The organism is Streptomyces sp. NPDC019937 (genome assembly GCF_040631655.1).
Classification (GTDB): Bacteria; Actinomycetota; Actinomycetes; order Streptomycetales; family Streptomycetaceae; genus Streptomyces.
This window is the reverse complement of the sequence record NZ_JBEYAL010000028.1, coordinates 1-56617: the sequence shown is the minus strand read 5'-3', so window position 1 is coordinate 56617 and position 56617 is coordinate 1. Positions and strand designations below refer to the sequence as shown.

Below are 56617 nucleotides of genomic sequence, written 5' to 3'. Positions count from 1 at the left end.
CCGTGCCCGCGGTGCACACCGGGGCGCTGGTGGCCGCGGAGCAGCCGGACGAGGTCCTGGACGCGCTGGCGGCGCCCGGCACCGCCATCGTCACCCTCACGGTCACCGAGCACGGCTACACCTTCTCCCCGCGCACCCACGGACTCGACCTGGACTCCCCCGCGGTACGGGCCGATCTGCGCGGTGACGCCCCGCCCCGGACCACCATCGGGCGGATCGTGCGCGGGCTGCAGCGCCGCGTACGCACCCACGCCCGGCCGCTGACGGTGCTCAGCTGCGACAACCTGGTGGGCAACGGCTCCCAGACGCGGCGGCTGGTGCACGAGTTCACCGAGGCGCTTCCGGCGGCGGAGCGCGAGGAGCTGCTGCCGTGGCTGACGCGTGCGGTGACGTTCCCCAGCTCCATGGTCGACCGGATCGTGCCCGCCACCACGGAGGTGTACCGTGACGCGGTCGCGGGTCACCTCGGGGTGCGCGACGCCGTCCCCGTACCGGCCGAACCGTTCTCCATGTGGGTCATGGAGGACCGCTTCGCCGCGGGCCGTCCGCGCTGGGAACACGGCGGGGCGCTGTTCACCGACGATGTGGAACCGTACGAGCTGCTGAAGCTGCGGCTGCTCAACGGCACCCATTCCCTCATCGCCTATCTCGGCGCGCTGGACGGGCGGGAGACCATCCCGGACGCCATCGCCCGGCCGTTCATCGCCGAGGCCGCGCGCCATGTGCTCCACGACGACTACCTGCCGAGCCTCACCGTGCCCGCCGACATCCAACTGGAAGACTACATACGGCAGTTGTTCGACCGCTGGGCCAACACCGCGCTGGGCCACCGCACCCGGCAGGTCGGCTCGGACGGCTCGGTCAAGCTCCGCCAGCGGGTGCCGGAGCCCGCCCTGCTCCATCTGCGGGCCGGGCGGGTGCCCCACCATCTGGCGCTGACCGTGGCCGCCTATCTGTGCTGCGTGGCGCCGCCCTCCGGCTTCTCCCCCGGGCCCCAGGCGGCCGCGATGGCCGATCCGGCCCGCGAACCGCTCGCCGGCCTCGCCCGGCGGGCACCCGCCGCGCCGCGTACCGCGTACGTCGAGGCCGTCCTGGAAAGCGGGCTGCTCGGCGACGGCCTGACGGACCACCCGGCCTTCACCGCCCGGATCGCCGACCTCATCGACATCATCGTCCGGCACGGCCCCGGCGCGGCGGCGGCCGACGCCTGCGGCCCCCGATAAGAACCCCCGCCCCCTCCCCGTCTCCCTCCCCACTCTTTTCCTCCCTCCCCGCCACTCCCCTGCTTCGCCCTGCCCGATTCCGCTCCGGAACCGATCCGTTCAAGGAGGCATGGATCATGGAGAGCAACACCACCACTCCCCCGCCACCCGCCACCGCCCCGCCCGGCGAGCCGCCCGCCGACCCCCGGGCGGTACGCCGCGCGGCCTGGGCCGGTCTGGTCGGCACCGCGCTCGAACAGTACGACTTCGTCATCTACGGCACCGCATCGGCGCTGATCTTCAGCGATCTGTTCTTCCCCAATGTGTCGGCATCGGTGGGCATCCTCGCCAGCTTCAGCACCTATGCCGTCGGCTTCGCCGCCCGGCCGCTGGGCGGGCTCTTCTTCTCCCGTTTCGGGGACCGCCTGGGCCGCAAGTGGGTGCTGATCGCGACCCTGCTGCTGATGGGCGGCTCCACCCTCGCCATCGGTCTGCTCCCGACATACGGGGCGGTGGGTATCCTCGCCCCGATCCTGCTGCTGATCTGCCGCATGGCGCAGGGCTTCGGCGCGGGCGCCGAGCAGGCCGGAGGCGCCACCTTGCTCACCGAGACGGCCGCGCCGGGGCGGCGCGGCAGGCTGTCCTCCCTGGTGATGACGGGGGCGGCGCTCGGTACCGCGCTGGGCGCGGTGGCCTGGATGCTCGCCCAGCGACTGTCCGAGGACGCCCTGATGTCCTGGGGCTGGCGGCTGGTCTTCGTCAGCAGCCTCCTGGTGACGGTGGCCGCCATGATCATGCGCCGCAAGCTGAACGAGAGCCCGGTCTTCCAGGAGCTGAAGGCACAGCACGAGCGGCCCGCCTCGCCGGTCAAGGAGGTCTTCCGGCACGGCCGCAAGCCGTTGCTCCTGGTGATCCTGATGAACTTCGGGGTCAGCACCCAGTCGTACACCTACCAGGTGTTCATGGCCTCCTACCTGGTCTCCAGCGTGGGCGTCGACAAGGACTTCGTGCCCGAGGTGCTGCTGCTCGGCTCGCTCTGCGGCGGCGTGGCGGCCTTCGCGTTCGGCGCCCTCTCGGACCGTCTGGGACGGCGCCCGGTGTGCTCGCTGATCCTCACCGCCATGGTGTTGCTGCCCGCCCCGACGTTCATCGCCCTGAACTCCGGCTCCGAGGTGGCCATCGCGGTGGCGATCGCGGTCGGTTTCATCCTGGCCTGCCAGGGCCTGGTCGGCGTGCACATGAGCTACTTCCCCGAGCTGTTCGGAAACCGCTACCGCTACGCCGGGGTCGCCCTGGGCCGGGAGTTCTCCTCGGTGATCGGCGGTGGCGTCGCCCCGCTGATCTGCAGCGCGCTGCTCACCGCGTTCACCGGCTCCTGGATACCGGTCGCGGTCTACATGACGGTGGTCGCGGCGGTGAGTCTCATCACGACCCGGATGACTCCGGAAACCCTGAACCGCGATCTGAACGCCGCGGCCGACGCCACCGATCCGATGGACACGAGCCCGCGCCGAGCCGGGTGACCCGGGGGCGTTTCCCCGCGTCTCGTGCGGGTCGCCGGCGCCACCGGCGGCCCACACGGGGGGCCACCTCCCCCACTAGCCACCATCCTCGCAGGTTGATCCATTTTTGGCCACTCCTGCCTCACCTTGGCACCCTTGCCATCGTGTCCGGCCATGGATTCAAAGGCGGCCGGCCACGGAACCACCTGCAAGGAGTGAATCGCCATATGAGTACCGTTGCCGCCTACGCCGCGCCCGCCCCCAAGGCCCCGCTGGAGCGCACCTCGATCGAGCGCCGCCCGGCCGGCGCGTTCGACGTGGTGATCGACATCAAGTACTCGGGCATCTGCCACTCGGACATCCACCAGGTCCGCGAGGGCTGGAGCGAGGTGCCGTTCCCGCTGGTGCCGGGCCATGAGATCGCCGGTGTCGTCACCGAGGTCGGATCCGGTGTCACCAAGTACGCCGTCGGCGACCGGGTCGGCGTCGGCTGCTTCGTGGACTCCTGCCGGGCTTGTGAGAACTGCCGCAAGGGCCTGGAGCAGTACTGCGCCGAGGGCCACACCGCCACGTACGCCGCCACCGACAAGTACGGCGAGATCACCTACGGCGGCTACTCCACCGGCATCGTCGTCGACGAGAACTACGTCGTGCGCATCCCGGACGCGCTGCCGCTGGACGTGGCCGCCCCGCTGCTGTGCGCGGGCATCACCACGTACTCCCCGCTGCGCCACTGGAAGACCGGGCCGGGCAGCAAGGTCGCCGTCCTCGGCATGGGCGGCCTCGGCCACGTGGCCGTCAAGCTCGCCCACGCGATGGGCGCGGAGGTCACCGTGCTCAGCCAGTCGCTGCGCAAGAAGGACGACGGGCTGCGGCTCGGCGCGGACCACTACTACGCGACCAGCGACCCGCGCACCTTCGAGGAGCTGGCCGAGTCCTTCGACGTCATCCTGTCCACGGTGTCCGCGCCGCTGGACTTCGGCGCGTACCTGAAGCTGCTCAAGACGGACGGCGCGCTGGTGAACGTGGGTCTTCCGGAGGAGCCCATCTCGCTCAACCTCTTCTCCGTCGTCATGGGCCGCCGGACCCTCGCCGGTTCGTTCATCGGCGGCATCGCCGAGACGCAGGAGATGCTCGACTTCTGCGCCGAGCACGGGGTGGGCGCCGAGATCGAGACCATCCGCGCGGAGGAGATCAACACCGCGTTCGAGCGGGTGCTCTCCAGCGATGTCCGCTACCGGTTCGTCATCGACGCCGCCACGATCTGACATCACCTCAGTTCTCCGTCGGCACAGCGCGCTTCCGTCCTCGGCGGTCGCTCCCCTCTCGGGAGCGGCCGCCGATCTCGTTGAGCAGACATGGGATGAATAACCGTGTCGCGAACCTTGACGACCCCAATGGTCCAGTCCATCGTATGTACGCGCCACACCCGCACATCCGCGCGGGATCAACGCTTCCGCAGCCCCCACACCTCCTCCACAGGGACCCAACATGGCAGAAGACTCCGCTCCACGCGGTTTCAGTCGTCGGACGTTACTCGGCTCCATGACCGCCACGGCCGTCGGTGTGCCCCTCCTCGGGCAGCTGACGTCGGGCGCCTCCCCGGCCGCCGCGGCCGCCCTGGCGCCGCAACTGGTCTGGAACCCCAGCCCGTCCGGCACCGGGCTCAAGGCCTTCGAGGGCATCGAGGCCGACCGCGGCAATGCGCACCCCGACCGGGACTATGTCGTGGTCGAAGGCGGCGACCACTACCGCTTCAACATCTGGAAGGACGACCGGGACACCACCGGCGGCGGCGACCGCCAGCGCACCGAGTCCAAGGGCATGGTGCAGGACGGTACGACGCTGAAGATGCGGGACGGGGAGACTTGGACCCTCTCGTACGAGATGTACATGCCGTCCTCGCTGCACGGCACCAGCAAGTTCACGCACATCTTCCAGACGAAGACACCGGTCGACAACGGCGGTCCGTACATCACGCTGGACCTCGGCCGCAGCGGCAGCAAGGAGACGCTGCGGGCCCGGGCCTACGCCAACTCCGGCTCACCGGACATCGCCTCGACCGACCTCTCGCCGCTGCGCAACAAGTGGATCACCATCGAGTGGAAGCTGACCATCGGGTCCAGCGGAAAGGCCACGTTCACGGCCCGGAACGGCACCGGCTCCGGCGCCCCGGTCGCGGTGCAGGGCAGCATGTCCAACGTGAAGATGCCGGACCAGGGCGACTACCAGCGGCCCAAGTGGGGCATCTACCGGTCGGTCGAGAGCGCGTCCTCCGACATCCTCGACACCTATCTGCTCTTCCGGAACTACAAGGCGTACCGCGGCACCTGACCTGCGCCTGAGCGGTCCTCTCGGCGGTAGCCGGGCAGAAAACGAAAACGCTCCGCCATGAGATGTGTGAGCGCCGCACAACCGGGTATTCGAGCCAGCCGTGGCCAGGACGCCCGCTCCCGGGCACGGCCACTCGCATATCCCGATCTTGGACGGAATCATGACTGCTCTTCCCGACGACAACGCCGTTACCGCCACCCAGCACGCCCTCGGCGAGCTGGCCGCGGACCGTGCGGACGAGTCCGCGCTGAACACTCTCGCCGACAGCGAGGTGCTGCTTCCCGCCGCCGAGAGTGCCGAGAACACCGATCCGCAGGCGGTGACCCTGCCTGTGTTCCAGCAGGAGGACGGCGCCCAGCTGGTGCCGGTCTTCACCACTGCGGAGCGCATGCACCAGGCGCTGCCGCAGATCGAGCGTTACCACCAGGTGCCGCTGGGGGCGCTGGCTCAGGGCTGGCCCTCCGAGGAGCTTTCGCTGACCATCGACGCGGGCGCCCCGGAAGCCGTCACGCTGACGGCCACCGGAGTCAAGACGCTGCTCAGCCGCGCCGGCTGAACACGTCCCCCCATGTTCACCCAGGGCGCGGATGTATGTGCCGACCGTAGTCGCGCACATACATCCGCTGCTTTTTGGGCACCCGCGTGCGCATGGACACGCTGACCCGGATCGAACGAGCGATAGAGCGCTTCGAAGACGCACTGCTCTCCAAGATGTTCCCGAGCGAGCCGGTGGAACTGCTCGGCGCCCTGCGGCAGGAATGCGACAACCAGGCGGTGGTGTGCAGTTCCCGTCGGGTACTCGTGCCCAACGCCTACGACGTCGAACTGTCCGACGAGGTGTACGAGGAGCTGTCCCGGCACGGCAAACAGGCGGGCCAGACGCTCACGGACAGCCTCATGCGGCACGCGGAGAAGCAGGGGTACGAGTGGGCGGGCCCGCTCACCGTCCACGTCACCAAGTCGAGCCGGGTGCCCAACGGGCGGTACCAGGTGGCCGCCACCCCACTGACCCACATCCACGCGGACGCCTTCTCCGACGGTCCCCAGTAGCCCGGCCGGCCACCGAGGCTACTCCTCCAGCAGTCCGCGCAGCACCCGGCCGAAGACCAGCCGCCCGGCCCAGGCCGTCGGCGCGTCGAACACCCGCGGCAGCCGCGCGACCCGCGCCTCCTCCCGCCACACCACCCGCGACCGCTGACCGCTGGGCCACACCTCGATCTCGGCCCAGCCCAGCACCACCGAGCCGCGCTTCTCCAGCCTGCAGAGCCCCGGCCGTCCGCCGCCCGGTGGCTCCCAGCGCACCACCTCCATGGGGTCGTCGAACCCGGCCCGTCCCCGCCCGGTGCGTGCCACCACCACCGACCCCACCCGCGTCGGTCCCACGGTCCGCACGGCGATGTCGCTCAACGGCACGTACGCGCCGTGCCGCTGCCACCGGGTCAGCCGCCGCCATGTCTCGTCGACGGGATGGGGCGAGGAACGCTCGATCGTGAAGAGGGCCACAACGGGATCGTAGCGATCGCACAGGTCACGACGCGTCCACCCAAGAGCGGGTAAAAAACGGCGGGATGTTTGAGCGACGGAAGTGAAGGATCCGTATGCATGGGTGTCAGCCATCGCCTGACATCAGCACGACGCGACAACGGCTCCGTACAACGACAAGCGGTCCCCGCCAGGAGGCTCCATGCGATCACGGTACTTTGTGACAGGCACCTCACTGCTCATCGGCTCGGTAGTGGTCACCCTCGCCGTGATCGTCTCCCCCGTGATGACCGGGTTGACGCAGGAATCCGCCACGAACCTCTCGAAGATGACGAACAACCAGTTCGGGCCGCTGAGCGGGGCCGACAAGGACTTCGTGGTCAAGGTGCGGCTGGCCGGGCTGTGGGAGTATCCGGCCGGGAAGATCGGAATCCAGAAGGGGACGACGGAGCAGGTCAAGACCGCCGGTAAGCATCTGCTCGACGGCCATCAGCTGCTGGACGCCATCAGCCGGGACGTCGCGCCCCAACTCGGCATCACCCTGCCCAACAAGCCCACACCGCAGCAACAGGGCTTCCTGGACACGATGAACGCGAAGACGGGCAAGGACTTCGACACCTACTACGCGAACATCCTGCGCGTCACCCACGGTCAGATCTTCAGCTCCATCGCCAAGATCCGGCAGACCACCAAGAACTCGCTGGTGCGCAGGCTCGCGGTCCAGGCCAACAACACCGTGCTCGACCACATCACCCAGATGGAGAAGACGGGGATGGTCAACTTCGACTCCGCCGTCTCGCAGATCACCACCACCCCGACCGAGGGCCCGGAGTTCACCACGCCGCCCAAGCCCGCCCCGGGCGAGCCCACGTTCATCGTCGGCACGTCCAAGCCCACGCCCCCGCCCAACTCCGTCAGCACGGCGGACAACGGCGGCGAGCAGAGCCTCGACCCGAACGTGGTGAACGGTGCCGGGCTGGGGGCGGGAGCGGCGAGCGGGGCCGGCGGGATCACCACTCCGCCCGCCGTGTCCTCCCCGCCGCCCGCCGCTCCGTAATCCCGCTCCGGCCGGTCAGCGGCGGCGCCGGTCAGGGACGCGGCCCGACCACCGTCGCACTGCCGTCGACGATGGTGATGGCCATGGCCGGACAGGAGTCCGCCACGTCCAGCACCCGCTCCTCCTCCGGCACCTCCTCGCTCAGCGGACGCGCCCGCTCGTCGTCAAGGACGAACAGATCGGGCGCGATCCCGGCGCACATGCCGGACGCCATGCACCGGCCACCGTCGACCTCGGCCTTCCAGGTCATGCGGCTCACCACCCCACCGGCATGACGCGCGGCCCCCGAACCAGCATCTGGTCCTTCCACACCACGTCCCCGGCCAGGTGCAGGTTCGGGAAGCGGCCGACGAGGGCGCCGAGGGCCTCCTGCAGCTCCAGGCGGGCCAGTGGCGCGCCCAGGCAGTGGTGCACCCCGTGGCCGAATCCCAGGTGCTGGGTGGCGGGGCGGGCGACGTTCAGCCTGCCCGGTTCGTCGAAGCGCAGCGCGTCGCGGTTGGCCGAGCCGACGGCCACCAGGACGGGTTCCCCCGCCCGCACCAGGGTGCCGCCCACCTCGATGTCCTCGGTGGCGTAGCGGGCCTGGGAGGCGCCGACGCCGAGCGGGACGAACCGCATCAGCTCCTCGACGGTGCCCTTGATCAGCTCGGGCTCCTCGCGCAGCCGTCGCAGCTCATCGGGGTGGTCGAGCAGCGCCATCACGAAGTTGGGGATCTGGGTGGCCGTGGTCTCGTGCCCGGCGACGAGGATGCCGACGCACAGGTCGACGAGTTCCAGCTCGGAGAGCCGGTCGCCCTGGTCGCGCGCCTCGATCAGGGACGTCATGATGTCGTCGCGCGGGACCTCCCGGTGTTCCCGCACCAACCGGGCCATGTACGCGCGCAGTTCCTCGCGGTTGCGCTCCCACTCCTCCGCCGTCAGGGAGCTGGTGGACAGCGCGGCGTCGCTCCACACCCGGAACTTCGGCCGGTCCTCCTCCGGCACCCCCAGCAACCGGCAGATGACGGCCACCGGGATGGGCAGGGCGTAGCGGTCCACGAGGTCGGCGGGTGGCCCGGCGGCCTCCAGCTCGTCCAGTAACTGGTGAGTCAACTCCCTTACGTACGGCCGGAGTTTCTCCACCTGGTGGACGGTGAACGCCTTGGCCACCAGGGTGCGCAGCCGGGTGTGGTCGGGCGGGTCCATGCTCAGGATGCCGCCGTCCATGCGTCCCTCGCCCTGCCGTGGCACGTCCCGGTTCAGGGCCTCCGCGCGGCTGAACCGCCGGTCGCCGAGGACCAGCCGGGCGTCGGCGTACCGCGTGACCAGCCAGGCGGGTTCGCCGTAGGGCAGGCGCACCTGGAGCAGTCCGGGGCGCTCGCGCGCTTCTTCGTAGGCCTCGGACAGCTCCAGACCCTCGTGGTGGTTGAAGGGATAGGCGACGGGTGTCGTCTCCGCTGTGGTCAACGTGACCTCCCTGACGTAAGCACGTGCTTACAAAGCTAGGCCGGTCCCCTTGATACGGTCAACGGCGCCTATCTGCCGCTGTTCTGACTGCTCGACAGGTCGGTCGCGGCGGGGATCGGTGGGGCGGACGGCCGACGACAGGAGTGGATGATGGGTGGAACCACACCGGAAGCACCTCGGCGGGACGCGCAGGGCACACGCCGGATGCTGCTGGAGGCGGCGTCGGCGCTGTTCGCCGAGCGGGGGTACGAACGGGCCACCGTACGCGACATCGCGGAGCGTGCCGGGGTGAACCAGGCGCTGCTGTTCCGCTACTTCGGTTCGAAGAAGGCCCTGTTCGGGGAGGTGGTGGCGCACGATGGCCAGGAACAGCTGCACACCACCCCGCCGGGAGAGCTGTTCGAGACCGCGCTGCGCGGGATGCTCGGGCACGGTGACCGGGTCCGGGAGGACCGGGCGCTGGCCACTTTGCTGCGTTCCGTCGGCAGCGGCGACGAGATCGGCACCGCGGCGCGCGAGATAGGGGATGACTACGCCCGGGTGCTGGCCTCCCTGAGCGGCGCCGAGGACCGCGGGCTGCGCGCGGACCTGGCGCTTTCCTGGCTGCTGGGCATCGGCCTGATGCGGGTGGTCGTGGGCAAGGAGTCGCTCGCCGAGGCCGATCCGGACGAGGTGTGCGCGCTCGTCACCGGCGCGCTCGCCACCTTGCTGGAGGACCTGCCGGTCACATGCTTTGGCGATCCGCACACCACACACGCCGCCGACTTGGCACGGTAGGACCATGACGAGCAATGATCCGGACACCCCGGAGACGAACGACCGGCCGCGCCGGGTACCCGCGGCCCAGGCCATGCGTGGCGCGGCCCAGCAGCTCGGCGAGTTGCTGGGCACCGCGCCGGAGTCCGTCTCCGCGCTGCAGCCGACGGAGGACGGATGGCTGGCCGATGTGGAAGTGGTGGAGCTGGAGCGGGTGCCGGACACCATGACCATCATGGCCTCTTACCGGGTGACCCTCGATACCCAGGGCATGCTCCTGGGCTATGAACGGCTGCGCCGTTACGCACGCGGACAGCTCGACCGCGGCCGCTAGCCGCCCCGCCCCTCCTTGTCCCGATCCATTCCCCATGCGCCCCGCGCCGCCGAATACCGGTGGCGCGGGGCGCTCGTCGTCGTACGCCGGGTCGCCGTACGTCACGTCGGTGTACGTCACACATGTCTCACCCGCCTCAAGAGTGAACACGGGTGTCGTCCCGCCCGTACAAGCCGACGGGCAGACCGAGCGAGCGAGAGGACGACCACACGTGACCGTCATGACGCAGACCGGCGGACTACCAGCCACGCCTTCGACCGGTTCAGGGACCGGAAGCCTCTTCGACATTCTCGAACTCATTCTGGACCGCGGCCTCGTCATCGATGTCTTCATCCGGGTCTCCCTCGTGGGCATCGAGATCCTGAAGATCGACATACGGATCGTGATCGCCAGCGTGGACACGTATCTGCGGTTCGCCGAGGCGTGCAACCGCCTCGACCTGGAATCCGGCCGCAAGGCCCCGGACAAGCTCAGCGACATCGTCGGCACCATCGTCGAGGGCGGCGCCCGGGGCAAGACCGAGGGCGCGCTGAGCGGCGCCATCGACGCCATCGGCAATGTGTTCGGCGGCGACGACGACAAGGACAAGTGACCGTGCATCTCTATCTCTACGCGATCACCCGCTCCGACCATCCGCTGCGGCTGGAGGAGCTGCGCGCGGTGGGCGGCGTGCCCGGCGCGCCGCGCGCGGTGACCAGTGGACCGCTGGCGGGCGTGGTGAGCCCGGCGCCGGAGACCCTGCGCCCCAAGCGCCGCGACCTCGCCGCCCATCAGGCGGTCCAGGAGCGGCTGATGACGGACGGGGCGGTGCTGCCGATGCGGTTCGGGCTGCTCGCCCCCGACGAGGCCGCGGTCAGGTCGGCGCTGGACGCCAAGCGCACCGAGTACGTCCGCGGCCTCGATGAGCTGGACGCCACCGCGGAGTTCAACCTGAAGGCGGCGCGCTCCCAGGACGACTTGCTGCGGGAGGTGCTGACCGAGTCCGACGACGCGCGGCGGCTGAACGAGCGCACCCGCGACGGCCGGGGTTCGTACGAGGACCGGGTGGCCCTCGGCGAGCTGGTCGCGCGGCAGTTGGGGGTGCGGCAGCGGAGACTCGCCGAGCAGGTCGTCGGCCGGCTGGCGGGGATGGCCCGCGGCAAGGTGGTGTCGTCCCCGGCCGGGGACGACTTCCTCAACGTCTCGTTCCTGGTGGAGCGGGGCCGCGCCGAGGAGTTCTCGCGGGCCGCGCGGCAGGTGGCGCAGGGCTACGGGGACGGCTACGACTTCCGGCTGCGCGGCCCGCTGCCCCCGTACAGCTTCGTGGCCTGAGGGGCGGGGGCGCCGTGGGACTGCTGACCGGGCTGCTCACCTTTCCGCTCGCGCCGGTGCGCGCGACCGCCTGGGTCGCCGAACAGGTGCTGGAGGCCGCCGAGCGCGAGTACTACGACCCGGCGCCGGTCCGGCGCGCCCTCACCGAACTGGAACAGGAGCTGCTGGCCGGGCGGATCGACGAGGACGCGTACGACCGCCGCGAGAACGAGCTGCTGGACCGGCTGGAAGAGCTGGAACGGCGCGATACGCAGAGACGAGTCCCGTGACGATGACAGAACCGGTTGCGGGCAGGCTGGGCCCGCCGCGCCTGCCCGCCTCGTACGACCAGCAGGGCGCCCCGTCCCTCGCCGACATCCTGGAACGGGTGCTGGACAAGGGCGTGGTGATCGCGGGCGACATCCGGATCAACTTGCTCGACATCGAACTGCTCACCATCAAACTCCGGCTGCTCGTCGCCTCCGTCGACAAGGCGAAGGAGATGGGCATCGACTGGTGGGAGCACGATCCGTCGCTGTCCTCGCGCGCCCGGCCCCATGCCGTGGACGACGAGGGGGCGGAACGGTCCCTCAGCGAGGAGAACGCACGGCTGCGCGCCGAGATCGCGGCGCTGCGGGCACAACCCCATGACCGGAGCGACAGGAGCGACAGGAGCGTGAACGGGTGACCGATATCGCACAGCACATGGTGTACGCCTACGCGGTGCTGCGCCCCACCCCCGAGGCCGCGCGGGCGGTCGCGGCGCTGCGCGGGGTGGCCGACGAGCAGGTGGGGCTCGTGGAGACCGGGGACCTGGCCGCGGCCGTCGGCCCGGTTCCGGCCGAGGAGTTCGGGGAGGGGGCGCTCACGGCGCGCCTGGAGGAGCTGCCCCGGCTCGAATCCCTGGCCCGGGGGCACCACGGGGTGGTGGCGGCGCTGACCCCGCTGGGCGCCGTACTGCCGCTGCGGCTGGCCACCGTGTACCGGGACGAGGACCGGGTGCGGCAGACGCTCCAGGAGCGCCGGGACGAGTTCCTGCCGCTTCTGGAGCGGCTCACCGGGCGCGTCGAATGGGGCGTCAAGGTCTACACGACCGCGAGCGAGGAGACGGCGGGCGCGCCGGAGGGCGGTGCGGAAGGCGACGCGGGGGACGCCGGGCTCAGCCCGGGCCGGGCCTATCTCGCCGCCCGTCGCAGACGGCGGCGCGGCGCCGAGGACGCCTGGCAGGCCGCGGTGCGGACGGCTTCGCGCATCGCCGACGAGGCCGGGGAGATCGCCGTGGAGCGGGTCGCCCACCGGCCGCAGCGCGGCGAGCTGGCCAGGGCGGGCGGCGGCGAGACCGGGAACGACGGGGAGTACGGGGAGAACATCGCCAACGACGCGTATCTGGTGCCCGTCGACCGCGCCGAGGACTTCCGCGCCCGCGTCCTGGCCGCCGTCGAGGGCCGGCAGGGGGTGCGGGTCGAGGTGACCGGCCCGTGGGCGCCGTACTCCTTCGCCCTTCCGCCCGCGCCGGCCGCCCAGCGGGAGACCGCGTGAGCACCGCGCTGGACGAGGAGGACGCCCGGGCGCTCGCGGGCCGCGAGGTCGCCCTGATCGACATCCTCGACCGGCTGCTCCAGGGCGGGGTCGTGCTGGCCGGGGACCTCGTGCTGTCCATCGCGGACGTCGATCTCGTACGGATCGATCTGCGCGCGGTCATCGCCCCCGTCGACGCCGCGCACCCGGCTCCGCCGCTGCCCTGACCGGAAAGGTTCCGCCGCCGTATGTCAGCCACTCCCGACCGCTCCGCCCCCGAACGCCCCGCCGGGCGTCTGCGCACCGATCCGGACTCGGTCGAACGTGATCTGGCCAAGCTCGTGCTGACCGTGGTCGAGCTGCTGCGTCAGCTGATGGAGCGCCAGGCGCTGCACCGGGTCGACAAGGGGGACCTCACGGAGGAGCAGGAGGAGCGGATCGGGATGACGCTGATGATCCTCCAGCGGCGCATGGAGGAGATGTGCGACCGGCACGGCCTGCGCATGGCGGACCTCAATCTCGACCTCGGCCCGCTGGGCACTCTGCTGTCCCCGGCGGGCGAGGCTCCCCGGTAGCCGTCGAGGGCGTATTTTACGCCCCTGACCAGCGCACAAGACCCACACCCCCCAAAGGTCCGCTTTTCAACCTCTTGGTAACGTGATTTTTAGCGGTGTCACCCACCGCGAAGCACAACCAGTGAGGAAGCAGTACCGATGAAGAGCGATCTCACCGAAGCGGAGGCATCCGAACCTGCCTCTTCCGCAGGCGCGGCCACCCGGTGGAACCCGACCGGCCAGACCTGGGAAACCACCTCGCGGGGACGCGCCATCCTCAGCGACCCCCGGCTCAACCGGGGCACCGCGTTCACCGAGTCCGAGCGCGACGACCTCGGGCTCACCGGCCTGATCCCGGCCCAGGTCATGACCCTGGAGCAGCAGGCCACCCGCGCCTACGCCCAGTACCGGGCCAAGGCCACCGACCTGGACAAGAACGTGTATCTGCGGTCCCTCCAGGACCGCAACGAGGTGCTGTTCTACCACCTGCTCGGCGAGCATCTCAGCGAGATGCTGCCGATCGTGTACACCCCCACCGTCGGCACCGCGATCCAGCGCTACAGCCATGAGTACCGCCGCTCCCGCGGCGTCTACCTCTCGGTGGACGCCCCGCAGGACATCGAGCGCTCGCTGCGCGCCAGCGGCCTCGGTCCCGAGGACGTGGACCTGCTCGTCGCCACCGACGGCGAGGCCATCCTCGGCATCGGCGACTGGGGCGTGGGCGGCATGGACATCTGCATCGGCAAGCTCGCCGTGTACACCGCCGCCGCCGGCATCGACCCCGCCCGCGCGCTCCCGGTCGTCCTCGACGCGGGCACCAACCGCCAGGAACTCCTGGACGACCCGCTGTACCTGGGCAACCGTCATCCGCGGGTGGACCGGGAGAAGTACGACGCGTTCATCGCCGAGTACATCGCCGCCGTCGGCCGCGTCTTCCCCGACGCGCTGCTGCACTGGGAGGACTTCGGGTCCGGCAACGCCCGGCGCATCATCGACGCCTACGGCGACAAGGCGCTCACGTTCAATGACGACATCCAGGGCACCGGCGCCGTCAACCTGGCCGCCGTGCTGTCCGGCGCCCGGGTGACCGGTGCGCCGCTGCGCGACCACCGCATCGTCATCTTCGGCGCGGGCTCGGCCGGTCTCGGCATCGCCGACCAGCTGCGCGACGCCCTGATCGCCGACGGGCTCGACCCGCAGGAGGCGTCCGACCGCTTCTGGTGCGTCGACCGCTACGGCCTGATCACCGATGACGCCGAGGGCCTCGACCACCACCGGCTGCGGTACGCCCGGCGGGCGGCCGACGTCGCCGACTGGCAGCGGGACGAGCAGGTCGGCGGCATCGCGCTCGCCGAGGTGATCCACCGCGCCCGGCCGACCATCCTCATCGGCACCTCGGGGCAGGGCGGCGCCTTCACCGAGGAGATCGTGCGGGAGATGGCCGCCCACACCGAGCGGCCCGTCATCCTCCCGATGTCCAACCCGACCCCGCTGGCCGAGGCCAAGCCCGAGGACCTGGTCCGGTGGACCGGCGGACGGGCCCTGATCGCCACCGGGAGCCCCTTCCCGCCGGTGGACCACGAGGGGGTCACCCACGTGATCGGGCAGGCCAACAACGCCCTGGTCTTCCCGGGGCTCGGCCTCGGCGCGATCGTGGCCCGCGCCACCCGGATCACCGACGGCATGCTGCTCGCCGCCGCCGAGCGGATCGCCGAGATGATCGACTCCGGCACCCCCGGCGCCCCGATCCTCCCGCTGGTCGACCAGCTGCGCGAGACCTCCGCCGCGGTCGCCGCGGCCGTCGCCCGCGCCGCCGCGCACGACGGGGTGGCCCGTACGCCCATCGCCGACGATTCCCTCGACCGCACGGTCCGCGAGGCCATGTGGAGCCCGGTCTACCGCCCGATCCAGCCGGTCTGACGACTCGTACACACCGGCTGAATCAGGGAGCAAGACCATGACTTTTTCGCACATCTTCACCATCGTCGTGCCCGTGTTCCTCGTCATCGCCCTGGGCTACGGGGCCGGGCGGGGCACGTCGTTCGACGGACAGCGCGCGGACGCGCTCCGCGTGCTCACGATGGAGTTCGCCCTCCCGGCGTCCCTCTTCCTGGGCATCGCGAACACCCCGCGCCACATCCTGCTCAGCCAGGGCCCCCTGGTGGGGATGCTCGCCCTCGGGCTGCTCGGCCTGTTCGGGCTGATCCTGCTGGGGCTGAGCCTCATCGGCCGGCTGCCGCTGCAGCGGGCGTCGATCCTGGCGCTGGCCTCCGTCCAGCCGCAGTACGCCTTCATGGGCGTCACGATCCTGGGCAATCTGTTCGGCGAGGCCAAGGCCGCGATCCCGATCGCCATCGCGGGCATCCTCGTCAACGTCATCCTGGATCCCCTCGTGCTGATCCTGCTCAACCTCGGCCGCCCGCATGTCGCGGAAGCCACCGCGTCGGCGACCGCGCCCTCCCGCGTCCTGGTGACCGCGGGCGGCGGGCCGGCCGCGGCCGAGGAGGAGCGGGACGGCGGCACCGGGTCCGCGGCACCCGCGGCGGCGAGGCCCGTGCCGACCTGGATGAAGGTCCTGCGGCCGCTGCGCAAGCCCTTCGCCTGGGCCCCGCTGCTCGGACTGGTCGTCGCGCTGGTCGGCGTGCGTCCGCCCGAGATGATCGAGAACTCGCTGTCGCTGGTGGGCCAGGCCGCCTCGGGCGTGGCGCTGCTCTCGGTGGGCGTCACCCTCGCCCGCGTCGGCGTTCCGGAGCTGAGCCCGGGGGCCATCGCGATCGCGCTGACCAGCGTGGTCGTGCTGCCGCTGAGCACGTACGGCATCGGCCTGCTGCTGGCCGGCCACGAGGTCGCCGCGCAGACGGCCCTGATCCTGGCGTTCCCCGTCTCCCCGGTGCCGATGATGCTCGCGTCACAGCACGTCAAGGACGAGGAACACCGCATCGCCTCCTCCGTGATCATCAGCATCGTGCTGGCGTTCGCCACGCTGCCGCTGATGATCAACCTCACCGGCTAGCGGGAACGGACCCCGGTCCATGGCCCGTCGGTGCGCGCTCAGGCCGCGCACCGGCGGGCCATCTGTCTCAGAGGTGGCCGTGCTACAAAGAGGGGCACTTCGTCAGCACAGGGATGGCACCATTGAGCGCGATCAGTACCGGTCAGGCCGTGATCCTCGGCGTCGTCGAGGGGGTGACCGAGTTCCTGCCCGTCTCCTCCACCGGCCACCTCAAGATCACCGAGGGGCTGATGCACATCCCGGTGGACGACAAGGCCGTCGTCGCCTTCACGGCCGTCATCCAGGTCGGCGCCATCGCCGCGGTGCTGCTCTACTTCTCCAAGGACATCGTCCGCTTCGTGAGCGCCTGGGCCCGGGGCATCGCCAACCGGGAGCTGCGCGACCGGCACGACTACAAGTTCACCTGGTGGGTCATCTACGCCACCCTCCCCGTGGTGGCCGTCGGCCTCGCCGCCAAGCCGCTGATCGAGGGGCCGCTGGCGTCCCTGTGGGTGGTGGCCGGATCACTGATCGTGGGCAGCGGGCTGATGTGGGCGGCCGACCAGATGGGCCGCCACAAGCGCGGCGAGGACGACACCTCGCTCAAGGACGCCATGCTCGTCGGCGGCTCGCAGATCCTCGCGCTGCTCTTCCCCGGCTTCTCCCGCTCCGGCGCGACCATGTCCACCGGGCTGATCCTGGACCTGGACCGGGTGGCCGCCACCCGGCTGTCGTTCTTCCTCGGCCTCCCCGCCCTCACCGGTGCGGGGCTGTACGAGCTGAAGGACGCGCTCGGCGGCGGGGTCGCCGCGACGCCGCTGGTGGTGGGCACGGTCGTGTCGTTCGTCGTGGCGTACGCCTCGATCGCCTGGCTGCTGAAGTTCGTCGCCAAGCACTCCTTCAACGCCTTCGTGATCTACCGCGTCGCCGTGGGCGTCCTGCTGTTCGGCCTGCTGGGGACGCACGTCCTCACGGCCTGACCCTGCGCGAGGCCCCGGGCGGGCCGCCCGGGGCCGTTCACGAGGATCGATCACTTCAGGCCGATGGCCGCGCCCGGGCCCAGCGGCAGATCGAATCCGTAGAAGATCCCCAGGATCGCCAGCCATACCGCCAGGAACGGCACGACGAAGATGGCGAGCCGGGAGATGAGGGTGCCGAGCCGGGCCTCCGGCTCGTACTGGCGGACCATCGCCAGGATGAGCAGCAGGTAGGGGTTCATCGGGGTGAGGGCGCCGGTGGCCGAGTCGCCGATACGGAAGGCGGCCTGGCTGAGCGCCGGGCTCATGCCCATCAGCATGAACGCGGGGATGAAGACGGGCCCCACCAGGGACCACAGCGCGGAGCCGGAGACCACGACGAGGTTGAGGCAGGAGGCCATCAGGACGAACGCGATGATGGCCCAGAAGCCCGTGACGCCCGTGGAGTTGAGCAGCGCGGCGGCCTTCACCGCCAGCAGCACCCCGACGTTGGACCAGTTGAAGAGCGCGATGACCTGGGCGGCCACGAACATCATGACGATGTAGCCGGACATGTTCTTCACCGAATCGGTCATCGCGGTGACCACGTCCTCGGTACCGGTGAGCTTCTTCACCGTGAAGCCGTAGGTCAGCCCGGCCAGCAGGAAGGCGCCGAACAGGACGGGCACGATGCCGGTGAGGACGGGCGAGGGGACGAACGCCCCGCCGTCCCCGCGCAGCGGGGCCCCGGGTGGCAGCCACAGGGCGAGGACCGCCGCCAGATAGGCGCCCACCACGAGCGCGGTGGCCAGCAGGCCCTTGCGCTGCACCGGGGTGAGGGCCAGATCCTCCGCCTCGGGCGCGCCGTCGGCGGGCTCGTACGGCGTGAGGCGCGGTTCGAGGACGCGGTCGATGAGGAATCCGCCGAGCAGTCCGAGCACGATGCTGCTGGAGGCGGTGAAGAAGTAGTTGATGAGCAGGTGGATGTGGAGCCCGTCGGCGGCGGGCAGCACCGAGGCCGCCTGCTGGGTGATGCCGACGTAGAGGGCGTCGAGCGAGCCGATGGTGAATCCGGCGGCGTAGCCCGCGGTGACGCAGGCGAAGCCGCCGATGAGGCCCGCGACGGGATGGCGTCCGGCGCTCCTGAACACCATGGCCGCCAGCGGCGGGAGCACGATGGCGCCGACATCGCTCATCATGTGGGCCTGGCCGGCGACGACGGCCACCGCGTACGGGAGCACGGTGCGCGGGACCCGGGCCAGGGTGGCCCGCATGACCGTCTCCAGCAGACCGGTCCGCTCCGCGAGCCCGACCACCATGATCAGCACCAGCACGGCGCCGATCGGGGGGAAGGTCGCGAAGTTGGGGATCAGGTTCTCCAGCAGCCAGCGCAGCCCCTCGCCGGTGAACAGTCCGCCGATCTGCTTGGTGGTGTCGGTGCCGGGGACGGTGACGGAGACGCCGCCGAGGGCGAGGCCGGTGGAGACGACGGCCAGGAGCGCGAAGAGCCCGCTGAACAGGACGATGGGGTTGGGGAGGGCGTTGCCGGCGCGCTCGATGAGGGAGAGCACGCGGTCGAGGCGGCCCGGGAGCGGGGGGCTGGGGGTGGCGCTGTCCGGTGCCGGGAGACCGGTGAGTGAGCGCATGGGGGCTACCTTCCGGTGGGAGCCGCCGGGAGCAGCTGGTCCTTGCGGACGATGCCGTCCTGGACGACGAACGAAATGTTGGCGGGGTCACCGAGGACGCCGATGTGGTGGAGCGGATCGCCGTCGCAGAGGATGAGGTCGGCGGTGCGGCCGGCGGTCAGGGTGCCGAGCCGGTCGTCCACACCGAGGAGTTCGGCGGCGGTGCGGGTGCCGGCGACGATGGCGGCCATGGGGTCCATGCCCAGGTCCACCAGGTAGCTCAGCTCCATCAGGTTCTGGCCGTGCGGGCAGACGGCGGCGTCGGTGCCGAGCGCGATGCGGGCACCCCGCTCGATGGCGCGGGCGATGTTCTCCTTGGTGATGCCGGACCAGCGGACCTTCTTCTGGTAGTGGAACGGCGCCATGGTGTCCTTGTTGATGCCCGCGTACACGGTGGAGAGGGTCGGGACGACGAAGGTGCCGCGCTCCCCCGCCATCTCCAGGGCCTGGTCGTTCAGGCCGTAGCCGTGCTCGATGCTGGTGACGCCGCCGCGGATGGCGTTGAGGATGCCCTCGGTGCCCTGGGCGTGGGCGGCGACCGGCTTGCCACCGTGGCGGCGGCACTCGTCCACCACGGCCCGGATCTCCTCCTCCAGCAGCCCTTCGTCCTCCGGCTGGTCGTACGGGCTGCCCATGCCGCCGGTGGCGCAGATCTTGACCAGGTCGGCGCCCGCGCGCAGCACCTTGCGGACGGCGAGGCGGGATTCGTCCACGGTGTCGGCGATCTCGGACATGGCGCCGCCGCTGAGGTCGGTGCCGTCGGGCAGGCGTACATCGGCGTGGCCGCCGGTGTGGCTGATGATCCGTACGGCGGTGTGCAGCCGGGGGCCGGCGATCCGCCCGCTCTCCACCGCTGTGCGGTAGCCCGCGGAGAGTCCGCCCAGGTCGCGGGCGCTGGTGATGCCCGCGTCCAGGGTCTGCCGCATGCGCGTGGCGGTGTCGAACGTGACCAGCACCGGGTCGAGTTCGCCACGGCGGCCGGGCGGGGAGGCGTGCGCGTAGGCGAGATGGGTGTGGCAGTCGAAGAAGCCGGGGAGGACCGTGCGGCCCCCGGCGTCGATGACGCGGTACCGGGCGGTGTCGCCGCCGGGCGCGGAGGGCGCGGCCGCGGCGGGTCCGGCGTAGGTGAGGGTGCCCTCGGCGTCGCTGATCACGACGGCGTCGGTCACGGGGGACGCTCCGGTGCCGTCGATGAGGGTCGCGTTCTCGATGCGCAGCGCGGTCCGGACGGTTTCGGGGGCCAGCTGATCCTTCATGGGATCGGGTTCACTCCTCGCATGCGGAAAACAGGTACGGAGCAGTGTTGGGCCGGCGTGTTTTCTGCGTGCTACGGTGCAGCATTCCATCGAGAATCGGCCACCGAGCGCAGGAATCAGCCGCCCATGGACACGCAGTTTTCCGCCGGGCAACCGCCGGACGAGCTGGACGAACTGGACCGGGGGGTGGTGCACGCCCTGCAGATCCACCCCAGGGCCCCGTGGACGCTGGTCGGCGATGTCCTCGGGGTGAACCCGGTGACGGCCGCGCGGCGCTGGCACCGGCTGGAGGACGCGGGGCTGGCCTGGGTGACCGCCTATCCGCGGCTGTCCGACGCGCGCATCGTGGTGACCGCCGTGGTGGAGATCGACACCGAGCCCGGGGTGGGCGAGGAGGTGGCCGAGGCGCTGGCCGCCGACCCGGCGGTGGCGAACCTCAAGCTCACGGCCGGCAGCCGGGACCTGGTGGCCTCCGTGCAGACCGCGGACCTCGGGGAGCTGGCGCGCCTCGGCACGGTGCTGTTCCGGGGGCAGCCGGGGGTGCGGGCGACCCGTACCCATGTGGCGACGGCCGTACCCACCGAGGGCAGCCGGTGGCGGCTGCGCAGCCTGGACGCGGCGCAGTGCGCCCGGCTGGAGGCCGCGGCGGCCTGCCCCGTGCCCGAAGCGGCCCAGGGTTCCCCGGGCCGGGACGCGCTGGACGCGCGGCTGCTGGAGTTGCTGAGCACCGACGGCCGGATGTCCCTGCGGGACCTGGCGGCGGGCGCCGACGCGGGCCCCACCACGGTGCGCCGACGGCTGGGCGTGCTGCTGGCCTCATGGGTGAGCCTGCGCTGCGATCTGGCCCGGCCGCTGTCCGGCTGGCCGCTGTCCGCGGTGTACTTCGCGTCCGTACCGGCGCGGTATCTGCGGGAGGCCACCCGGGTACTGGCCGGGATGCGGGAGGTGCGGTCGTGCTCGATCACGGCCGGTCCGCACAACGTGGTGATCGACGTCTGGCTGCGCGCGATGAGCGATGTGCACGGCTTCGAGGCGCATGTGGCGCGGCAGGTGCCCCATCTGGCCATCGACGACCGCTCGGTGGTGCTGCGCACGGTGAAGCACATGGGGCGGCTGCTGGACCGGGACGGGCGCTGTGTGGGCGTGGTCCCGCTGCGCCAGCTACAGGAAACGCGGCGCGTGGCGGACGACGAGGACTGAGCGTCGGGATTCGGTCAGCTCAGCGCGCGGGACGCGCCCGGCGCCTATCCATCTGTCATATGCCTACGTAGGACAATCACATGATGCGTCTCCCTCGCGGTAACCCAGAAGAGCCTGTTCCCGCTACGCCCGGCCCGGCCCGGCGGTGACCCTGCGCGGTCGCGCCACGGGCGGCCCGGCGACCGCGTAGAGCCGGGGTCCCTCGCGTAACGACGGCCCCGGCGTGGCACGAAGGGCCTGGTCCGGGCGGTGCCCGCCGCACCGGCCGCTCCCCCGTCGCGCCGCCGCCGGGGCCCGCCGGGCCGTATCGGCCCACAAGGGCGGCGGACCCTACTACACGGCGTACGCGGTGTCGGCCCATCGACAGATTTCACCCCCATCCGCTGAACCGTGCGTAACCTCTCCGTCACTGGCGAAGCCCCCGGGTGCGCCACGGGCAACGCAGGAGGGGAGACCGCATGCCCGGAATCGACGAATGCCTGCTCGACGCCATGACGGTGAACGGCGCGCGCGGCGCCGCCGTGATCGAGTGGACCAGCGGGCTCGCGCTCGGCATGGTCGGCGAGACACGCGACGGCGACCCCGAGGCCACCGCGGCGGAGACGGCCGAATTGGCCCGCATGGCCGCCGAACAGTCCGCGTTCGCCGCCCTCGAACCGCGCGGCGAGGCTGACGGAGCCGGTGAGGGCGGGGAGTACGACGGCGGGGCGTTGGGGGAGGCGCCCGTGGAGGACCTGATCGTCACCACCCGCACCTGCTACCACCTGCTGCGCTTCGTCGACACCGCCTTCGACAGCGGTGTCTTCTTCTACCTGTGGCTCGACCGGCGCGAGGGGAACCTGGCGCTCGCCCGGCTGCGGCTGCGCGACCTGGCGCAGCGGCTGGCGCTTTGATGAGACCCGGCCCCGCACCCCGTCTCGCCGAACTGGCCGCCGAGCGGGCCAGCGGCGCCCTGCTGTGCGACGCGGGCACCGTCTATCTGGCGGACGGAAAGGTCGTGCACGCGGAGAGCCCGCTGGCCCCGGGCCTGGAGGTGCTGCTCATCACCGGCGGGCGGCTGACCGCCGACAGCTGGCGGGAGGCGGCCGGCCACCCGGCCGCCGCCGGGCGGGTCGGCCGGTTCCTCGTGGACAGCGGGCGGCTGACCGACGCGGAACTGGAGATCTGCCATCTGGGCGCGCTGTTCGACGCGGCCTGGTTCGCGCTCGGGCCGGGCAGCGGACCGCGCGGCTTCCAGCGGGGCGCGGCGCACTGGCTCGGCCCGGTGCGCCCGGTGGACCCGGTCGCTCTCGAACGGGAGATCCGGCGGCGCGGCGAACTGCTCGACAGCCTGTGGCCGTATCCGCGGGTGGACACCGAGCCGGTGGTGCTGCGCCGCCCGGACGGTCACCTCCCGCCGGTCACCCGCCGCCGGCGCGCGGTGCTGGCGCTCGTCGACGGGGTCCGTACCCCCGTCGGGATCGCCCGGGCGCTGGGCCGTCCCGCCTTCCACACGCTGCTCGACGTACGGCGGCTGGCGGCCGCCGGATACGTCGAGACGCCCCGAGCACCCCGCACCCCCATGCCGCGGGCCCCGGAACCCGGTCCGGCCGCGGTCGACTTCGCCGAACCCGACGCCCCCCTGCTGCGTCGGCTCCGTGACGCCCTGGAGGCACACCTGTGATTCCCCCGACCGCCCCCACCGTCGCATGCCTCCCGTCGTGAGACGCGCCCTGCGGCAGCGCCCGGACCCGCGGCAGCGCACGGATCCGCGCCGGCGCGCCGACCCGCGACAGCGTGCGGAAAGGAGAGAGCTGTTGGCCGCCGAGCCCGAAGTCCTGGACGAGCTGCGCCGATTGCGGGCCCGCGTCATCCATGTGACCGGCGCCCTGGTCGCCACCAGCGACGGTCTGGTGCTGGCCCACGACACGGCCACCATCGAGCCCGAGGGCGTCGCCGCGCTGACCGCCGCGGCCCTCGGGGTGACGCAGTCGCTGGCCGACGCCACCGGCCGGGGCGCCTTCCGTGAACTGCTGGTCCGCGGCGAGGAGGGCTATGTCGCCACGTACGCCGCGGGACCGGCGGCCGTCCTGACCGTGCTGGCGGACGGGCGCGCCAACGTGGGCCGTCTCCACCTGGAGGCCCGCCGGTGCGGCGCCCGCGTCGCCGAGCTGGTGGGCGACGCGCTCGGCAAGGCCGAGCGGAGCCGGCCTTCCCTGTAAACACCACTCGAAGAACCATCATCGAAAGGAACTGCCAGATCATGGCGAACACCCAGACCGCGCTCAAAGAGGCGATGACGTCCATCGAGGGCACCCTCGGCGTCGCGCTGGTCGACTACTCCAGCGGCATGGCCCTGGGCACCCTGGGCGGGGGCAAGGAACTCGACCTGACGGTGGCGGCCGCGGGCAACACCGACGTGGTCCGCGCCAAGGTGCGCACCATGGAACAGCTCGGCCTCAAGGACTCCATAGAGGACATCCTGATCACCCTCGGCACCCAGTACCACCTGATCCGGCTGCTGAAGGGCCGGAACAGCCAGGGGCTCTTCCTCTACCTGGCGCTGGACAAGAACCGGGCCAACCTGGCGATGGCCCGCCACCAGTTGCGCAGGATCGAGGCCGACCTGGAGGTCTGACCCTCCGCACCGGGCGCGGGCGACAGACGGATGACAGCATCCCCTGTCGCCCCGCTCGACCGCTGTCCGCCCGCGATCCAGGAGCGCCACTGTCACCTGACACCGCCGGTGCTCAGCGGCCCTCCTGGCGCGCCTTGCGGCGGGCCTCCTCCTCGTTGAACAGCTCGGCCAGCTTCCGGGTGTGCGCGTCGAGTTCGATGCCCCCGTCCTCGGCACCCTCGTCGTCCTCGGCGTCGCCTGTGAGCAGGCCCTGTTCGCGGAGCTGCTGGTCGTGGAGCTTGATCGGCGGCTGCGGATCCCAGTCGGAGGGCCGGGGGCCCTCGGGGCCGTCCGGTCCGATCCGTACCAGGCGCTCGACGCGCACGATCCTGAACAGCCGCCCGAGCACCCGCAGTTCATCGCCCCGGTCGGCGTCCAGCCGGTCCGCCGCGGCCGTGTAGGGGGCGCGCTCGGCGGGTTCGAGGCCGAGCTTCCACGGGATGAGGACACGCATCTCCAGCGCCAGGGTGTCCCGTGCGCCCTGGGGCGTGGTGGACGTCCCCGTACAGTCGGACCGCCACTCCCCGGCCGCCTTCTCGACCGTCATGAACGTCGGCGGCAGCAGCACGCCTCCCGGGTGGGTGTCCGCCGCCCGCAGGCAGTCGTCGCGCACCTCCCGCGGGACGCTGCCCCGCTTGGGCAGCATCGACAGCAGTTCGAGCTTCAGGATGCCGTCGGACACGCCGGTGGCGGTCACCGGGTCGATCACGAACCCCGAGGTGGGGTCGGGGGCCTTGTGGGCCTCCCCCGGCGGCGCCGGGTCCAGGTCGGTGATCCGCGGCGGTTCGGGCCCCTGCGGACCGGAGCGGAGGAAGCGCTCGGCCCGGACCACCCGGAACCGGCTGCCCAGGACCGTCATCTCGTCGATGACCTCCCAGTCCATCCGCTCCGCGGCCGCCAGGCACTCCTCGTGGGCCGCCCGGTCCCCGGTGGCCTCCGCCTCCTGCGCCATCTTGCGGAACTGACAGCCCATGCTCTCCCGGGCATCCTGCGGCGCCAGCCCCGAGAAGGGCGACACCAGCTCCCAGCCGCCCAGTTCACGCTCCCGCACCACCCCGAACACCGGACCGCCGGCCGAAAGGATCTCCGGATACACCTCCCGCGACCGCCATGCCTCCACATCCGCCACCGCCGCCACCGGCGCCTCCGGCGCGGCCACCCGGACCGTCCGATAGGCGGGGACGTTCTCGCCCTCTTCCGTCATGGGGCCAGCATGAGCACATACAAGCCGCTGGCGCGACAGAACGGCTGAAAGTCCATCCGACCGTGGGACGAGCCCTTGCGGCACCCCTCAACAACAAGGTGACGCACGCTTATTGACCCGCCGTCCGGCACCAACCTAGCCTCCATCTCCATACGTAGACCGTGTACACATACGTGGAGCGAGGTCGCATGCCACTTGTCATCGTCGGGATCAGCGTCCTGAGCCTGCTGTTCCTCATGACAAAGCTGAAGCTCAACGGCTTTATCGCGCTGCTCCTGGTGGCGGTCGGCGTCGCGCTGGTGCAGGGGGTGTCGCTGGAGAAGATCCCGGATGTCCTCGCGGGCGGCATCGGCGACCAGATCGGCGACACGATGATCGTCATCGGGCTGGGCGCCATGGTCGGCCGGATCATGGGCGACTGCGGCGCCGCACAGCGGATCGCGGGCAAGCTGGTCGACACCTTCGGGCTGCGCTGGGTGCAGGTGGCCATGGTGGTGACCGCGATGCTGATCGGCGTGACGATGTTCTACGAGGTGGCCTTCGTCATCATCGTGCCCATCGCGTTCACCATCGTCCGCGTCACCCGGGCGAACCTGCTGTGGGTCGGGCTGCCGATGTCCATCGCCCTGTCGACCATGCACAGCTTCCTGCCGCCGCACCCGGGCCCCACCGCGGTGGCCGCGACGTTCGACGCGTCGGTCGGACTGACCCTGCTCTACGGCCTGTTCTTCGCCGTACCGTTCGGCGCGCTGATCGCCCTGGTGTGGCCGCGGCTTCCGTTCGTCCGGCGGATGAACCCCGAGATCCCCCAGGGCCTGGTCACCGAGCGCACCTTCAGCGACGAGGAGATGCCCGGCATGGGCTGGTCGCTGTCGGTGGCGCTCTTCCCGGTGGTCCTGATCGCCGGGGCGGCGGTGTACGACATGGCCGTACCCGACTCCGACCCGGCCCTGCCGCTGGTCACCTTCATCGGCTCGGCGCCGATCGCCCTGCTGCTCACCCTGCTGCTGGCGGTGTGGGCGTTCGGCCCGCGGATCGGCCGGGGGCTGGCGGAGGTCAGCAAGTCGTGCAACTCGGCGGCCCAGGCGATGGCGATGATCCTGCTGGTGATCGGGGCGGGCGGCGCCTTCAAGGGCGTCCTGGTGGAGGGCGGGATATCCGACTACATCAAGGACCTCACGGACGGCTGGCCGGTATCCCCGATCTTCCTGGCGTGGCTCGTCGCGGTCATCCTGCGGATCGCCCTCGGCTCGGCCACCGTCGCCGTCGTCACGGCCGCCGGGGTGGTGCAGCCGATGCTCGACGGCAGCGGGGTCCACCCCGAACTCATGGTCCTCGCGGTGTCCTGCGGCTCCATCGCCTTCTCCCATGTGAACGACCCGGGATTCTGGATGTTCAAGGAGTACTTCAACCTCTCCGTCATCGATGCCATCAAGGCGCGCACCACGTACACCACGGTGCTCGCGGTGCTCGGCCTCGGCGGTGTCCTGGCGGTCGAGGCGAGCCTGGACGCGCTCGGCCTGTGACCCCCTCGGGCCACGGCGAGTAGTACCGCTTTATACCGATTACGCTCGAATAGGAAAGGCTGGTGGAAGGGAGCGCATCCGTGTCCGTCACCTCATCGGGGCCGTCCCCGGTCTCCTTGCCCAGACATCGCGGCTGCCCGTTCGACCCGCCCGGCGCGTACGGGGCGCTCCGCGAGCGGCGGAAGGCGGCGCGGCTGGCCTTCCCGGACGGCAAGGCGGGCTGGCTGCTCACCGGCTACGAGGACGTGCGCGAGCTGCTGGCGGACGACCGGTTCAGCGCGGACCGCGTCCGGGCCTCGTCGCCGGTCCGGGCGTTTCCGGTCCGGGAGGACGATCCGCGCCGGCTGGGCTCGTTCATCGGCATGGACCCGCCCGAGCACACCCGCTACCGGCGGCTGCTCTCCCGGTGGTTCACGGTGCGGCGGATGCGGGAGCTGCTGCCGCGCATCGAGGGGATCGTCACGGACCACCTGGACGCGATGGAGCGCACCGGCCCGCCCGCCGATCTGGTGCGGGCGTTCGCCCAGCCCATCCCGTCCCTGGTGATCTGCGAGCTGCTGGGGGTGCCGTACGCCGACCGGGCCGCCTTCCAGGCGTGGTCGGCGACCCTGTTCCGGATCGACGAGGACGAGGAGAAGATCTTCGCCGCCCGGGACGCGGTGTGGGACTACATGCGGGACCTGGTGGCGGCCAAGCGGCGGCGGCCGGACGGGGCGCTGCTGTCCCGGCTGGTCCACGACGCGGACCCGGCGGCGGCGTTCTCCGACGCGGAGCTGACCGGGGTGGGCCTGCTGCTGCTCATCGCCGGGCATGAGACGACGGCGAACATGCTGGCCCTGGGCACCTTCGCCCTGCTGTGCCACCCCGAGCAGGCGCGGCTGGTGCGCGAGCGGCCCGAACTGGCCGATGACGCGGTCGAGGAGCTGCTGCGCTATCTGACCATCGTCCAGTTCGGCACCGTCCGGGTCGCCCGGGAGGACGTGGAGATCGCCGGGGCGCGGGTGCGGGCCGGGGAGACCGTGGTCGCCTCGATCGCCGCCGCCAACCGGGACCCGGCCCGGTTCCCGGCCCCCGACGGCCTGGACATCACCCGCGATGCCACCGAGCACATCGCCTTCGGCCACGGCGTCCACCAGTGCCTGGGCCAGCACCTGGCCCGAATGGAGATGCGGACCGGCTACCCGGCGCTGCTCCGGCGGTTCCCCACCCTGCGGCTGGCGGTGCCGGCCGAGGAGGTGCCGCTGCGGGACGACATGCTCGTCTACGGAGTCCACCGGCTCCCCGTCACCTGGGAAGGGTGAGCGTGATGCGCGTCGAGGTGGACCGCGCCCGGTGCCGGGGCGCCGGGCAGTGCGCCCTGCACGCACCGGAGCTGTTCGACCAGTCCGAGGACGACGGCATGGTCGTCGTCCTGGACGACCACCCCGCGCCCGCGCTGCGCGGGAAGGCCCGGCTGGCCGCGCGGCTCTGCCCGAACAGCGTCATCCGCGTCGTGGGCGACGAGCCGGACGAGGGCTAACGCACCGTGCGCTCCAAGGAGCCCAGGAGCGTGATGGCGCCGTCCCGGAACACGCTGCCGGGCGTGCCCGCTCCCCCGGCCTGGCTGCGCTGGCTGCCGGTCCTGTATGTGGCGGCGATCCTGGCGATCGAGCCCGTGACCCCCGTCCAGTGGCCGGTGAGCTTCCTGCTCATCGCCCTGCCGGTGGTGGCCGCGTTCACGCTCGGCCCGGTCGGGGTCGCCGGTGTCACGCTGTTCACCGTGGCCTTCGAGGGGGTGCTGGCCGGGACCCCGTGCTGCGCGGGCCGCAGCGTCGGCTATCTGTGGGACCGCCACTACGTCGCCTCGTACCTCTCCACCGCCCTGGTGGGCGCCCTCGGCACCGCGCTGGCCGCTCACCGCGAGCGACAGGAGAAGCAGCTGGTGCACGCGGCCTCGGTGACCGAGGCCCTGATGCGCACCCTGCTGCGGCCGCTGCCGCACGAGGTCGGCCATGTGCTGACGGCCGGGCTCTACCGTCCCGCCGAGGCCGGGACCATGATCGGCGGTGATCTCTTCGACATCCGCGCCACCCGGACCGGGGAGCGGGCCATCATCGGCGATGTCCGGGGCAAGGGGCTGCAGGCGGTCCGTACCGTCGCCGATGTGCTCGGCGGCTTCCGCCAGGCCGTCTACGAACCCGGGGATCTGCGGCAGGTCTGCGCCCGGCTGGAGAGCCGGATGGCGCGGGAGGCCGCTGAGATCCCGGACGATGAGCTGTTCGTCACCGCCGCGCTGATCGAGTACGACCCGCTCGCGCACCGGCTGACGGTGATCAACCACGGGCACATCGAGCCCATCCTGATCTCCCGGGGCGAGGTGATGACACTGAGCGGGCCGCCGTCCCTGCCGCTGGGGCTGGGCTCACTGGCGAACGAGAGCCCGGTGCCCGTGCACCACCGCTTCCTGCGCGGCGATGTGCTGCTGCTGTGTACCGACGGGCTGATCGAGGCCCGCGATGTGACGGGGGCCTTCTATCCCCTCCTGGACCGGCTGCGCGCCCGGTTCGCCCAGGCCCCGCCCCCGGAGCCCATCGACGTCATCGAGTTCCTCAACACGGATCTGCCGGCCCACGCCCGCGCCCTCAACGACGACGTCGCCGTCCTCGCCCTCTCCCCGCACGAGCGCCAGTGAACCGGGCCGACGCCGCGCACCGGTCAGCCGACGGGCAGCTCCGCCCACCGGGTGACGACTCCCCCGCGGCCCGGGTGGGTGCCGTGGCGGGCCGAGAGCGCGGTGACGATGCCGAGCCCGCGCCCGTGTTCATCGGGCTCGATCTCCTCCGTCGAGCCGGGCCCGCTGGGCGCCGGTCCGCCGTCGGTGACCGCGATGTGCAGGGTGCCGCACTCCTTGGTCTCGCTCCAGCACAGCCGCAGAACGGCCGGGGGCAGGGCGTGCAGAACCGCGTTGGTGATCAGCTCCGAGACCACCAGCAGCGCGTCCTCCAGGGTGTCGGCGGCCAGCCCCCAGTCGGCCAGCAGCGCCTGTGCCCGCCGCCGCACGGTGGCGACGGCCTCGTGGAGATGCGGCACCGGAAAGTGATGATCGACGTATGCGCCACCGGTCCAGGGGATGGTCAGCTGATCCGTCATATCTCCTCCTTCCGGATGGTCCGCCGGTCCTGTTCCTCATGTCCTGCTACGGACGTTATGGGCGACGACCGGCGGGGTCAACGAATCCTGGTCGGCATTACCGAACGTTCCCGCCCGGGGGTGAACGCATGCCCGAAGAGCTACGATCACGTCATGGCCGGCCCGGTGCAGTCCATCGAGCGGGCGGCGGCGATCCTGCGGCTGCTCGCCCAGGGCTCCGGGCGGCTCGGGCTGGGCGAGGTGGCCACCTCGCTGGGCTTGGCGAAGGGCACCGCCCACGGCATTCTGCGCACCCTGCAGAGCGTCGACTTCGTCGAGCAGGACAGGGCCACCGGAAAGTACCAGCTCGGCGCGGCGCTGCTGCACCTGGGGACCAGCTACCTCGACATCAACGAGCTGCGGTCCCGCTCCCTCAACTGGGCCGACGCCCTGGCCGCCCGCAGCGGGGAGGCGGTCCGCCTCGGGGTGCCGCTGGAGGGCAAGGTGCTCATCGTCCACCATGTCTTCCGGCCCGACGACACCTTCCAGACCCTGGACGTCGGCTCGCTGCTGCCGCTGCACGCCAGCGCCCTGGGCAAGGTCCTGCTGGCGTTCGGGGCGACGCCGGTGGAGCCGCTGCTGGAGGCGGAGCCGGAGAGCTACACGCGGCACACGCTGGTCTCCCCGCAGGCGCTGAACCAGGCGCTGGGCGAGATCCGGGAGGCGGGATGGGCCGCCGCGGTCCAGGAAACCGTCACGGGTGAGGCGGACATCGCGGCACCGATACGCGGCCAGGGCGGCCTGGTCGTCGGCGCCGTCGGGGTGTCCGGCACCGTGGAACGCGTCTGCGACAGCAAGGGCCGGCCCCAGCCGTCACTGGTCGGCCTGACCCGGGACGCCGCACGGGCCATCTCCCGCGACCTCGGCGCGGCCCGCTGGTGACCCCCCATGTCCTGCTCGTATCCGCCCGAAGGCAGGCAAGGCCATGGTTGAACGCTATGTGATGTCCATCGATCAGGGCACCATGTCCACCCGGTGCATCCTCTTCGACCACCAGGGGCGGCTGGCGTCCGTCGCCCAGCGGGAACACCGGCAGCACTACGCCAGGCCCGGCTGGGTGGAGCACGACCCCGCCGAGATCTGGGCCAATCTGCGCCGGGTGGTGCCTCAGGCGCTGCGCGACACGGGCGCCGGGCCCGAACAGATCGCGTCGATCGGCATCGCCAATCAGCGCGAGACCACGGTGGTGTGGGACCGCCGTACGGGCCGCCCCGTGGGCAACGCGATCATCTGGCAGGACACCCGCACGGACGCGCTCGTGCAGGAGCTGCGGCGCAGCACCGGTGACGACTTCTTCCTCGACCGCTGTGGGCTCTCCCCCGCCACCTACTTCTCCGCGCCCCGCATCCGCTGGCTGTTCGACCACGTCGAGGGGTTGCGGGAGCGCGCGGAGCGCGGCGAGGTGCTGTTCGGCACGATGGAGAGCTGGCTGATCTGGAACCTCACCGGCGGTCCCTCCGGAGGCCTGCACATCACCGACGCCACCAACGCCAGCCGCACCATGCTGATGAACATCCGCACCCTCACCTGGGACGACGAGCTGCTGTCGTACTTCGGCGTGCCACGGGCGATGCTGCCCGACATCCGCCCCTCCGCCGAGGGCTACGGGGTGGCGAAGGCGGTGCTGCCGGGCGTGCGGATCGGCGCCGCCCTCGGCGACCAGCAGGCGGCGCTGTTCGGGCAGACCTGCTTCGCGCCCGGCGAGGCCAAGTGCACGTACGGCACCGGCAGCTTCCTGCTGCTCAACACCGGCACCCGCCTGGTCCGCTCCCGGCACGGGCTGCTCACCACCGTGGGCTACAAGGTCGGCGACGAGCCGCCCGTCTACGCCCTGGAGGGGCCGATCGCGGTCACCGGGTCGCTGGTGCAGTGGTTCCGCGACCGGCTGGGCCTGATCCACAGCGCGCCGGAGATCGAGACCCTGGCCCGCAGCGTGGAGGACAACGGCGGCTGCTACATCGTGCCCGCCTTCTCCGGCCTGTTCGCCCCGCACTGGCGCAGCGACGCGCGCGGCGTCATCGTCGGCCTCACCTCGTACATCACCAAGGGCCATCTCGCCCGCGCGGTGCTGGAGGCCACCGGCTGGCAGACCCGTGAGGTCGTCGACGCCATGAACGCCGACTCGCCCGAGCCGCTGAAGGCGCTGAAGGTCGACGGCGGCATGACGGCGAACAATCTGCTGATGCAGTTCCTGGCCGATGTGCTCGACGTGCCGGTGGTGCGGCCGATGGTGTCGGAGACGGTGTCCCTGGGCGCCGCGTACGCCGCGGGGCTGGCCGTCGGCTACTGGCCGGACCTGGAGGGGCTGCGCCGCAACTGGCACCGGGCCGGGCAGTGGATGCCCACGATGGATCCGGGGCGGCGGCAGACCGAGTACGAGAACTGGCAGCGTGCCGTGCGGCTGTCGTTCGGCTGGCTGAGATAGCCGCGGATCACGGGGGCTCAGGGGCGGCGCGCCCAGGCGGACACCATGGGGGCGGTGGCCAGGTCGAGGCGTCCGGTGGCGACGTGTCGCAGGTGCCGGTCGATCTCCTCGTCGGTGGCCAGGCCCGCGGCCACCAGCCGGTCGCGGATCTGCCGCACGGTGGCGGCCTCCAGGACCGTGCAGGCCGGTGAGGCGATGGGGAAGTACGCGTCGGCGCACACGTCCGTGAGGCCCGCCTCGCGCAGCAGCCGGGGCAGGGTGCGCCCGTAACCGAGGTCCGCGCCGCGCGCCGCCATCAACTCGCGGAAACCGGACCGCAGCCGGTTGGCGAGGCGCTGTTCGGGGCCGGACTCGTCCGGGCACAGCAGCGGCTGGAGCCCGGGGTCGGCGTCCTCCAGGAGCAGCCATCCGCCGGGCCGCAGCGCCTCGACCATCCGGCGCAGGGCCTCGGCCCGGTCGGGGACGTGCACCAGCACCAGGCGGGCGTGCACCAGGTCGAAGGGGCCGGACGGCGGCGGGTCGGCGGCCACGTCATGGCGCAGCACCTCGATCACCCGGCCGGGGCCGGTGGCCGTGGTGCGGGTCCAGGACACGTCGATGTCGGTGGCGATCACCTGCCCGGTGGGCCCGACCCGTTCCGCCAGCCCCTCGGGGACGGAGGGGCCGCCGGCGCCGACCTCCCAGCAGCGCATGCCCGGGCCGATGCCGAGCCGGTCGATGTGGCGGAAGGTGCCGGGGTCGAACAGCTCGGCCAGGGCACCGAACCGGATACCCGCCTCGGTCTGCCGGTTGTCCAGCAGATAGCCCCGCTCCTCGTCGGTCCTGCCGGCCCCGCCGTGCGCGCTGTCCATACCGCCGATCATGGCAGACCCGCGTTCACCGGGCGTACAGCACCCGGGTGGCCGTGGTGAAGCGGGCGAGGGTGTCCGGCAGCGGGGAGATGCCGATGCCGGGCGTGGTGGGCACCGGGAGGTGGCCGTCCACCAGGACGAACGGCTCGGTGATGTCCTCGGCGAAGTACCGCTTCGAGGCCGAGGTGTCGCCGGGCAGGGTGAATCCGGGGAGGGCGGCGAGGGCCAGGTTGGGGGCCCGGCCGATACCGGTCTCCAGCATCCCGCCGCACCACACCGGGACGCCGTGGGCGGTGGCGATGTCATGGATGCGGCGGGCCTCCGTATAGCCGCCGACCCGGGCCGGTTTGACGTTGATGACCCGGCAGGCGTCCATGGCGATCGCGGAGGCGGCGTCGCTCGCGGTGTGGATGGACTCGTCCAGGCAGACCGGGGTGGTGAGCCGCCGCTGCAATCGGGCGTGGGCGTGGAGGTTGTTCTCCGCCAGCGGCTCCTCGATGAGCAGCAGCTCGAAGTCGTCCAGTTTCCGCAGGTGGGCGGCGTCGGCGAGGGTGTAAGCGGTGTTGGCGTCGACCTGCAGGGGCAGCGCGTCGCCGAATCGGTCCCGTACGGCGCGCACCGGCTCCAGGTCCCAGCCCGGCTCGATCTTGAGCTTGATGCGGACGTACCCCTCGTCCAGATACCGCTCGACGTCGTCGATCAGCTCGGGGAGGGAGTTCTTGATGCCGACGGAGACGCCCGCGGGCACCCGGTCGCGGACCGAGCCGAGAAAGGTGGCGATCGGCATGCCGTAGGCGCGCAGTTCCGCGTCCAGCAGGGCCGTCTCCACGGCGGCCTTGGCGAGTTCGTGGCCCTTGATGGCGGCCATGGCGGGAGCGAGGGCCGCCGTCGTCGGCTCGGGGAGGGCGGCGACGCGGGGCAGCAGGAAGTCGCGGATCACGGTCTCGGCACCGGCGACGAATTCGGAGCAGTACAACGGCTCCGGATCGGCGGCGAACTCCGACCAGCCCTCGGCCTCGTCCGTGACGGCACGCAGCAGGAAGGTGTCCTTGGCTGTCATCGTCCCGAAGGAGGTGCGGAAGGGGGTGATGAGCGGAAGGGCGACGTGGAGCAGTTCGACGCGTTCGAGCCTCATGAGCGCGATTCCTCAAGGGGGTCCGGGGTGAGCAGGTACCAGCCGTCGCGGGACATCGAGGTCGCGCGCAGCCCCTCGGCGTACGCGCCGGTGAACACCTCCCGTACGGCGTGCCGCCAGCGCGAGCCCAGGGCGGGGTCGGCGGCGCGCAGCGCGACGATGTCCTCGGGCACCCGGCACCACAGCCGCCGGTCGTCCCGTACGGCGAGCGGTCCGCCGTCCGGCGCCCGGCGGACCTCCGTGGCACGCGCCCGGGCCGCCTCGTCCCCGGTGTCGTCGGCCGTTCCCGGGGTGTTCAGGTCCCAGTCGGCGGTGAGCCGGTCGCTCTCGTCGCCGTCGTTCACCCCGTCGTTCATCGGCCCGTACAGGTCGACCAGGTACTCGGCCCCGACGGCGCCCAGCTTGACCAGGTTGAACCGGGCGTTGCGGCGCACCAGCGGGTCGAACGTCCAGCGCATGACGCGGGCGCCGCGCTCCAGCGCCCAGACCCGCTGGGCCTGCTTGAGCGCGAAGCCGACGCCGCGGTCGGAGGCGCCGGCCGCCGCCACGAACGAGTACGCGCCCCGGTCGGCGGGCGGTCCGAACACCGCGACCGCCGCCCCCGCGAGCCGCTCGCCGCGCGGCCCGGCGGCATACGCGGCGTGCACCGCGCCGCCCGCGTGCACGAGGCTGTGCAGCACCTCGCTGGGGTAGGGCGGATTGGTGTGCGGCAGCTGCCATACGTCGGCGAGGAAGTCGGCCACCGCCCGGATACCGGCCACATCGTCCACGGTGCGGACGCCGACCCCGGCGGTGTGGGCGGCGGCGGACGCGAGCGCACCGGCGTCCATCGTCACTGCTGGTGTCATGGCACCGAGTCTCCCGGGCAGCGTCCCGGCGCCCCTTGTCCGGACGCACAAAGACGCTCTAGGGTCCTGTGACGATCGGCCAACGGTGACGATCGGCCCTTGGCACCCGGCGACGATCGGACACCGCACCATGCACGCCCGCACCCTCGGGGATGTCCTCGCCGTTCTCGGCGAGCCCACCCTGCGCCCGCTCACTCCCGCCGCGGCTCTCACCGCGCCCGTCACCGAGGTGCTGCTGTACGACGCCCACGCGCCGCTGCCGTCGCGGGCGCCCGGCGCGCTGCTGCTGGCCGTCGGGGTGCGGGCGGAGGAGGCCGGGCCGCTGGTGCGGGAGGCGGCCGCCGCCGGTATGGCCGGGGTCGTGGTGCGCGGCGCGGCGGGGCCGGTCGCCGAGGCGGAGGGGTGCGGTACGGCCCTGCTCGCCGTGGACGAGGACGCCGCCTGGCACCACGTCCATCTGCTGCTCGCGCAGAGCCTCGGGGCGCGGCCGTCCCCGGCGGGCGACGGGGCCGCGCTCGGGGATCTGTTCTCGCTGGCGGGCGCGGTGGCGGCGGCGGTGGGCGGCGCCACCGTCATCGAGGATCCGCGGCAGCGCGTCCTGGCGTACTCCACCGTGCCCGGGCAGCCGGTCGACGAGGCCCGGCGGCAGGGCATCCTCGGCCGTCAGGTGCCGGACAGCCCGGAGAACACCGCGCAGTACCGGGAGCTGTTCGCCGCCGGCGGCCCGGTCCGGCTCGCCGCCCTCGGCGAGGGCGAGCTGCCACGGCTGGCCGTCGCCGTCCGGGCGGGCGGCGAAACCCTCGGCTCCCTGTGGGTCGTGGACGACGGGACGCTCGCCCCCGACGCCGGGGCACAGCTCGCCCAGGGCGCCTCCACCGCCGCCCTCCTGCTGCTGCGGGCACGGGCGGCGGCCGAGCTGTCCCGGCATCTGACCGGCGATCTGCTGCGCCGCCTGCTGGACGGCACCACCGAACCCGCCACCGCCGCCCAGCGCCTGGGCCTCGCCCCCGGCGCCCCGCTGCGGGTGGCGGCCTTCGCCCTGGATCCCGGCGCTTCCGCGCCGGACGGCGAACAGGCCGCGCTGCGGCTGCTGGACCTCGTACGGCTGCAGTGCGAGGCGCGGTACGGGCGGCAGGCGTGTGTGCTGGTCGACGGGGTGGTGTACGCGCTGCTGCCCGGGCCCGCCGGGGAGCGGCAGCGGCGGTTCGCGGAGGACATCGTGCGGCGCGCCGGGCAGGCGCTGCGGGTGCCGGTGCGGGCCGGGCTCGGCGAGGTGGTGCCGGACCCGGCGGAGCTGCCCGGCTCCCGGGAGGACGCCGATCTGGTGCTGCGGGTGCTCCGGCCGGACGAGACGGTCGCGGCGGTGCACGAGGTACGGGCCCGGGTCGTCCTGTTCCGGCTCGCCGGAGTCCTCGGCGAGCGGCGTGAGCTGGCGGCGGGGGCGTGGCGGAAGGTGCTCGCGTACGACACCGATCACGGGACGGACTACGCCCGCACCCTGGTGTGCTGGCTGGACGCGGGCTGCGACATGGCCCGGGCGGCGAAGCGGCTGGCCGTGCACCCCAACACCTGCCGCTACCGGCTCCGCCAGGTGCGCTCCCAGCTCGGCATCGACCTGGACGACCCGGACGAGCGGCTGGTGCTGTGGCTTCAGCTGCGGACACTCGCGGGCCTGCGCGGCACCGGGGCCGACGGTTAGCCGCCGAGCCAGTCCGCGAGCCGTGTCTCGCACTCGCGCAGCTGGGCCAGGGGCACGTACTCGCCCGGGGTGTGGGCCAGGGACGGGTCGCCCGGGCCGTAGTTGAGGGCCGGCGTGCCGAGCGCGGTGAAGCGGGCGACGTCGGTCCAGCCCAGCTTGGGCCGGGGCACCGCGCCCACCGCGGTCACGAAGGAGGCGGCGGCGGGGCGGTCGAGGCCGGGGAGGGCGCCGGGGGTGACCTCGGTGACCTCGACCTGGTACTCGGGGAAGAGGTCCCGTACGTAAGCCTCGGCTCCCTCGGCCGAACGGCTGGGCGCGAAGCGCAGATTGACGGTGATCACGCAGCTGTCGGGGACGACGTTCTCGGCCACCCCCGCGCGCACGGCGACGGCGCTCAGCCCCTCGCGGTACTCCAGGCCGTCGATGACGACGCGTTCGGCGGTGTGCTCGTCCAGGCGCCGCAGGACGGTGGCGGCGCGGTGGGCGGCGTTGACGCCCTGCCAGGCGCGGGCGGTGTGCGCGCGGGCGCCGCGCACGGTGATGTCGGCCATCAGCATGCCCTGGCAGCCCGCCTCGACCCCGGCGTCGGAGGGTTCCATGAGGATCGCGAGGTCGGCGTGGAGCAGTTCGGGGCGGGCCGCGGCGATGCGGGCGAGGCCGTTGCGGTCGCCGGAGACCTCTTCGCAGGCGTAGAAGACGTAGGTCACGTCGTGGACCGGGGCGGTGAGGGTGGCCGCGAGCCGCAGCGCCACCGCGACACCGCCCTTCATGTCGCAGGCGCCGAGCCCGTGGAGCCGTTCCGGGTCCAGGCGGGCGGGCAGGTTTCCGGCGGCCGGGACGGTGTCCAGATGGCCCGCGACGATCACGCGCCGGTCGCGGCCGAGGCCGGTGCGGGCCACCACGGAGTCGCCGATCCGCTCGACCGTCAGATGCGGCAGGGCGCGCAGCGCGGTCTCGACGGCGTCGGCGAGCGCCGCCTCCTCGCCGCTCTCGGACGGGATGTCGACCAGGGCGCGGGTGAGCGCGACGACATCGGCGGCCGGATCGGGAACGGTGGTCATGACGCGGTCTCCTGAACGGTCTTCTCGTCGGTGGCGGTACGGCCCAGCGCGGAGTGGCGGATGCCGTAGAGCCCGTAGACGGCGAGCCCCGCCGCCATCCAGGCGCCGAACGCGATCCAGGTGTCGGCGCCGAGCCCGTACATCACGTACGCGCAGGCGGCCACGCCGAGCAGCGGTGTCAGCGGTGCGAAGGGCACCCGGAAGCCGCGGGGTGCGTCCGGGCTGCGCCGCCGCAGGATCAGCACCGCCAGGTTGACCAGGGCGAACGCGAAGAGGGTGCCGATGCTGGTGGCGTCGGCGAGGGCGCCGAGCGGAATGAGCGCGGCGAGGACCGCGACGAAGGCGGTGACGATGACGGTGCCCGCGCGCGGTACCCCGGTGCGCGGATGGACGGTGGAGAACAGCGGGGGCATCAGCCCGTCGCGGGACATCGCGAAGAGGATGCGGATCTGGCCGTAACTCACGGTCAGCACGACGCTCGTGGTGGCGATGACCGCGCCGATGGACAGCAGGACGGGCCACAGGTCGCCGCCGCCGACCGACGTCACCAGCACCTGGCTCAGCGTGGCCTCGGTGCCCGCGAACCGCTGCCAGGGCATCGCCCCGACCGCCGCCAGCGCGACCGCGCAGTACAGGGCGGTGACCAGGGCGAGCGAGAGGATGATGGCGCGCGGCAGATCGCGCTGCGGGTTCTTCGCCTCCTCCCCGGCCGTGGACGCGGCGTCGAAGCCGATGTAGGAGAAGAACAGCGACGCGGCGCCCGCGGTCATCCCGGCGGTGCCGAGCGGGAAGAGCGGGCGGAAGTTCCCGGCGTGGAACGCGGTGAAGGCGACCGCGCAGAACATCACCAGCACGACGACCTTCACCGTCACCATGACGGCGTTGGCGACCGCGCTCTCCCGCGCCCCGCGCAGCAGCACCACCATGGCGAGGAGGACGATCACGGCGGCGGGCACGTTCAGCACTCCGCCGTCGCCCGGCGGGGCGGCGAGCGAGTCCGGCAGCGTCCAGCCGGCGGTGAGCTGGAGCAGTTCGTTGACGTACTGGCCCCAGCCGACCGCGACCGCGGCCACCGACACCCCGTACTCCAGGATCAGACACCAGCCGCAGACCCAGGCCACCAGCTCGCCGAGGGTGGCGTAGGTGTAGCTGTACGAGGACCCGGCCCCCGGGATCATGCCCGCCAGCTCGGCGTACGACAGCGCCGAGAACAGCGCGGTGACCCCGGCGACCACGAAGGACACCACCACCGCCGGACCGGCCTCGGGGACGGCCTCGCCCAGCACCACGAAGATCCCGGTGCCGAGGGTGGCGCCGACGCTGAGCAGCGTGAGCTGGCTCAGCCCCATGGTGCGCCGCAGCGGGCCGCCGCTCGCGTCGGCGACCAGGCCCGCCACGCTCCGGCGCCTCGTCAGCTTGTTCTCACCGTGCACCGACCCGCTCCTTCCGCTGCCGCATGGCCCCTGATGATGCTCCGGCGGGGTGGGCGCGGGGGTGCGCGCATCGGCCAAGATGCCGGGGCGCGGTTTGAACGATCGGCCAAGCGACGCCCCGCCGCGGGCAGTGGCCGGATAGGGACCGCCCGGCCCGGGGCCGCTGTGAGTCCGGACACAGGATCACCGGCCGCCGCGAAGGGGTGCGGCGAGCCCCGCACCGCGGCCGGGAAACCGGCTCCCACCAGGCACATCGCGCGAAGTGCGGCGGCGGGCGGGGGTGCGGGGCCACCGCGCCGCGCGGCCACCGCCCGGGGCCGTGGGCGCTCCGTGACGCCGGGGCCTGCTGTTAACGCTGGGTAAACTGCCTGCTCGGCGTATGCGGCGCCGGTTCGGTTGGGGGGCGGAACAAGCCCGTCCTGCCCTCGGTGGCCGCGGATTCGGGTCGGCCGCTGACGGGCCGCGCCGAGTGTTCGCCCTCGCGGCAGCCTTCGGCCGCGAGCGGGTGTTCGGGACCCGGCTCAGTGTGGAGCCGGTATGGCAGAGGCCGATGGTCCGGTGGTCCGGACGGTGTCGCCGAACTCTCGGTCCGCCGATGCCGGAGAGGCCGGATGACTGTAGTAGACGAGTCCCAGACGCTGATCGACCCGCTGCCCGCACCCGTCGCGGAGGCCGCGGTACCGCCCGCCCTGTTCCCCGGGCGCGGCGCCCACGCCGAGCGCACCCTCATGGACGTCCTCGGCGAGACCGCCCGCCGCCACCCGAACGCCCCCGCCGTCGACGACGGCAGGTCCGCGCTGAGCTACCGGGCGCTGCTCGCCGAGGTGGACCGGGTGCGGCGGCGGCTGGCCGGTGCGGGCGTCGGCGTCGGCGACCGGGTCGGCATCCGCGTCCCGTCGGGGACCGCCGACCTGTACGTCGGGATCCTCGCCGTGCTGGCCGCCGGCGCGGCCTATGTGCCGGTGGACGCCGAGGACCCGGACGAGCGGGCCCAGCTGGTCTTCTCCGAGGCCGGGGTGAGCGTGGTGCTGGGCGCCGGTCTTGAGATGACGGTGCGTGCCGAGCCGCACGGCGGCCCCGGCCGCCCGGGGCCCGGCGACGACGCGTGGATCATCTTCACCTCCGGATCGACCGGCAAGCCCAAGGGCGTCGCCGTCACCCATCGCAGCGCGGCGGCGTTCGTGGACGCCGAGGCCGGGCTGTTCCTGGCGGACGAGCCCATGGGCCCGGGGGACCGGGTGCTGGCCGGTCTGTCGGTGGCCTTCGACGCGTCCTGCGAGGAGATGTGGCTCGCGTGGCGCAGCGGCGCCTGTCTGGTGCCCGCGCCCCGGTCGCTGGTGCGCACCGGTGTCGACCTCGGGCCGTGGCTGGTCGAACAGGAGATCACGGTGGTCTCCACGGTCCCCACGCTGGCGGCCCTGTGGCCGGTGGAGGCGCTGGACGACGTACGGCTGCTGATCTTCGGCGGCGAGGCGTGCCCGCCGGAGCTGGCCGAGCGCATGGCGGTCGAGGGCCGTGAGGTGTGGAACACCTACGGTCCGACCGAGGCCACCGTCGTGGCGTGCGCCGCGCAGCTGACCGGCGAGGGCCCGGTGCGGATCGGGCTGCCGCTGGACGGCTGGGAGCTGGCGGTCGTGGACGCCCGGGGCGAGATCGTACCCAGGGGCGAGGTCGGTGAGCTGGTGATCGGCGGGATCGGTCTGGCCCGCTATCTGGACCCGGCGAAGGACGCCGAGAAGTACGCCCCGCTGCCGGCGCTGGGCTGGTCGCGGGCGTACCGCAGCGGCGACCTGGTGCGCGCCGAGGAGGAGGGGCTGCTGTTCGTCGGCCGGGCCGACGAACAGGTCAAGCTGGGCGGCCGCCGCATCGAGCTGGGCGAGGTGGACGCCGCGCTGCAGGCGCTGCCGGGCGTGGCGGGCGCCGCGGCCGCGGTGCGGACGACGAAGGCGGGCCACCAGCTGCTGGTGGGGTACGTGGTCCCCGAGGAAAGCGGCGGTTTCGACCAGGCGGAGGCGCCGGCCCGGCTGCGGGAGGTGCTGCCCGCCGCGCTGGTGCCGCTGCTCGCGGTGGTCGGCACGCTGCCCACCCGTACCTCCGGCAAGGTGGACCGGGCCGCGCTGCCCTGGCCGCTGCCGGGCGTCGGCGCGGCCGGAGCGGCGGACGCGCTGACCGGGACCGAGAGCTGGCTGGCCGCGCTGTGGGGCGAGGTGCTGGGCACCCCGGCGGGCGGGCCGGACGCCGACTTCTTCGCGGCGGGCGGCGGCAGCCTCGCCGCCGCCCAGCTCGTCTCGCGGATCCGGGACCGCTACCCCAGCGGCTCGGTCAGCGACATCTACCAGAACCCGCGGCTGGGCGCGCTCGCCCGGGCGCTGGAGACGATGCGCGGCGAGTCGACGGCCCCGCGCGCCGTGCGGCCCGTGCCCCGGCGCACCGGGGTCGCCCAGACGCTGCTGACGCTGCCGCTGCTGACGGTCGCCGGGCTGCGCTGGGGCGTGGCCGCGGCCGCCGTCCTCAACGTGCTGCACCTGCTCGGTTCCGCGCCCTGGGCGCCCACCCTCTCCTGGTGGTGGGTCCTGGTCGGCTGGCTGCTGTGCGTATCGCCGCCGGGCCGGATCGCCATCGCCGCGGGCGGCGCCCGGCTGCTGCTGCGGGGGCTGAAGCCGGGCACGTACCCGCGCGGCGGCGGCGTCCATCTGCGGCTGTGGACGGCCGAGCGGCTGGCCGAACTGAGCGGTGCCACCGGTCTGTCGGGCAGCTGGCTCACCCACTACGCCAGGGCGCTGGGCGTGCGGATCGGCCCGGACGTCGATCTGCACGCGCTGCCGCCGGTGACCGGGATGCTCAAGCTCGGCAAGGGCAGCGCGGTCGAACCCGAGGTCGATCTGTCCGGCCACTGGCTGGACGGCGACTCCTTGCGGATCGGCCGCATCCGGATCGGCGCGGGCGCCACGGTCGGCGCGCGCAGCACCCTCTTCCCCGGCGCCCGGATCGGCAAGCGCGCCGAGATCGCCCCGGGGTCCGGGGTGACCGGCGCGGTCCCCGCGGGGCGCCGCTGGGCGGGCGTACCGGCCGCCAAGTCCGGCAAGGCGGCACAGCACCGGCCGGAGGACCGGCCGCCGCGCACCCGCCGCTGGGCCGTGGTGTACGGGGTGACCTCGCTGGGGCTGACCCTGCTGCCCGCGCTGGCGCTGCTGCCCGCGCTCGCCGTCCTCGCGCTGTTCGTCCGGGGCACCCGGGGCGCGGGCCCGGCGCTGCTCCACGCGCTGGCCGCCGTGCCGCTCGCGACCGTGGCCGGGATGGTCTGCTACGCGCTGCTCGTCCTGGCCGGGGTGCGCGCGCTCGGCATCGGCCTGCGCGCGGGTCACCACCCCGTGCACGGGCGGATCGCCTGGCAGGCGTGGGCCACCGAGCGGCTGATGGACATGGCGCGGGTGCATCTGTTCCCGCTGTACGCGAGCCTGTTCACCCCGGTGTGGCTGCGGGCGCTCGGGATGCGGGTCGGCCGCGGGGTCGAGGCGTCCACCGTGCTGGCGCTGCCGTCGATGACGACGGTCGGCGACGGCGCGTTCCTCGCCGACGACACCATGGTCGCCTCCTACGAACTGGGCGGCGGGCGGCTGCGGATCGCCGAGTCGCGGGTCGGCAAGATGGCGTTCCTCGGCAACTCCGGCATGGCCGCGGGCGGCAGCTCGGTTCCCAAGCGCGGTCTGGTCGGTGTGCTGTCCGCCGCGCCCAAGGGCGCCAAGGCGGGCAGCTCGTGGCTCGGGATGCCGCCGATGAGGCTGCCGCGGGCGGCCGAGGAGGGCGACCAGAGCCGCACCTACCGTCCGGCGCGGCGGCTGAAGTGGGCGCGCGGCGCCGTGGAGCTGTGCCGGATCGTGCCCGTCATGGGCGGCGCGGCGCTCGCGGTGCTGGTGCTGGCCGCCTTCGCGGCGGTCGCCGGCCGCTGGGGCTTCCCGGCCGCCCTGGCGGGCGGCGGGGTGCTGCTGTTCGCGGGCGGCCTGGTCGCGTGCGTCGTGGCGGTGCTGGCCAAGTGGCTGCTGGTGGGCCGGTTCCGGGCCACCGAGCGCCCGCTGTGGAGCTCGTTCGTGTGGCGCACCGAGCTGGCGGACACCTTCGTGGAGGTGCTGGCCGTGCCGTGGCTGGCCGGGGCCGTGTCGGGGACGCCGCTGATGAATTGGTGGCTGCGGGGGCTCGGCGCGCGCATCGGGCGCGGTGCCTGGTGTGAGACGTACTGGCTGCCGGAGGCCGATCTGGTACGGATCGGCGCCGGGGCGAGCGTGAACCGGGGGTGCGTGGTGCAGACCCATCTGTTCCACGACCGGATCATGCGCATGGACGCGGTGGTGCTGGAGGAGGGAGCGACCCTGGGCCCGCACGGCATCGTGCTGCCGGGCGCCACGGTCGGGGAATGTGCCACGGTGGGTCCGGCGTCGCTGGTGATGCGCGGCGAGACGCTGCCCGCGGGCACCCGGTGGCTCGGCAACCCGATCGCGGCGTGGCAGCCGGACAAGGAGCGGGACGTGCGGAAGACGGAGGGCACGGCGAAGTGAGCAGGGGCAAGGGCGGCCGGGAGCGGGGCGCGCCCGGCGGCGTGACGGGGGCGGACCGGTCCTGGGACTCGTATCTGCCCGGGCACGGCAACGGCGGCTATCGGGTGACCCATTACGACCTGGAGCTGACCTGCCGTCCGAGCACCGGCCGGGTCTCGGGCCGGGCCCGGATCTCGGCGGTCGCCGAGCCGGGCGCGGCGGGCGAGCCGCTGTCCGGGTTCAGCCTGGACCTCGGCGCGTTCCGGGTCGACGGGGTGCTGGTCGACGGGGTCCGCGCGGCCCGCTACACCCACCGGGCGGACAAGCTGCGCGTCCGCACGGCGCGCCCGCTGCCCGCGGGGGCGCCGTTCACGGTCGAGGTGCGGTACGTCGGGGTGCCGCGGCCGGTGAAGACCCGGCACTGGGGCGACCTGGGCTGGGAGCAGCTGGAGGACGGTGCGCTGGTGGCGGGCCAGCCGATCGGCGCGCCGTCCTGGTTCCCGTGCGACGACCATCCGGCGGCCAAGGCGTCGTACCGGACCGCGGTGACCGCGCCGTCGCCGTACACGGTGGTCGCGGCGGGCACCCTGGAGTCGGTTGCGTCCGGCGGCTCCACCACGACCTGGGTGTACGAGCATCCGGCGCCGATGTCCAGCTATCTCGCCACCGTCCAGATCGGCCTGTACGACCGGGTCGAGCTGACCGATACGGCGGTGAGCGCCGTGCCCCAGCGGGCGGCCGTACCGCCGCGGCTGCGCGACCGCTTCGACCACGACTTCGCCCGCCAGCCCCGGATGATGGCCGCCTTCGAGGAGCTGTTCGGCCCGTATCCGTTCGACGCGTACGCGGTGGTGGTGACGGACGACGAGCTGGAGGTGCCGGTCGAGGCGCAGACGCTCTCCGTCTTCGGCGCCAACCACGTCGACGGGCGGCGCGGCTGTGAGCGGCTGGTCGCCCATGAGCTGGCCCACCAGTGGTTCGGCAACAGCCTGGGCGTCGCCGACTGGCGCCACATCTGGCTGAACGAGGGCTTCGCCAAGTACGCCGAGTGGCTGTGGTCGGAGGTCTCCGGGGGCGCCCCGGCCGCCGTCCACGCCGCCCGCGCCCACGCCGCGATGGCGGAGCAGCCGCAGGATCTGCTGGTCGCGGACCCGGGCATGCCGCGGATGTTCGACGACCGGGTCTACCAGCGGGGCGCCCTGACGCTGCACGCGCTGCGCACGGCTCTCGGGGACGACGCCTTCTTCGCGGTGCTGCGGGAGTGGACGGCCACCCACCGCCACGCCACCGTCACCACCGAGGAGTTCACCGCGCTGGCGGGGCGCCATGCGGCGCGGCCGGTGGACGAGCTGTTCACCGCGTGGCTCCACTCCCCCCGGCTGCCGGAACTCCCCCTCCCCCGCTGAGCGTTCGGCGCGCGGCCGTATCCCTCCTGGACTCCGTACGTTTCAACTCATGGCTCCCGCAGGCCACTTCATTCCCCCCGGACGGCCTGATACTGGTCTCAACGCCGGACCCTTGGAGGAGCCATGCCCGCACCTCTGTTCAGCCGTCGCCACGGGATGCGCGCCGCGGCCGCCGCGGCCCTCGCCCTGCCGCTCAGCCTCCAGCCCGAGGCCCGGGCCGATACCACCGGGGCCGGCTCGGCCTTCCCCGTCAGCGGCTCACAACTGCACACCATGACCTTCAACCTGCGCTACGCCAGTGACACCGCGCCCAACTCCTGGGCGCAGCGCCGCCCGGTCATGCGGGAGCTGCTGCGCCGCGCCGAACCCCATCTGCTGGGCACCCAGGAGGGGCTGTACGGACAGCTGCGCGACATCGCCGCCGACCTCGGCCCGCACTACGACTGGCTGGGGACGGGACGGGCGGGTGGCAGCCGCGACGAGTTCATGGCCGTCTTCTACGACACCAGACGGCTGGAGCCGCTGGAGTACGACCACTTCTGGCTGTCCGACACCCCGTATGTGATCGGCTCCAACACCTGGGGCGGCGCGGTGGTGCGCATGGTCACCTGGGTGCGCTTCCACGACCGGTCCACCGACCGGCGGTTCTACGTCCTCAACACCCATCTCGACCACATCAGCCAGTACGCCCGGGAGCGCGCCGCCGGGCTGATCAACGCCCGGCTCGCCGGTCTTGACCCCGCCCTCCCCCGCATCGTCACCGGGGACTTCAACGTGGCCGCCCACGGCAACGCCGTCTACGACACCCTGCTGCGGGGCGGCTCCCTGACCGACGCGTGGGACGCCGCCGACCGGCGCGGCAAGCTGTACGGGACCTTCCACGGCTACAAGCCGCTGGTCCCCGACGGCGACCGGATCGACTGGATCCTCACCTCACCGGGCGTACGGACGCGCTACGCCGCGATCGACACCTACTCCAGGGACGGCCAGTTCCCCAGCGACCACCTGCCGGTGCACGCCGTGCTGGAGCTGTGAGCCGGCACGCCCCCGCCGCTCACCGGGCGGCGGGGGCGTGCTGCCCGCGTCAGGCCTCCTCGCGGAGGAAGAGTTCCACGACCGGCACCGCGACATCGGGCCGGACCACCGGCAGCGACAGGGTCAGGGTCCCCGGGGGCTGGCCGCCGAGCGTGGTGTTCTGGGCCGTGGCCGACGGATCGATCTCGCGGTAGTGGATCTCGGACGCGTCGTGCAGGAACTGCGCGTACTCGACCTTGCCTCCCAGGCCCGCGAGGTGCACATGGGTGAAGGGCCAGGCGAAGAGGTGGAGGTAGAGGCGGTTGCCGCGCTGGGTGTAGCGGGTGTCGACGGGGGCCTCGTACCGGGCCGGGCCCGCGCCGCGGATCGAACGCTCGTGGTGGGACATCCACCTCCCGATGCCCTCCAGGGTGGCCACGGCCGTCGGGTCCAGGTCGCCGCGCCCGGTGGGCCCGACGTTCAGCAACATGTTGCCGTTCTTCGAAACGCCGTCGATGAGCATCCTGATCAGGAGTTCGACGCTCTTGACGTTGAGGTTGTCGCGGTCGTAGCCCCAGCTGCCGTTGAGGGTCTGGCACGCCTCCCACACCACCGGCTCGCCGTCGACCTCCATGGCCTTGTCGGGCTGGTACTGCTCCGGTGTGACGAGGTCACCGGGGATTTCCAGCCGGTCGTTCACGATGATCCCGGGCTGGAGGCGGCGAGTGAGCGCGAGCAGTTCCTCCGAGCCCCACTCCTCGGCGCCCTTGGCGTTGAAGACCTCGCTGTGCCTGCCCCGCTTGTACGAGAAGTCGTAGAACAGGTAGTCGACGCGGCCGTAGTTCGTCAGCAGCTCCTCCACCTGGCCGTGCAGGTACGCGCGGTACCGGGCCATGTCTCGGCCCTCGTTGAGCCGCTCGATCTCCTCCGGCGGGTCGTCGCGGCGCGGGTGGAGGCCGTCGACGACGAAGTCGGGGTGGTGCCAGTCGATGAGCGAGTGGTAGAAGCCCACGCGCAGCCCCTCGGCGCGCACGGCCTCGACGAACTCGGCGACGAGGTCCTTGCCGATGGGGGTGTTCATCGAGGTGTAGTCGGTCAGCTTGGAGTCCCACAGGCAGAAGCCGTCGTGGTGCTTGGTGGTGAGCACCACGTACTTCATTCCGGCCTGCTTGGCGGCGCGGGCCCAGGCGCGAGGGTCGTACAGGTCCGGTTCGAAGTGGCGGAAGTACCGGTCGTAGTCCTCGTCCGTGATCCGCTCCCGGTTCTTCACCCACTCGTGGCGGGCCGGGAGGGCGTAGAGGCCCCAGTGGACGAACATGCCGAAGCGGTCCTCGGTGAACCAGGCGGGGATGGCCATGGATGCGGATTCCTTTCGGATGAGGCTCAAGGGTCAGCGGCCGCCGAGGCCGCTGGTGACGATGCCGCGGACGAGGTGCTTCTGGAGCAGGATGAGGATGATCACGGTGGGCAGCATCGAGATGACCGACGCCGCCATCACGAGGCCCCACTCGCTGCCCTGCTGGCCGAAGAACGCCTGCAGACCGAGCGGGATGGTGGCGTGCGCGTTGACGTCGTTGACGATGACCAGCGGCCACAGGAACGAGTTCCAGTAGCTGATGAAGGTGAAGACCGCGAGCACCGCGAGGGTGGGCCGGGCCAGCGGGACCATCACCTCGAAGAAGGTGCGGACGGTGCCCGCGCCGTCGACGCGGGCGGCGTCGTCGAGTTCCTGCGGCACGGTCAGGAAGAACTGGCGCAGGAGGAACGCGCCGAGGGCGGTGAACGCCCACGGGATGATGAGCGCCTGGAAGGTGTCCACCCAGCCCAGGTTCTGCATCATCACGTACATCGGGATGACGAGCACGTCCTGCGGGATCATCAGCGTCGCCAGGAACAGCATGAACACCAGGTTCCTGCCGCGCCACCGCAGCCGTGAGAAGGCGTAGCCGCTGAAGGCGGCGACCGAGACGTTGATGGCCGTTCCGACGGCGGCGACGACGAAGCCGTTCAGGATGAAGCGGCCGAACGGCTGGTAGCTGAAGACGTCGGTGTAGTTCTGCCAGCGGAGTTCCGAGCCCCAGAGCGTGGGCGGGGTCGTGAACACGTCCGAGTCGGGCTTGAGGCTCGTCGTGACCATGTAGATCAGCGGCGCCAGGAAGATCAGCGCGATGAGGCACAGGATCGCGTATCCGATGGCGTACCGCACCCGCGGGACGAACCCCGTGGTCCGGGCGGACTGTACGCGCCTGCCCGCGCTGTGGCGTCCCCCATGACCTCCGATGACCCGTTGGGCCGGCCGGACCACCCGCGTACCGCTACTCATAGTGCACCCAACGCTTCTGGCCGAGGAATTGGACCGCCGTGATGCCGAGAATGATGACGAAAAGCACCCACGCGCCCGCCGAGGCGAGCCCGAGTTGCTGACTCTGGAAGCCGGTGTTGTAGATGTACTGGACGAGGGTTTCGGTGGCCGTTCCGGGACCGCCCTTGGTCAGCAGGAAGGGCTGCACGAACACCTGGAACGACGTGATGAGCGTCATCATCGTGGCGAAGAAGATGGACGGTGAGATCGCCGGGAATTTGACGAACCAGAAGGTGCGCCACGCGTTCGCCCCGTCGAGTTGCGCCGCTTCGAGCTGGTTCTCCGGCACCGCGTCGAGCGCCGAGGAGAAAATGAGCATATTGTAGCCGAATCCCGCCCATACGCTCATCGTGACGACCGCGATCATCGCCCACTGGTCGTCCGCGAGGAAATTGGGGGCGTTCACCCCGATCGTCGATTTGAGCGTCGCGTCGATGAATCCGTCGGGCTGGTACAGCATCCGCCAGACGACGGCGTTCGCCACGAGCGGGGTGATCGTCGGGATGAAGAACACCACCCGGAAGACATGGCGGTGCCGGATGCGCGGGGTCAGCCAGGCCGCGAGCCCGAGCGAGACCACGAGATTCAGCGGTACGTACAGCACGACGTACACCGCCGTGTTGCGCACCACGACCCAGAAGATCGGGTCCGAGAACAGTTTGCTGTAATTCGCGAATCCGCTCCATGAACGCTCGCCGATCATCGGCCAGTTCATGAAGCTCACGATGAGGGACGCGAGGATGGGGACCACCGTGAACAGCGCCAGCCCCACCGAATGCGGAGTGGCGAACGCCGCTCCCCACCAGGACCGCCTGCCGATCTCCCGTCCCTTCCCCTCCCGTTCCCCGCCCGCCTCGGCCGGGCCGCCCGCGCCTGCCACCGGTACCGTCGCGACTGCCGCCTCGGCCAGGGTGGACGTGCGCGCGACGGACCGCCGGGGCACCGATTTCCGCATTCCGTGACCTTTCTCGTCCCCGCCGTCGGCGGGCGCCCTCACCGGCGCCCGCCGCTGCGTCACATGCCTCACTGTCCGAGCTGGCTCGCGATGGACTTCATCGTCTGCGCGCCCGACTGCTGGCCGTTGACGGCCTGGATTCCGTACTGCGCGAACAACTGGCCGAGCTGATCGCCCTGCTTGGTGCTCGGCAGCGGGGTCGAGGCCTTCTGCGCCGTCTTCAGGACGCTTTCGACGCCGTCGATGTGCGCGTTGTCGTACCAGGCCTGCTGCGCCGCGGTGCGCCCGGGGAACGCCCGACCCTGTTCGGCCAGCGACTGGAGCACCTTCTGGCTCGTCATCGTCTTGACGGCCTTGAAGGCCTCGTCGGGGTACTTGCACTGCTTCGAGACGCCGAAGCCGGACCCCGCCGAGAAGGTCGACGGCCCGCTGGAGGTGCCGACCGGTATGGTCGTCACGCCGATGGGGAACGTCACTTTCCCCTTCTGGCTGAGCAGCGACCACGGCCCGTCGGTGTACATACCGACCTTCTTGGAGACGAAGTCGTTGGACGCGGCCGAGGTGTCCGAGCTGGCCTGGGTGGCGACGCCGTCCTTCACGAGCGAGGCGAGCCAGTCGAGGCCCTTCGCGAACTTCGCGTTCGACGTGTCGAGCGTGCCGCCGTCCTTGACGACCCGGCCGCCGTTGTAACCGAGGATCATCGATTCGAGGTTCATGTCCGCGATCGTCGAGGCGAACATCTTCTTGCCCGCCGCCTTGAACTTCGCCGCGGCCGCCTTGAAGTCGGCCAGGGTCCAGCCCGGCTTCGGCTGCTTGGCCCCCACCTGCTTGAACAGGTCCTTGTTGTAGAAGAGGAGCATGGGCCCGGTGTCGTACGGCAGGGCGTACAGCTTTCCGTCGACCTTCATGCCGTTGAGGGCGGTGCTGTCGAATTCCGACAGATTGACGCCGTCCTTCTTCGCGTAGGAGTCGAGCGGCAGCATGACATCCGTGTAGTTCGCGGCGCGGATGCTCTGGATGCTGACGATGCACGGCGCGCTTCCGGCGCTGAGCTGTGTGCGCAGCTTGGTGAAGTAATCCTCGAACGGCGCGCCCTGAATGCTGACCTTCGCGCCGCCGTCCTTCTTGACCGCGTCCGCGACCTTCTGCCAGGCCGCCTTGTCCGCCGAACCGGCGATCCACATCGACCAGGTGAGCTTGTCCTTCGACTGGCCCGATGTGCCGCCGCCGGAGGAGCATCCCGACAAAGTGAGACCCAGTGCGGCAGCCGCCGCGGTGGCACTCACGAGGAGTCGTCTTGTCATAGCAGTGTCCAGTTCAATGTTCGTGCTCACATGGACGTACTCCGGCAGCACGGAATGCGCGTGCGGATGCTGGAGAGAAGCCGCCGGTCACGGCGGTAGGAGTGGGGCGTGGCGTGATGGGGGATATTCAGCAGCCGGATAAGACGGGGGCGGAGTATCCGGCGACCGTCTCATCGTGCGCTCGCGGCGTGCAGAAACAGAAGTCCCTGACCGTCACTGTTGTGATCCGACCCACTGTGACTCCTTCGGCCGGTCCCTCTTACCAGGACGCATCGGCATCAGAACATCCGATGTATTGGGGTGTCAAGGCGTCGTACGGCCCTATTTCCCCGGCATTCGCCCGCTCGGCGAGGAGTCAGAGTTTGGATGTCTCCTGGGAGGTCTCCCGACCCCGGCGAAGGTCGCCGGGTGGGAGGCAGAACATCCGATGTGTTCCCGGCGGGATGGTCAGCCCAGCAGCCGCCGCTCGGTGGCGACGGCGACCGCGCCGGCCCTGGTGTCCACGCCCAGCTTGCCGTAGATCCGCCCCAGGTGGGTCTTCACCGTGGCCTCGCTGATGAACAGCGCACGGGCGATCTCCCGGTTCCCCAGCCCCCGGGCGAGCTGCTGGAGGATGTCCCGCTCACGCTCGGAGAGGGCGGGGCGAGGCGTGCGAAGCTGCGCCATCAGCCGGTCGGCGACGGGCGCCGACAGCGCGGTGCGCCCGGCCGCCGCGTTCCGTATCGCCGCGAACAGCTCCTCCGGCCGCTCGGCCTTGAGCAGATAGCCGGTGGCGCCCGCCTCGATGGCCCGGGCGATGTCCGCGTCGGTGTCGAACATGGTGAGCACCAGCACCCGCGGGGCCGCTTCCTCCGGCACCGCCCCGGCGCCGGAGGCCAGTCGGCGGGTGGCCTCCACGCCGTCCATGCCGTCCCCGAGCTGCAGATCCATGAGCACCACATCGGGTCGCACGCGCGCGGCCATGGCCAGCGCCTCCTCGCCGCTGCCCGCCTCTCCGACCACCTCGATGCCCGCGGTGCTGGACAGCAGCGCGAGCAGCCCGGCGCGCACCACGGCGTGGTCGTCGCACAGCAGCAGCCGGATGGGCGGGGTGGCGTCGGTCGGGGTCATGGTGGGGCGGTCCTCCGTGGGCGAGTGGCTGTGGTGATCAGGGGGCGGGGGTGGCGAGGGGGACGGCCGCCGATACGACGGTGCCCTCGCCCCGGGCGGATTCGACGGTGAGCGTGCCCCCGAGCTGGCGTGCCCGCACCCGCATGGCGGGCAGCCCGTGGCCCCGCTCCCGGTCACCGTCCGAGGGCCGGGGGCGCTCGGGGTCGAAGCCGCGGCCGTTGTCGGCGATGTCCAGGGAGATCTGGTCGTCCAGCCAGGTCAGGGTCAGCGCGGCGCGGGTCGCCCAGGCGTGTTCCCGCACATTCGCCAGGGCACCCTGAGCGATGCGCAGCAGCGCGGCCTCGACCCGCTCCGGCACCGGGCCCGGCACCCCGTCGAGCCGGAAGCCGACGGTCAGCCCCTCGCCGCACTCCCGGTCGGCGAGCGCGCGCAGCGCCTCGGCGAGGGTGCGGTCGGCGAGGTCGGCGGGGGCCAGGTCGTGGACGAACCGGCGGGCCTCGGCGAGGCTGCGGGACGCGATCTCGGCCGCGTCCCGCATATGGCGGCGGGCCGCGCCGGGGTCCGTCCCCCAGGTGCGGTCGGCGGCCTGGAGCAGCATCCGCTGGCTGGACAGGCCCTGCGCGAGGGTGTCGTGGATCTCGCTCGCCAGCCGCTGCCGCTCCGCGAGGATGCCCGCCCGCCGCTCGGTGGCGGCCAGATCGCGCCGGGTGCGGACCAGGTCGTCGATCAGGAGGCGCTGCCGGGCCGCCTGGCGCTGCAGATGGACCAGGACGGCGGTGGCCACGGCGCTGATGGCCAGCGGGGCGATCACCACGTTCGGGTTGAGCCCTTCGTGGGACAGCCGCAGCTCGGTGGCGACGACCAGCACGGTGAGCACGGCCGCCAGCGGCACCGCCGTGCGCACCGGCAGCGTCTGCAGTCCGGTGAACAGCAGCGGCATGGCACACCAGGTGGCGCTCGGGGCGAGCGCGAGCAGACCGGCCCAGACCGCCGAAACCGCCCCCAGCCAGGCCAGATGCCGTGTGCTCGGCCGGGCACCGGGGCGTGGCGCGGGGGCCAGGAGCCGCCCGAGCACGTACAGCAGCCCGAAGGCGGTGAACAGGGCGACTGCGTATCCGGTGTGCGCCTGGTCGTGGTCGCGGGTCAGGAAGCGGATCAGTGAGGAGCCGAGCAGTATGAGGAACGCCCCGTCCATGACCCACCGGAGCCACCGGGCGTCCGGATCGTCCCACTCGGCTTCCGTCACGGGAGCCTTCCCCATCACCGCACCTTCCGTCGCACGTCCCCGCAGCCAGTCCTATTACGGGGTGCCGCGCTCCGCATCATCCGATCGGCTGACCCCGGCATCACCCGAACCGCCTCCGGGAGGTGGCCGGTCCGCCGACGCCGGCGGCCGTCACCCGCACGGATGCTTCAGTCCAGGGGCCGCGGCACACGCCCCGCACACCAGGGAAAGGATCTTCCATGCCCGCCAAGAACGTCACCGTCAACCGCGCCCGGCTCGGCCACCGCGTCTCGTACGCGCTCCGCCACCCCGAGCGCGTACCGCGCCACCTGGTGCGGGCCACCCGGGACGCCTGGCTGCGCTACCGCTGGCCGGACCACGTCTCGTACTACCGCGCCGTGATGCGTTCCGACACCCGGGCCGACCCGGACGCGGCGGTCGGCAGCCGTAACCGGGAGCGGTGGCTGGCGCTGGGCGCGATGCAGTTCGACTATTTGCTGAAGCACGGGCTGCGCCCCGAGCACCGCATGCTGGAGATCGGCTGCGGCAATCTGCGCGCCGGGTGGCGCTTCATCCGCCACCTCGACCCCGGCCACTACTACGGCGTCGACATCTCCCCCGACATCCTGGTCGCCGCGCAGGACACCCTGGTCCACACCGAGCTGCAGGACCGCCTCCCCACCCTCACCCCGGTCCGCGACCTCACCCTGCGCTTCCTGCCCGAGGCGCACTTCGACGTCGTCCACGCCCACAGCGTGTTCTCCCACTCCCCGCTGCCGGTCATCGACGAGTGCCTGGCCAACGTGGGCCGGGTCCTGGCGCCGGGCGGCTGGTTCGACTTCACCTTCGACCGCACCGAGGGCGAGGAGCACCAGGTCCTGCGGGAGGACTTCTACTACCGCACCGAAACCCTGATCGACCTCGCCAGGAAGCACGGCCTCGCGGCCCGCTTCATGGAGGACTGGGAGGAGCTGCCCCACGGCCAGTCCAAGATCCGGGTCACCCACGGCGGCTGAGCCCGTGGGCACCACCCGGTCGTGGGCCGGCCGGAGGGTGCCGATGACACGCGGAAGTCCGGCGAGCCCGAAGGCGGCCGAGATGTGCACGGCCGCTCCCCTGCGCCGCCGGGGTCGGCGCACGCAGCCGCCCGGCGTGCAAGCCCGCCCCGGCGCGCAGACCCGGCGGCTCAGCCGGACGCGGCTCCGGCCGCGCGCCGGCGGCGGATCAGGGCGACGCCGAGGACGCTGACCAGCGCGCCGCCGAGGGCGTAGGCGGTCAGCACCGCCAGGTTGGCGGTGATGCCGTGGCCGGCGAAGTACATCACGTGGCGTACGGCATGAGTCGCGGCGCCGTTGGGGAGGGCGGGGCTCAGCGCCCGCCAGAACGGGGGCAGCAGCTCAGGGCCGTAGGCGCCACCGGCGCTGGGGTTGCCGAGGACCACGAACAGCAGCACCGTGACGCCGATTCCCAGAACGCCGAACAGCACCTGGAAGGCGATCGTCATGGCGGCGGCGCCGAAGACGACCAGGGCTCCGATCGCCGACAGGGCGAGGAAGTGGCCGCTCAGCGCGCCGAGCAGCGGGCCCACGATCGCGGCGCCGCCCAGGCCGGACAGCACCGCGTACGGGACGGCCGCCAGCAGTCGCCGCCCGGCGCCGCGCGCGGTGGCCGGGCGGGCGCCGAGGGACACCCCCAGCAGCGCGGCGAACAGATAACCGCCCACCGTCCAGCCCACCACCAGGTAGAAGCTGCTCAAGCCCCGCGCGTCACCCGCCTGCGCCGGAACGGCGTCGACGACGGACGCGGTACGGGATCGGGTCTTCTCGGCCTTCTCGATCACCGTTTCCAGCGCGGTCGCCGTGGAGGCGCCACCGGCGCCGGTGACCAGCAGGGTGTCGGTGCGGGAGCCGGGCTTCACGATCAGCGCACCGCTGGTCTCCCCCGTGCGCAGCCGCTCGCGGGCCGTGGCCTCATCGGTGGCGGTGGCCTTCAGCGGGTGGCCGGGTATCCCGTTGAGCTTCTCCACCACGCCCGGGGCCATCCGCTCCGGAGCCGCGACCGCGATCGGGATGCGGTGCGGCTGGGGGTGGTGGAACGCTCCCACGTACGACAGGACGAATCCCAGCTGCAGCAGCAGCGCTCCGACGAGCATCGCCGCGATGCGCGGCGGGACCGCGCCGCGCAGCCGGGCCCACGCTCCCCGGGGCGCCGCGCCCTTGTCCTCCGCCTGGTCCGCGCCCGGCTCCGCGCCGCGCGCCGGGGCGTCCGCCTGGTCCGTATCCACCTGACTCACTGATCCGCTCTTCCTCACTCACCGACGGGTTCGATACATCACTGTATCGGATACGCGAGTGTATCGAACTAGGATGGGCGCATGACGGAAGCCAGTAACAGCGCACTCGACCGCCGGGCGCTGCGCAGCGGGCGACGGGCGGACGGCACCCCGACGCGCGTCACCCGGCGGCGGGCGGAGACCCGGGAACGGCTGCTGGCCGCGGCGCTCACGGTCTTCGCGGAGCGCGGCTACGGCCGCGTGGGAATCGAGGAGATCTGCGAGGCCGCCGGGTACACGCGCGGCGCCTTCTACTCCAATTTCGACAGCCTCGACGAGCTGTTCTTCGCTCTCTACGAGCGGCAGGCCGCGCTGCAGACGGCCCAAGTGCGGGACGCGCTGGACGGCGCCACCCCCGATGAGGGGCTGCCCGCCCTGCTGGACCGGGTGGTGGGCGCGCTGCTCATCGACCGCACCTGGGTCCTGGTGCGCACCGACTTCATGCTGTACGCGGCGCGCGACCCGGACACCGCGGCGGCGCTGCTCCGGCACCGTGAGGCGTTGCGCGAAACGCTCCAGCCGATCGTGACCGCGTTCGTCGACCCCGACACCATGCCGCCGGGGCTGCGCGACCCGGAGTCGCTGACGGCGGCGGTCCTCACCATCCACGACGCGGCGGCGGGCCGGCTGCTGCTCGACCCGGATCTCGGCGCCCTGCGGACCTGGCTGCGCGACATGCTCACCGCGCTCCTCACCCCTCGGCGCCCGAGGATTCCGCGCACCCGGATCCCGCCGGTGGTTCTGGCGGCGAGGACGTGCCGCACCACCTCTTCAGCGGTGCCTTCGACGCGCCGGTGCCGAGCGGGG

At 72.1% G+C, this 56617-nt stretch carries 55 protein-coding genes (1 of these 55 cut by a window edge); 36 read left to right on the top strand and 19 right to left on the bottom strand.

All coding sequences use genetic code 11. The features are described 5' to 3' along the window. From ABZ562_RS26510 to ABZ562_RS26485, 6 genes are all read left to right on the top strand, one after another. Positions 1 to 1223, top strand: the 3' portion of a protein-coding gene (locus tag ABZ562_RS26510; RefSeq protein WP_361484238.1) for a mannitol dehydrogenase family protein. Its footprint begins 307 nt before the window's first position; the window shows 1223 of its 1530 coding nt (coding positions 308-1530); its start codon lies beyond the left edge, outside the window; the stop codon is at positions 1221 to 1223. 116 nt (positions 1224 to 1339) lie between these two features. Further along, complete coding sequence (locus tag ABZ562_RS26505) at positions 1340 to 2725, top strand: MFS transporter (RefSeq protein ID WP_361484236.1); 1386 nt, start codon at positions 1340 to 1342, stop codon at positions 2723 to 2725. Positions 2726 to 2931: 206 nt separating this feature from the next. Beyond that, positions 2932 to 3972 (top strand): NAD(P)-dependent alcohol dehydrogenase, encoded by a 1041-nt coding sequence (locus tag ABZ562_RS26500; RefSeq protein WP_361484234.1) that lies wholly within the window; start codon positions 2932 to 2934, stop codon positions 3970 to 3972. 277 nt (positions 3973 to 4249) lie between these two features. Then, positions 4250 to 5038 (top strand): hypothetical protein, encoded by a 789-nt coding sequence (locus ABZ562_RS26495; RefSeq protein ID WP_361484232.1) that lies wholly within the window; start codon positions 4250 to 4252, stop codon positions 5036 to 5038. A gap of 160 nt (positions 5039 to 5198) precedes the next feature. After that, positions 5199 to 5594: an SseB family protein gene (locus tag ABZ562_RS26490; RefSeq protein WP_361484230.1), complete on the top strand. Its 396-nt coding sequence runs from the start codon at positions 5199 to 5201 to the stop codon at positions 5592 to 5594. A 92-nt stretch (positions 5595 to 5686) separates the two neighbouring features. Next, positions 5687 to 6088 (top strand): DUF3662 domain-containing protein, encoded by a 402-nt coding sequence (locus ABZ562_RS26485; RefSeq protein WP_361484228.1) that lies wholly within the window; start codon positions 5687 to 5689, stop codon positions 6086 to 6088. Between the two features lie 18 nt (positions 6089 to 6106). Here the strand turns inward: ABZ562_RS26485 and ABZ562_RS26480 are convergent, their stop codons facing one another. Next, the gene (locus ABZ562_RS26480; RefSeq protein ID WP_361484226.1) at positions 6107 to 6541 is read right to left on the bottom strand and encodes an SRPBCC family protein; all 435 of its coding nucleotides are present in this window, start codon (positions 6539 to 6541) and stop codon (positions 6107 to 6109) included. A 181-nt stretch (positions 6542 to 6722) separates the two neighbouring features. On the opposite strand from ABZ562_RS26480, the gene ABZ562_RS26475 reads away from it, so the two are divergent. Beyond that, the gene (locus tag ABZ562_RS26475) at positions 6723 to 7577 is read left to right on the top strand and encodes a DUF4142 domain-containing protein (protein ID WP_361484225.1); all 855 of its coding nucleotides are present in this window, start codon (positions 6723 to 6725) and stop codon (positions 7575 to 7577) included. 31 nt (positions 7578 to 7608) lie between these two features. On the opposite strand, the gene ABZ562_RS26470 is transcribed toward ABZ562_RS26475, so the two are convergent. Both ABZ562_RS26470 and ABZ562_RS26465 read right to left on the bottom strand, forming a co-directional pair. Next, on the bottom strand, positions 7609 to 7827 hold the full coding sequence (locus ABZ562_RS26470; protein WP_361484223.1) for a ferredoxin: 219 nt from the start codon (positions 7825 to 7827) through the stop codon (positions 7609 to 7611). A gap of 5 nt (positions 7828 to 7832) precedes the next feature. Then, positions 7833 to 9023 (bottom strand): cytochrome P450, encoded by a 1191-nt coding sequence (locus tag ABZ562_RS26465; protein ID WP_361484221.1) that lies wholly within the window; start codon positions 9021 to 9023, stop codon positions 7833 to 7835. A 150-nt stretch (positions 9024 to 9173) separates the two neighbouring features. On the opposite strand from ABZ562_RS26465, the gene ABZ562_RS26460 reads away from it, so the two are divergent. The 12 genes from ABZ562_RS26460 (at position 9174) to ABZ562_RS26405 (ending at position 17447) form a co-directional block, all read left to right on the top strand. Then, positions 9174 to 9800: a TetR family transcriptional regulator gene (locus ABZ562_RS26460; RefSeq protein WP_361484219.1), complete on the top strand. Its 627-nt coding sequence runs from the start codon at positions 9174 to 9176 to the stop codon at positions 9798 to 9800. Between the two features lie 4 nt (positions 9801 to 9804). Continuing rightward, positions 9805 to 10113, top strand: coding sequence for a gas vesicle protein (locus ABZ562_RS26455; protein WP_361484217.1), 309 nt, complete (start codon positions 9805 to 9807; stop codon positions 10111 to 10113). A gap of 211 nt (positions 10114 to 10324) precedes the next feature. Further along, positions 10325 to 10705, top strand: a complete 381-nt coding sequence (locus ABZ562_RS26450) for a gas vesicle structural protein GvpA (RefSeq protein WP_361484216.1) — start codon at positions 10325 to 10327, stop codon at positions 10703 to 10705. Positions 10706 to 10707: 2 nt separating this feature from the next. Beyond that, positions 10708 to 11424: a GvpL/GvpF family gas vesicle protein gene (locus tag ABZ562_RS26445; RefSeq protein ID WP_361484362.1), complete on the top strand. Its 717-nt coding sequence runs from the start codon at positions 10708 to 10710 to the stop codon at positions 11422 to 11424. A gap of 14 nt (positions 11425 to 11438) precedes the next feature. Beyond that, positions 11439 to 11693, top strand: a complete 255-nt coding sequence (locus ABZ562_RS26440; RefSeq protein WP_361484214.1) for a gas vesicle protein GvpG — start codon at positions 11439 to 11441, stop codon at positions 11691 to 11693. 2 nt (positions 11694 to 11695) lie between these two features. Beyond that, positions 11696 to 12091 carry a gas vesicle protein gene (locus ABZ562_RS26435; protein ID WP_361484212.1) on the top strand — a complete coding sequence of 132 codons (396 nt, stop codon included), beginning with the start codon at positions 11696 to 11698 and terminating at the stop codon, positions 12089 to 12091. Then, positions 12088 to 12942: a GvpL/GvpF family gas vesicle protein gene (locus ABZ562_RS26430; protein WP_361484210.1), complete on the top strand. Its 855-nt coding sequence runs from the start codon at positions 12088 to 12090 to the stop codon at positions 12940 to 12942. The genes ABZ562_RS26435 and ABZ562_RS26430 overlap by 4 nt, the downstream gene beginning before the upstream one ends. Next, entirely contained in the window at positions 12939 to 13148 is a 210-nt protein-coding gene (locus tag ABZ562_RS26425; RefSeq protein ID WP_055552142.1) for a gas vesicle protein, read from the top strand. Before ABZ562_RS26430 ends, ABZ562_RS26425 begins: the two co-directional genes overlap by 4 nt. Before the next feature lie 21 nt (positions 13149 to 13169). Further along, complete coding sequence (locus ABZ562_RS26420; protein ID WP_361484208.1) at positions 13170 to 13496, top strand: gas vesicle protein K; 327 nt, start codon at positions 13170 to 13172, stop codon at positions 13494 to 13496. Positions 13497 to 13634: 138 nt separating this feature from the next. Beyond that, complete coding sequence (locus ABZ562_RS26415; protein ID WP_361484206.1) at positions 13635 to 15395, top strand: NAD-dependent malic enzyme; 1761 nt, start codon at positions 13635 to 13637, stop codon at positions 15393 to 15395. 37 nt (positions 15396 to 15432) lie between these two features. Further along, positions 15433 to 16488: an AEC family transporter gene (locus ABZ562_RS26410; RefSeq protein ID WP_361484204.1), complete on the top strand. Its 1056-nt coding sequence runs from the start codon at positions 15433 to 15435 to the stop codon at positions 16486 to 16488. A gap of 122 nt (positions 16489 to 16610) precedes the next feature. Next, on the top strand, positions 16611 to 17447 hold the full coding sequence (locus tag ABZ562_RS26405; RefSeq protein ID WP_361484202.1) for an undecaprenyl-diphosphate phosphatase: 837 nt from the start codon (positions 16611 to 16613) through the stop codon (positions 17445 to 17447). A gap of 50 nt (positions 17448 to 17497) precedes the next feature. Here ABZ562_RS26405 and ABZ562_RS26400 read toward each other — a convergent pair whose 3' ends face one another. Both ABZ562_RS26400 and ABZ562_RS26395 read right to left on the bottom strand, forming a co-directional pair. Further along, positions 17498 to 19069 (bottom strand): AbgT family transporter, encoded by a 1572-nt coding sequence (locus tag ABZ562_RS26400; protein WP_361484200.1) that lies wholly within the window; start codon positions 19067 to 19069, stop codon positions 17498 to 17500. A 5-nt stretch (positions 19070 to 19074) separates the two neighbouring features. Next, positions 19075 to 20364, bottom strand: coding sequence for an amidohydrolase family protein (locus tag ABZ562_RS26395; protein ID WP_361484199.1), 1290 nt, complete (start codon positions 20362 to 20364; stop codon positions 19075 to 19077). A 126-nt stretch (positions 20365 to 20490) separates the two neighbouring features. Here ABZ562_RS26395 and ABZ562_RS26390 point away from each other — a divergent pair, with 126 nt between their 5' ends. The 5 genes from ABZ562_RS26390 to ABZ562_RS26370 all read left to right on the top strand — a co-directional run bounded on the left by ABZ562_RS26390 (position 20491) and on the right by ABZ562_RS26370 (position 24181). Beyond that, the gene (locus ABZ562_RS26390) at positions 20491 to 21564 is read left to right on the top strand and encodes an Lrp/AsnC family transcriptional regulator (protein WP_361484197.1); all 1074 of its coding nucleotides are present in this window, start codon (positions 20491 to 20493) and stop codon (positions 21562 to 21564) included. Between the two features lie 458 nt (positions 21565 to 22022). After that, complete coding sequence (locus ABZ562_RS26385) at positions 22023 to 22457, top strand: hypothetical protein (protein WP_361484195.1); 435 nt, start codon at positions 22023 to 22025, stop codon at positions 22455 to 22457. Next, positions 22457 to 23227 carry a transcriptional regulator gene (locus ABZ562_RS26380; RefSeq protein WP_361484193.1) on the top strand — a complete coding sequence of 257 codons (771 nt, stop codon included), beginning with the start codon at positions 22457 to 22459 and terminating at the stop codon, positions 23225 to 23227. The genes ABZ562_RS26385 and ABZ562_RS26380 overlap by 1 nt, the downstream gene beginning before the upstream one ends. 130 nt (positions 23228 to 23357) lie before the next feature. Continuing rightward, positions 23358 to 23765 (top strand): roadblock/LC7 domain-containing protein, encoded by a 408-nt coding sequence (locus ABZ562_RS26375; protein ID WP_361484360.1) that lies wholly within the window; start codon positions 23358 to 23360, stop codon positions 23763 to 23765. Between the two features lie 41 nt (positions 23766 to 23806). Beyond that, positions 23807 to 24181 carry a hypothetical protein gene (locus ABZ562_RS26370; protein WP_361484191.1) on the top strand — a complete coding sequence of 125 codons (375 nt, stop codon included), beginning with the start codon at positions 23807 to 23809 and terminating at the stop codon, positions 24179 to 24181. 112 nt (positions 24182 to 24293) lie between these two features. On the opposite strand, the gene ABZ562_RS26365 is transcribed toward ABZ562_RS26370, so the two are convergent. Next, complete coding sequence (locus ABZ562_RS26365) at positions 24294 to 25424, bottom strand: DUF5954 family protein (protein ID WP_361484189.1); 1131 nt, start codon at positions 25422 to 25424, stop codon at positions 24294 to 24296. Positions 25425 to 25612: 188 nt separating this feature from the next. Here ABZ562_RS26365 and ABZ562_RS26360 point away from each other — a divergent pair, with 188 nt between their 5' ends. The 4 genes from ABZ562_RS26360 to ABZ562_RS26345 all read left to right on the top strand — a co-directional run bounded on the left by ABZ562_RS26360 (position 25613) and on the right by ABZ562_RS26345 (position 29621). Beyond that, positions 25613 to 26950 (top strand): gluconate:H+ symporter, encoded by a 1338-nt coding sequence (locus ABZ562_RS26360; protein ID WP_361484187.1) that lies wholly within the window; start codon positions 25613 to 25615, stop codon positions 26948 to 26950. An 80-nt stretch (positions 26951 to 27030) separates the two neighbouring features. Further along, positions 27031 to 28251 (top strand): cytochrome P450, encoded by a 1221-nt coding sequence (locus ABZ562_RS26355; RefSeq protein ID WP_361484185.1) that lies wholly within the window; start codon positions 27031 to 27033, stop codon positions 28249 to 28251. Positions 28252 to 28256: 5 nt separating this feature from the next. Then, positions 28257 to 28469 (top strand): ferredoxin, encoded by a 213-nt coding sequence (locus tag ABZ562_RS26350; RefSeq protein ID WP_361484183.1) that lies wholly within the window; start codon positions 28257 to 28259, stop codon positions 28467 to 28469. 33 nt (positions 28470 to 28502) lie between these two features. After that, positions 28503 to 29621 (top strand): PP2C family protein-serine/threonine phosphatase, encoded by a 1119-nt coding sequence (locus tag ABZ562_RS26345; RefSeq protein WP_361484358.1) that lies wholly within the window; start codon positions 28503 to 28505, stop codon positions 29619 to 29621. Between the two features lie 23 nt (positions 29622 to 29644). Here the strand turns inward: ABZ562_RS26345 and ABZ562_RS26340 are convergent, their stop codons facing one another. Continuing rightward, complete coding sequence (locus ABZ562_RS26340) at positions 29645 to 30079, bottom strand: ATP-binding protein (RefSeq protein WP_361484181.1); 435 nt, start codon at positions 30077 to 30079, stop codon at positions 29645 to 29647. Positions 30080 to 30232: 153 nt separating this feature from the next. Between ABZ562_RS26340 and ABZ562_RS26335 the strand changes: the two genes are divergently transcribed. Continuing rightward, positions 30233 to 31000 carry an IclR family transcriptional regulator gene (locus tag ABZ562_RS26335; protein WP_361484179.1) on the top strand — a complete coding sequence of 256 codons (768 nt, stop codon included), beginning with the start codon at positions 30233 to 30235 and terminating at the stop codon, positions 30998 to 31000. A gap of 43 nt (positions 31001 to 31043) precedes the next feature. Beyond that, entirely contained in the window at positions 31044 to 32543 is a 1500-nt protein-coding gene (gene glpK / locus ABZ562_RS26330; RefSeq protein WP_361484177.1) for a glycerol kinase GlpK, read from the top strand. 17 nt (positions 32544 to 32560) lie between these two features. On the opposite strand, the gene ABZ562_RS26325 is transcribed toward glpK, so the two are convergent. The 3 genes from ABZ562_RS26325 to ABZ562_RS26315 are packed head-to-tail and all read right to left on the bottom strand — an operon-like array spanning position 32561 to position 35377. Further along, positions 32561 to 33394, bottom strand: coding sequence for a methyltransferase domain-containing protein (locus tag ABZ562_RS26325; RefSeq protein WP_361484175.1), 834 nt, complete (start codon positions 33392 to 33394; stop codon positions 32561 to 32563). 25 nt (positions 33395 to 33419) lie between these two features. Beyond that, positions 33420 to 34529, bottom strand: a complete 1110-nt coding sequence (menC, locus tag ABZ562_RS26320) for an o-succinylbenzoate synthase (protein WP_361484173.1) — start codon at positions 34527 to 34529, stop codon at positions 33420 to 33422. After that, positions 34526 to 35377, bottom strand: coding sequence for a chorismate synthase (locus tag ABZ562_RS26315; RefSeq protein WP_361484172.1), 852 nt, complete (start codon positions 35375 to 35377; stop codon positions 34526 to 34528). Before ABZ562_RS26315 ends, menC begins: the two co-directional genes overlap by 4 nt. An 85-nt stretch (positions 35378 to 35462) precedes the next feature. Here ABZ562_RS26315 and ABZ562_RS26310 point away from each other — a divergent pair, with 85 nt between their 5' ends. Then, positions 35463 to 37076, top strand: coding sequence for a helix-turn-helix domain-containing protein (locus ABZ562_RS26310; RefSeq protein ID WP_361484170.1), 1614 nt, complete (start codon positions 35463 to 35465; stop codon positions 37074 to 37076). On the opposite strand, the gene dapE is transcribed toward ABZ562_RS26310, so the two are convergent. Next, positions 37073 to 38137 carry a succinyl-diaminopimelate desuccinylase gene (gene dapE / locus ABZ562_RS26305; protein ID WP_361484168.1) on the bottom strand — a complete coding sequence of 355 codons (1065 nt, stop codon included), beginning with the start codon at positions 38135 to 38137 and terminating at the stop codon, positions 37073 to 37075. The two genes, ABZ562_RS26310 and dapE, sit on opposite strands and share 4 nt — an antisense overlap. Next, positions 38134 to 39570, bottom strand: a complete 1437-nt coding sequence (locus tag ABZ562_RS26300) for an amino acid permease (protein WP_361484166.1) — start codon at positions 39568 to 39570, stop codon at positions 38134 to 38136. Before ABZ562_RS26300 ends, dapE begins: the two co-directional genes overlap by 4 nt. 611 nt (positions 39571 to 40181) lie before the next feature. Here ABZ562_RS26300 and ABZ562_RS26295 point away from each other — a divergent pair. The 3 genes from ABZ562_RS26295 to ABZ562_RS26285 all read left to right on the top strand — a co-directional run bounded on the left by ABZ562_RS26295 (position 40182) and on the right by ABZ562_RS26285 (position 46543). After that, positions 40182 to 44123 carry a Pls/PosA family non-ribosomal peptide synthetase gene (locus ABZ562_RS26295; protein WP_361484164.1) on the top strand — a complete coding sequence of 1314 codons (3942 nt, stop codon included), beginning with the start codon at positions 40182 to 40184 and terminating at the stop codon, positions 44121 to 44123. Continuing rightward, positions 44120 to 45508, top strand: coding sequence for a M1 family metallopeptidase (locus ABZ562_RS26290; RefSeq protein ID WP_361484162.1), 1389 nt, complete (start codon positions 44120 to 44122; stop codon positions 45506 to 45508). The genes ABZ562_RS26295 and ABZ562_RS26290 overlap by 4 nt, the downstream gene beginning before the upstream one ends. Before the next feature lie 123 nt (positions 45509 to 45631). After that, complete coding sequence (locus tag ABZ562_RS26285; protein WP_361484160.1) at positions 45632 to 46543, top strand: endonuclease/exonuclease/phosphatase family protein; 912 nt, start codon at positions 45632 to 45634, stop codon at positions 46541 to 46543. Positions 46544 to 46592: 49 nt separating this feature from the next. Here ABZ562_RS26285 and ABZ562_RS26280 read toward each other — a convergent pair whose 3' ends face one another. The 6 genes from ABZ562_RS26280 to ABZ562_RS26255 form a co-directional block, all read right to left on the bottom strand. Next, positions 46593 to 47879 (bottom strand): alpha-L-fucosidase, encoded by a 1287-nt coding sequence (locus ABZ562_RS26280; RefSeq protein ID WP_361484158.1) that lies wholly within the window; start codon positions 47877 to 47879, stop codon positions 46593 to 46595. A 33-nt stretch (positions 47880 to 47912) separates the two neighbouring features. Next, positions 47913 to 48728 carry a carbohydrate ABC transporter permease gene (locus ABZ562_RS26275; RefSeq protein ID WP_361484156.1) on the bottom strand — a complete coding sequence of 272 codons (816 nt, stop codon included), beginning with the start codon at positions 48726 to 48728 and terminating at the stop codon, positions 47913 to 47915. Positions 48729 to 48837: 109 nt separating this feature from the next. Further along, positions 48838 to 49902, bottom strand: a complete 1065-nt coding sequence (locus ABZ562_RS26270; protein WP_361484154.1) for a sugar ABC transporter permease — start codon at positions 49900 to 49902, stop codon at positions 48838 to 48840. A 5-nt stretch (positions 49903 to 49907) separates the two neighbouring features. Further along, a complete protein-coding gene (locus tag ABZ562_RS26265) occupies positions 49908 to 51125 on the bottom strand; it encodes a sugar ABC transporter substrate-binding protein (protein WP_361484152.1) in 1218 nt (405 codons plus the stop codon). A 465-nt stretch (positions 51126 to 51590) separates the two neighbouring features. After that, positions 51591 to 52253: a response regulator transcription factor gene (locus ABZ562_RS26260; RefSeq protein ID WP_361484150.1), complete on the bottom strand. Its 663-nt coding sequence runs from the start codon at positions 52251 to 52253 to the stop codon at positions 51591 to 51593. A gap of 37 nt (positions 52254 to 52290) precedes the next feature. Next, positions 52291 to 53514 carry a sensor histidine kinase gene (locus ABZ562_RS26255; protein WP_361484148.1) on the bottom strand — a complete coding sequence of 408 codons (1224 nt, stop codon included), beginning with the start codon at positions 53512 to 53514 and terminating at the stop codon, positions 52291 to 52293. Positions 53515 to 53717: 203 nt separating this feature from the next. Here ABZ562_RS26255 and ABZ562_RS26250 point away from each other — a divergent pair, with 203 nt between their 5' ends. Continuing rightward, entirely contained in the window at positions 53718 to 54494 is a 777-nt protein-coding gene (locus ABZ562_RS26250) for a class I SAM-dependent methyltransferase (protein ID WP_361484146.1), read from the top strand. Positions 54495 to 54664: 170 nt separating this feature from the next. Here ABZ562_RS26250 and ABZ562_RS26245 read toward each other — a convergent pair whose 3' ends face one another. Beyond that, positions 54665 to 55771, bottom strand: a complete 1107-nt coding sequence (locus tag ABZ562_RS26245; RefSeq protein ID WP_361484144.1) for a DUF3533 domain-containing protein — start codon at positions 55769 to 55771, stop codon at positions 54665 to 54667. Positions 55772 to 55852: 81 nt separating this feature from the next. Between ABZ562_RS26245 and ABZ562_RS26240 the strand changes: the two genes are divergently transcribed. After that, the coding region (locus tag ABZ562_RS26240; RefSeq protein ID WP_361484142.1) for a helix-turn-helix domain-containing protein at positions 55853 to 56617 on the top strand (765 nt) is incomplete at its 3' end.

Coding starts and splice junctions, on each gene's coding strand:
- ABZ562_RS26400 (WP_361484200.1), bottom strand. CDS start 19,069: ATGCGCTCACTCACCGGTCTCCCGGCACCGGACAGCGCCACCCCCAGC.
- ABZ562_RS26340 (WP_361484181.1), bottom strand. CDS start 30,079: ATGACGGATCAGCTGACCATCCCCTGGACCGGTGGCGCATACGTCGAT.
- dapE (WP_361484168.1), bottom strand. CDS start 38,137: ATGACCACCGTTCCCGATCCGGCCGCCGATGTCGTCGCGCTCACCCGC.
- ABZ562_RS26325 (WP_361484175.1), bottom strand. CDS start 33,394: ATGGACAGCGCGCACGGCGGGGCCGGCAGGACCGACGAGGAGCGGGGC.
- ABZ562_RS26500 (WP_361484234.1), top strand. CDS start 2,932: ATGAGTACCGTTGCCGCCTACGCCGCGCCCGCCCCCAAGGCCCCGCTG.
- ABZ562_RS26505 (WP_361484236.1), top strand. CDS start 1,340: ATGGAGAGCAACACCACCACTCCCCCGCCACCCGCCACCGCCCCGCCC.
- ABZ562_RS26475 (WP_361484225.1), top strand. CDS start 6,723: ATGCGATCACGGTACTTTGTGACAGGCACCTCACTGCTCATCGGCTCG.
- ABZ562_RS26395 (WP_361484199.1), bottom strand. CDS start 20,364: ATGAAGGATCAGCTGGCCCCCGAAACCGTCCGGACCGCGCTGCGCATC.
- ABZ562_RS26365 (WP_361484189.1), bottom strand. CDS start 25,424: ATGACGGAAGAGGGCGAGAACGTCCCCGCCTATCGGACGGTCCGGGTG.
- ABZ562_RS26370 (WP_361484191.1), top strand. CDS start 23,807: ATGGCGAACACCCAGACCGCGCTCAAAGAGGCGATGACGTCCATCGAG.
- ABZ562_RS26260 (WP_361484150.1), bottom strand. CDS start 52,253: ATGACCCCGACCGACGCCACCCCGCCCATCCGGCTGCTGCTGTGCGAC.
- ABZ562_RS26360 (WP_361484187.1), top strand. CDS start 25,613: ATGCCACTTGTCATCGTCGGGATCAGCGTCCTGAGCCTGCTGTTCCTC.
- ABZ562_RS26415 (WP_361484206.1), top strand. CDS start 13,635: ATGAAGAGCGATCTCACCGAAGCGGAGGCATCCGAACCTGCCTCTTCC.
- glpK (WP_361484177.1), top strand. CDS start 31,044: ATGGTTGAACGCTATGTGATGTCCATCGATCAGGGCACCATGTCCACC.
- ABZ562_RS26315 (WP_361484172.1), bottom strand. CDS start 35,377: ATGACACCAGCAGTGACGATGGACGCCGGTGCGCTCGCGTCCGCCGCC.
- ABZ562_RS26460 (WP_361484219.1), top strand. CDS start 9,174: ATGGGTGGAACCACACCGGAAGCACCTCGGCGGGACGCGCAGGGCACA.
- ABZ562_RS26495 (WP_361484232.1), top strand. CDS start 4,250: ATGACCGCCACGGCCGTCGGTGTGCCCCTCCTCGGGCAGCTGACGTCG.
- ABZ562_RS26485 (WP_361484228.1), top strand. CDS start 5,687: ATGGACACGCTGACCCGGATCGAACGAGCGATAGAGCGCTTCGAAGAC.
- ABZ562_RS26345 (WP_361484358.1), top strand. CDS start 28,503: ATGGCGCCGTCCCGGAACACGCTGCCGGGCGTGCCCGCTCCCCCGGCC.
- ABZ562_RS26350 (WP_361484183.1), top strand. CDS start 28,257: ATGCGCGTCGAGGTGGACCGCGCCCGGTGCCGGGGCGCCGGGCAGTGC.
- ABZ562_RS26255 (WP_361484148.1), bottom strand. CDS start 53,514: ATGGGGAAGGCTCCCGTGACGGAAGCCGAGTGGGACGATCCGGACGCC.
- ABZ562_RS26410 (WP_361484204.1), top strand. CDS start 15,433: ATGACTTTTTCGCACATCTTCACCATCGTCGTGCCCGTGTTCCTCGTC.
- ABZ562_RS26490 (WP_361484230.1), top strand. CDS start 5,199: ATGACTGCTCTTCCCGACGACAACGCCGTTACCGCCACCCAGCACGCC.
- ABZ562_RS26335 (WP_361484179.1), top strand. CDS start 30,233: ATGGCCGGCCCGGTGCAGTCCATCGAGCGGGCGGCGGCGATCCTGCGG.
- ABZ562_RS26390 (WP_361484197.1), top strand. CDS start 20,491: ATGGACACGCAGTTTTCCGCCGGGCAACCGCCGGACGAGCTGGACGAA.
- ABZ562_RS26380 (WP_361484193.1), top strand. CDS start 22,457: ATGAGACCCGGCCCCGCACCCCGTCTCGCCGAACTGGCCGCCGAGCGG.
- ABZ562_RS26250 (WP_361484146.1), top strand. CDS start 53,718: ATGCCCGCCAAGAACGTCACCGTCAACCGCGCCCGGCTCGGCCACCGC.
- ABZ562_RS26420 (WP_361484208.1), top strand. CDS start 13,170: ATGTCAGCCACTCCCGACCGCTCCGCCCCCGAACGCCCCGCCGGGCGT.
- ABZ562_RS26455 (WP_361484217.1), top strand. CDS start 9,805: ATGACGAGCAATGATCCGGACACCCCGGAGACGAACGACCGGCCGCGC.
- ABZ562_RS26295 (WP_361484164.1), top strand. CDS start 40,182: ATGACTGTAGTAGACGAGTCCCAGACGCTGATCGACCCGCTGCCCGCA.
- ABZ562_RS26280 (WP_361484158.1), bottom strand. CDS start 47,879: ATGGCCATCCCCGCCTGGTTCACCGAGGACCGCTTCGGCATGTTCGTC.
- menC (WP_361484173.1), bottom strand. CDS start 34,529: ATGAGGCTCGAACGCGTCGAACTGCTCCACGTCGCCCTTCCGCTCATC.
- ABZ562_RS26435 (WP_361484212.1), top strand. CDS start 11,696: ATGACAGAACCGGTTGCGGGCAGGCTGGGCCCGCCGCGCCTGCCCGCC.
- ABZ562_RS26285 (WP_361484160.1), top strand. CDS start 45,632: ATGCCCGCACCTCTGTTCAGCCGTCGCCACGGGATGCGCGCCGCGGCC.
- ABZ562_RS26385 (WP_361484195.1), top strand. CDS start 22,023: ATGCCCGGAATCGACGAATGCCTGCTCGACGCCATGACGGTGAACGGC.
- ABZ562_RS26470 (WP_361484223.1), bottom strand. CDS start 7,827: ATGACCTGGAAGGCCGAGGTCGACGGTGGCCGGTGCATGGCGTCCGGC.